The sequence below is a fragment of the Vreelandella mediterranea genome (assembly GCF_970647075.1).
On record NZ_OZ310198.1, the window covers coordinates 3,005,841 to 3,063,271 of the forward strand.

The 57,431-nt window shown below is 57.5% G+C and carries 50 protein-coding genes and 3 rRNA genes (1 of these 53 only partly in view); 16 read left to right on the forward strand and 37 right to left on the reverse strand.

The genetic code is table 11. From position 1 onward, the window contains the following. Positions 1-149 carry the start of an acetyl-CoA sensor PanZ family protein gene (locus tag ACWFVE_RS13850; RefSeq protein ID WP_447530545.1) on the reverse strand. It extends 346 nt beyond the left edge of the window, so 149 of the gene's 495 nt are visible here — the first part of the coding sequence; it begins with the start codon at positions 147-149; its stop codon lies beyond the left edge, outside the window. A 194-nt stretch (positions 150-343) separates the two neighbouring features. Here ACWFVE_RS13850 and hisB point away from each other — a divergent pair, with 194 nt between their 5' ends. Genes hisB through hisF form a run of 4 tightly spaced genes read left to right on the forward strand, consistent with a single transcriptional unit; the run spans position 344 to position 3,159 of the window. Continuing rightward, positions 344-937 carry an imidazoleglycerol-phosphate dehydratase HisB gene (gene hisB / locus ACWFVE_RS13855; RefSeq protein ID WP_447529850.1) on the forward strand — a complete coding sequence of 198 codons (594 nt, stop codon included), beginning with the start codon at positions 344-346 and terminating at the stop codon, positions 935-937. Between the two features lie 52 nt (positions 938-989). Continuing rightward, positions 990-1,631 (forward strand): imidazole glycerol phosphate synthase subunit HisH, encoded by a 642-nt coding sequence (gene hisH, locus ACWFVE_RS13860; RefSeq protein ID WP_447529851.1) that lies wholly within the window; start codon positions 990-992, stop codon positions 1,629-1,631. Positions 1,632-1,642: 11 nt separating this feature from the next. After that, the gene (gene hisA, locus ACWFVE_RS13865) at positions 1,643-2,389 is read left to right on the forward strand and encodes a 1-(5-phosphoribosyl)-5-[(5-phosphoribosylamino)methylideneamino]imidazole-4-carboxamide isomerase (protein ID WP_447529852.1); all 747 of its coding nucleotides are present in this window, start codon (positions 1,643-1,645) and stop codon (positions 2,387-2,389) included. Next, positions 2,386-3,159 carry an imidazole glycerol phosphate synthase subunit HisF gene (gene hisF, locus ACWFVE_RS13870; protein ID WP_447529853.1) on the forward strand — a complete coding sequence of 258 codons (774 nt, stop codon included), beginning with the start codon at positions 2,386-2,388 and terminating at the stop codon, positions 3,157-3,159. Before hisA ends, hisF begins: the two co-directional genes overlap by 4 nt. A gap of 56 nt (positions 3,160-3,215) precedes the next feature. Here hisF and ACWFVE_RS13875 read toward each other — a convergent pair whose 3' ends face one another. Then, complete coding sequence (locus tag ACWFVE_RS13875; protein WP_447529854.1) at positions 3,216-3,821, reverse strand: YjaG family protein; 606 nt, start codon at positions 3,819-3,821, stop codon at positions 3,216-3,218. Positions 3,822-3,940: 119 nt separating this feature from the next. Here ACWFVE_RS13875 and ACWFVE_RS13880 point away from each other — a divergent pair, with 119 nt between their 5' ends. Further along, positions 3,941-4,630, forward strand: coding sequence for a type 1 glutamine amidotransferase (locus tag ACWFVE_RS13880; RefSeq protein WP_447529855.1), 690 nt, complete (start codon positions 3,941-3,943; stop codon positions 4,628-4,630). On the opposite strand, the gene mnmH is transcribed toward ACWFVE_RS13880, so the two are convergent. The 4 genes from mnmH to ACWFVE_RS13900 all read right to left on the reverse strand — a co-directional run bounded on the left by mnmH (position 4,627) and on the right by ACWFVE_RS13900 (position 8,818). Beyond that, positions 4,627-5,709 (reverse strand): tRNA 2-selenouridine(34) synthase MnmH, encoded by a 1,083-nt coding sequence (gene mnmH / locus ACWFVE_RS13885; protein ID WP_447529856.1) that lies wholly within the window; start codon positions 5,707-5,709, stop codon positions 4,627-4,629. The two genes, ACWFVE_RS13880 and mnmH, sit on opposite strands and share 4 nt — an antisense overlap. Continuing rightward, a complete protein-coding gene (selD, locus tag ACWFVE_RS13890) occupies positions 5,710-6,747 on the reverse strand; it encodes a selenide, water dikinase SelD (RefSeq protein WP_447529857.1) in 1,038 nt (345 codons plus the stop codon). Between the two features lie 131 nt (positions 6,748-6,878). Further along, the gene (radA, locus tag ACWFVE_RS13895) at positions 6,879-8,252 is read right to left on the reverse strand and encodes a DNA repair protein RadA (RefSeq protein WP_447529858.1); all 1,374 of its coding nucleotides are present in this window, start codon (positions 8,250-8,252) and stop codon (positions 6,879-6,881) included. A 113-nt stretch (positions 8,253-8,365) separates the two neighbouring features. Further along, on the reverse strand, positions 8,366-8,818 hold the full coding sequence (locus ACWFVE_RS13900) for a copper resistance protein NlpE N-terminal domain-containing protein (protein ID WP_447529859.1): 453 nt from the start codon (positions 8,816-8,818) through the stop codon (positions 8,366-8,368). 215 nt (positions 8,819-9,033) lie between these two features. On the opposite strand from ACWFVE_RS13900, the gene hisC reads away from it, so the two are divergent. Then, the gene (gene hisC / locus ACWFVE_RS13905; protein WP_447529860.1) at positions 9,034-10,095 is read left to right on the forward strand and encodes a histidinol-phosphate transaminase; all 1,062 of its coding nucleotides are present in this window, start codon (positions 9,034-9,036) and stop codon (positions 10,093-10,095) included. Between the two features lie 245 nt (positions 10,096-10,340). On the opposite strand, the gene rrf is transcribed toward hisC, so the two are convergent. The 5 genes from rrf to ilvC form a co-directional block, all read right to left on the reverse strand. Then, positions 10,341-10,456, reverse strand: a 5S ribosomal RNA gene (gene rrf, locus ACWFVE_RS13910). Positions 10,457-10,567: 111 nt separating this feature from the next. Beyond that, a 23S ribosomal RNA gene (locus tag ACWFVE_RS13915) occupies positions 10,568-13,460 on the reverse strand. A 290-nt stretch (positions 13,461-13,750) separates the two neighbouring features. Next, a 16S ribosomal RNA gene (locus ACWFVE_RS13920) occupies positions 13,751-15,283 on the reverse strand. The 16S, 23S and 5S rRNA genes sit together here, the layout of an rRNA operon. Before the next feature lie 475 nt (positions 15,284-15,758). After that, complete coding sequence (gene pssA, locus ACWFVE_RS13925; RefSeq protein ID WP_447529861.1) at positions 15,759-16,637, reverse strand: CDP-diacylglycerol--serine O-phosphatidyltransferase; 879 nt, start codon at positions 16,635-16,637, stop codon at positions 15,759-15,761. A 160-nt stretch (positions 16,638-16,797) separates the two neighbouring features. After that, positions 16,798-17,814, reverse strand: coding sequence for a ketol-acid reductoisomerase (gene ilvC / locus ACWFVE_RS13930; protein WP_447529862.1), 1,017 nt, complete (start codon positions 17,812-17,814; stop codon positions 16,798-16,800). Between the two features lie 196 nt (positions 17,815-18,010). Here ilvC and ilvY point away from each other — a divergent pair, with 196 nt between their 5' ends. Continuing rightward, entirely contained in the window at positions 18,011-18,898 is an 888-nt protein-coding gene (ilvY, locus tag ACWFVE_RS13935; RefSeq protein WP_447529863.1) for an HTH-type transcriptional activator IlvY, read from the forward strand. Between the two features lie 39 nt (positions 18,899-18,937). On the opposite strand, the gene ACWFVE_RS13940 is transcribed toward ilvY, so the two are convergent. Continuing rightward, a complete protein-coding gene (locus ACWFVE_RS13940) occupies positions 18,938-19,144 on the reverse strand; it encodes a hypothetical protein (protein ID WP_447529864.1) in 207 nt (68 codons plus the stop codon). Positions 19,145-19,158: 14 nt separating this feature from the next. Then, positions 19,159-19,902, reverse strand: coding sequence for an ankyrin repeat domain-containing protein (locus tag ACWFVE_RS13945; RefSeq protein WP_447529865.1), 744 nt, complete (start codon positions 19,900-19,902; stop codon positions 19,159-19,161). Positions 19,903-20,102: 200 nt separating this feature from the next. On the opposite strand from ACWFVE_RS13945, the gene ACWFVE_RS13950 reads away from it, so the two are divergent. After that, positions 20,103-20,486: a hypothetical protein gene (locus tag ACWFVE_RS13950; RefSeq protein WP_447529866.1), complete on the forward strand. Its 384-nt coding sequence runs from the start codon at positions 20,103-20,105 to the stop codon at positions 20,484-20,486. 150 nt (positions 20,487-20,636) lie between these two features. Here the strand turns inward: ACWFVE_RS13950 and ACWFVE_RS13955 are convergent, their stop codons facing one another. From ACWFVE_RS13955 to ACWFVE_RS13965, 3 genes are all read right to left on the reverse strand, one after another. Next, entirely contained in the window at positions 20,637-20,846 is a 210-nt protein-coding gene (locus ACWFVE_RS13955; RefSeq protein ID WP_447529867.1) for a hypothetical protein, read from the reverse strand. 277 nt (positions 20,847-21,123) lie between these two features. Continuing rightward, positions 21,124-21,882, reverse strand: coding sequence for an ankyrin repeat domain-containing protein (locus ACWFVE_RS13960; RefSeq protein ID WP_447529868.1), 759 nt, complete (start codon positions 21,880-21,882; stop codon positions 21,124-21,126). A 550-nt stretch (positions 21,883-22,432) separates the two neighbouring features. Then, a complete protein-coding gene (locus ACWFVE_RS13965; RefSeq protein WP_447529869.1) occupies positions 22,433-22,975 on the reverse strand; it encodes a hypothetical protein in 543 nt (180 codons plus the stop codon). An 823-nt stretch (positions 22,976-23,798) separates the two neighbouring features. Between ACWFVE_RS13965 and ACWFVE_RS13970 the strand changes: the two genes are divergently transcribed. Beyond that, the gene (locus ACWFVE_RS13970) at positions 23,799-24,113 is read left to right on the forward strand and encodes a hypothetical protein (RefSeq protein ID WP_447529870.1); all 315 of its coding nucleotides are present in this window, start codon (positions 23,799-23,801) and stop codon (positions 24,111-24,113) included. Between the two features lie 281 nt (positions 24,114-24,394). On the opposite strand, the gene ACWFVE_RS13975 is transcribed toward ACWFVE_RS13970, so the two are convergent. Beyond that, on the reverse strand, positions 24,395-25,138 hold the full coding sequence (locus ACWFVE_RS13975) for an ankyrin repeat domain-containing protein (RefSeq protein ID WP_447529871.1): 744 nt from the start codon (positions 25,136-25,138) through the stop codon (positions 24,395-24,397). Between the two features lie 205 nt (positions 25,139-25,343). On the opposite strand from ACWFVE_RS13975, the gene ACWFVE_RS13980 reads away from it, so the two are divergent. Beyond that, positions 25,344-25,712, forward strand: a complete 369-nt coding sequence (locus tag ACWFVE_RS13980; RefSeq protein ID WP_447529872.1) for a hypothetical protein — start codon at positions 25,344-25,346, stop codon at positions 25,710-25,712. A gap of 209 nt (positions 25,713-25,921) precedes the next feature. Further along, positions 25,922-26,317: a hypothetical protein gene (locus ACWFVE_RS13985; protein WP_447529873.1), complete on the forward strand. Its 396-nt coding sequence runs from the start codon at positions 25,922-25,924 to the stop codon at positions 26,315-26,317. Positions 26,318-26,480: 163 nt separating this feature from the next. Here ACWFVE_RS13985 and ilvN read toward each other — a convergent pair whose 3' ends face one another. The 5 genes from ilvN to rluD all read right to left on the reverse strand — a co-directional run bounded on the left by ilvN (position 26,481) and on the right by rluD (position 33,695). Next, positions 26,481-26,972: an acetolactate synthase small subunit gene (gene ilvN / locus ACWFVE_RS13990; protein ID WP_447529874.1), complete on the reverse strand. Its 492-nt coding sequence runs from the start codon at positions 26,970-26,972 to the stop codon at positions 26,481-26,483. Then, positions 26,972-28,696 (reverse strand): acetolactate synthase 3 large subunit, encoded by a 1,725-nt coding sequence (locus ACWFVE_RS13995; RefSeq protein ID WP_447529875.1) that lies wholly within the window; start codon positions 28,694-28,696, stop codon positions 26,972-26,974. The genes ilvN and ACWFVE_RS13995 overlap by 1 nt, the downstream gene beginning before the upstream one ends. Positions 28,697-29,171: 475 nt before the next feature. Further along, positions 29,172-31,760, reverse strand: a complete 2,589-nt coding sequence (gene clpB / locus ACWFVE_RS14000; protein ID WP_447529876.1) for an ATP-dependent chaperone ClpB — start codon at positions 31,758-31,760, stop codon at positions 29,172-29,174. Between the two features lie 211 nt (positions 31,761-31,971). Further along, complete coding sequence (pgeF, locus tag ACWFVE_RS14005) at positions 31,972-32,739, reverse strand: peptidoglycan editing factor PgeF (RefSeq protein WP_447529877.1); 768 nt, start codon at positions 32,737-32,739, stop codon at positions 31,972-31,974. Further along, a complete protein-coding gene (gene rluD, locus ACWFVE_RS14010) occupies positions 32,736-33,695 on the reverse strand; it encodes a 23S rRNA pseudouridine(1911/1915/1917) synthase RluD (protein ID WP_447529878.1) in 960 nt (319 codons plus the stop codon). Before rluD ends, pgeF begins: the two co-directional genes overlap by 4 nt. 162 nt (positions 33,696-33,857) lie before the next feature. Here rluD and ACWFVE_RS14015 point away from each other — a divergent pair, with 162 nt between their 5' ends. Together ACWFVE_RS14015 and ACWFVE_RS14020 are read left to right on the forward strand one after the other, a co-directional pair. Next, positions 33,858-34,679, forward strand: coding sequence for an outer membrane protein assembly factor BamD (locus tag ACWFVE_RS14015; RefSeq protein ID WP_447529879.1), 822 nt, complete (start codon positions 33,858-33,860; stop codon positions 34,677-34,679). Between the two features lie 524 nt (positions 34,680-35,203). Continuing rightward, entirely contained in the window at positions 35,204-36,835 is a 1,632-nt protein-coding gene (locus ACWFVE_RS14020; protein WP_447530546.1) for a methyl-accepting chemotaxis protein, read from the forward strand. A 111-nt stretch (positions 36,836-36,946) separates the two neighbouring features. Here the strand turns inward: ACWFVE_RS14020 and ACWFVE_RS14025 are convergent, their stop codons facing one another. Next, positions 36,947-38,581, reverse strand: coding sequence for an NAD+ synthase (locus ACWFVE_RS14025; RefSeq protein ID WP_447529880.1), 1,635 nt, complete (start codon positions 38,579-38,581; stop codon positions 36,947-36,949). 204 nt (positions 38,582-38,785) lie between these two features. Between ACWFVE_RS14025 and ACWFVE_RS14030 the strand changes: the two genes are divergently transcribed. Next, positions 38,786-39,049: a PP0621 family protein gene (locus tag ACWFVE_RS14030; RefSeq protein WP_447529881.1), complete on the forward strand. Its 264-nt coding sequence runs from the start codon at positions 38,786-38,788 to the stop codon at positions 39,047-39,049. Here the strand turns inward: ACWFVE_RS14030 and thiO are convergent. Next, positions 39,046-40,143 carry a glycine oxidase ThiO gene (gene thiO, locus ACWFVE_RS14035; protein ID WP_447529882.1) on the reverse strand — a complete coding sequence of 366 codons (1,098 nt, stop codon included), beginning with the start codon at positions 40,141-40,143 and terminating at the stop codon, positions 39,046-39,048. The two genes, ACWFVE_RS14030 and thiO, sit on opposite strands and share 4 nt — an antisense overlap. 121 nt (positions 40,144-40,264) lie before the next feature. Between thiO and ACWFVE_RS14040 the strand changes: the two genes are divergently transcribed. Then, positions 40,265-40,834: a GspH/FimT family pseudopilin gene (locus ACWFVE_RS14040; RefSeq protein WP_447529883.1), complete on the forward strand. Its 570-nt coding sequence runs from the start codon at positions 40,265-40,267 to the stop codon at positions 40,832-40,834. 13 nt (positions 40,835-40,847) lie between these two features. On the opposite strand, the gene trxB is transcribed toward ACWFVE_RS14040, so the two are convergent. Next, a complete protein-coding gene (gene trxB / locus ACWFVE_RS14045; RefSeq protein ID WP_447529884.1) occupies positions 40,848-41,798 on the reverse strand; it encodes a thioredoxin-disulfide reductase in 951 nt (316 codons plus the stop codon). A gap of 275 nt (positions 41,799-42,073) precedes the next feature. Between trxB and acnA the strand changes: the two genes are divergently transcribed. Next, a complete protein-coding gene (gene acnA / locus ACWFVE_RS14050; RefSeq protein ID WP_447529885.1) occupies positions 42,074-44,809 on the forward strand; it encodes an aconitate hydratase AcnA in 2,736 nt (911 codons plus the stop codon). Between the two features lie 121 nt (positions 44,810-44,930). Here the strand turns inward: acnA and ACWFVE_RS14055 are convergent, their stop codons facing one another. The 12 genes from ACWFVE_RS14055 to ACWFVE_RS14110 all read right to left on the reverse strand — a co-directional run bounded on the left by ACWFVE_RS14055 (position 44,931) and on the right by ACWFVE_RS14110 (position 57,277). Then, a complete protein-coding gene (locus ACWFVE_RS14055; RefSeq protein WP_447529886.1) occupies positions 44,931-46,607 on the reverse strand; it encodes an NAD-dependent malic enzyme in 1,677 nt (558 codons plus the stop codon). A gap of 167 nt (positions 46,608-46,774) precedes the next feature. Further along, entirely contained in the window at positions 46,775-48,001 is a 1,227-nt protein-coding gene (locus ACWFVE_RS14060; protein WP_447529887.1) for a YeeE/YedE family protein, read from the reverse strand. 123 nt (positions 48,002-48,124) lie between these two features. After that, positions 48,125-49,177, reverse strand: a complete 1,053-nt coding sequence (locus ACWFVE_RS14065; protein ID WP_447529888.1) for an AI-2E family transporter — start codon at positions 49,175-49,177, stop codon at positions 48,125-48,127. Positions 49,178-49,303: 126 nt separating this feature from the next. Further along, on the reverse strand, positions 49,304-50,713 hold the full coding sequence (locus ACWFVE_RS14070; RefSeq protein WP_447529889.1) for a Na+/H+ antiporter NhaC family protein: 1,410 nt from the start codon (positions 50,711-50,713) through the stop codon (positions 49,304-49,306). Between the two features lie 182 nt (positions 50,714-50,895). Next, complete coding sequence (locus ACWFVE_RS14075; RefSeq protein ID WP_447529890.1) at positions 50,896-51,915, reverse strand: tryptophan--tRNA ligase; 1,020 nt, start codon at positions 51,913-51,915, stop codon at positions 50,896-50,898. Positions 51,916-52,203: 288 nt separating this feature from the next. After that, positions 52,204-52,602 carry a hypothetical protein gene (locus ACWFVE_RS14080; RefSeq protein WP_447529891.1) on the reverse strand — a complete coding sequence of 133 codons (399 nt, stop codon included), beginning with the start codon at positions 52,600-52,602 and terminating at the stop codon, positions 52,204-52,206. 257 nt (positions 52,603-52,859) lie between these two features. Further along, on the reverse strand, positions 52,860-53,117 hold the full coding sequence (locus ACWFVE_RS14085) for a hypothetical protein (RefSeq protein ID WP_447529892.1): 258 nt from the start codon (positions 53,115-53,117) through the stop codon (positions 52,860-52,862). Between the two features lie 79 nt (positions 53,118-53,196). After that, positions 53,197-53,886, reverse strand: coding sequence for a hypothetical protein (locus ACWFVE_RS14090; protein WP_447529893.1), 690 nt, complete (start codon positions 53,884-53,886; stop codon positions 53,197-53,199). Positions 53,887-53,937: 51 nt separating this feature from the next. Further along, on the reverse strand, positions 53,938-54,606 hold the full coding sequence (locus tag ACWFVE_RS14095; RefSeq protein WP_447529894.1) for a hypothetical protein: 669 nt from the start codon (positions 54,604-54,606) through the stop codon (positions 53,938-53,940). A gap of 758 nt (positions 54,607-55,364) precedes the next feature. Further along, positions 55,365-55,895, reverse strand: a complete 531-nt coding sequence (locus ACWFVE_RS14100; RefSeq protein WP_447529895.1) for a hypothetical protein — start codon at positions 55,893-55,895, stop codon at positions 55,365-55,367. 75 nt (positions 55,896-55,970) lie between these two features. Continuing rightward, positions 55,971-56,186, reverse strand: a complete 216-nt coding sequence (locus ACWFVE_RS14105) for a hypothetical protein (protein WP_447529896.1) — start codon at positions 56,184-56,186, stop codon at positions 55,971-55,973. Then, positions 56,186-57,277, reverse strand: coding sequence for an RHS repeat-associated core domain-containing protein (locus tag ACWFVE_RS14110; protein ID WP_447530547.1), 1,092 nt, complete (start codon positions 57,275-57,277; stop codon positions 56,186-56,188). Before ACWFVE_RS14110 ends, ACWFVE_RS14105 begins: the two co-directional genes overlap by 1 nt. Positions 57,278-57,431 lie beyond the last annotated feature (154 nt).

Sequence of the window (57,431 nt, forward strand, 5' to 3'; positions counted from 1 at the left end):
TTCTCGAGGTGCTCCTCGATGAAGGGCGCCACCTCGAGGGTCTTGATGCGCGCCTGAGGGGCGTCCTCATAAATACGCTTCAAATCGAGGCGTATGCGCTCGTCGGCCTCCCACCGGGCCTGGTCAACGTAGAAAAGCGTCACCGGCATGCTGAAATCCTCCTGGCTACGGCTAAGCCGCTCGATGGGCGCCGGTAAAGCGGCAACCTTATCGCGCATTGTAGCGGATGGGGTCATCGATTCTCTATAATGGTTGTTTTGGCTCGCTATTATGTCCAAGCCCCGGGGGTTACCGAAGCCCATGCCCGCCGCCCCACTATGCGCGTAAGCGCAGGAGATGCAACATGTCAGCGCGAATTGCCACGGTCAGCCGTGACACCAACGAAACGCAGATCACCGTCACGATCAATCTGGACGGCCAGGGCCATCTAAAAGGTGAATCCGGCGTCGCGTTTCTTGATCACATGCTGGACCAGGTCGCGCGGCACGGGATGATCGATATCGAGCTCGACGTGACCGGCGACCTGCACATCGACGACCACCATACGGTCGAGGATTTAGGCATCACCCTGGGCCAGGCGTTCAATGAAGCCGTGGGCGACAAGCGCGGCATCTACCGCTACGGCCACGCTTACGTGCCGTTGGATGAAGCGCTTTCCCGCGTGGTGGTGGATTTCTCCGGCCGCCCGGGCCTTTTCATGAACGCCGCCTTCACCCGCGCTACCATCGGGCGAATGGACACCCAGCTTTTCAGCGAGTTTTTCCAGGGGTTCGTCAGCCACGCCCGCGTGACGCTGCATATCGACAACCTCAAGGGAGACAACGCCCACCACCAGGCAGAAACCATTTTCAAGGCCTTTGGCCGGGCGCTACGCATGGCGCTGGCCGAAGACGCGCGAATGGCCGGACAGATGCCCTCGACCAAGGGAACGCTTTAATGTCGAAGGCTGCCTGCCGGTCGACTTCGCTAACCACTAAAAGGAGCGCGTAATGACCATTGCCGTTATCGATTATGGAATGGGCAACCTGCATTCCGTGGCCAAGGCGCTTGAACACGTCACACACGAAAACGTCATCATCACCCGGGATGCCCGCCGTATTCTGGGTGCCACCCGCGTGGTGCTGCCAGGCCAGGGCGCAATTCGCGATTGTATTGGCGAACTCGAACGCACCGAGCTTCGCGGTTTGGTCGACGATATTCTGACCCGCCAGGCCAAGCCGCTGCTGGGCATTTGCGTAGGCCAGCAAATGCTGATGGAGAAAAGCGAAGAGAACGGCGGCGTGGACTGCCTGGGCTTTTTTCAGGGCAGCGTCGACCGTTTCCCCCCGGACATGCGCGACGAGCACGACCAGCGCCTGAAGGTGCCGCACATGGGTTGGAACCGCCTCACCCAGCACCACGACCACCCGCTGTGGGCGGGTATCGAAAACGACGAGCGCTTCTATTTCGTCCACGGCTACTACGTCAACGCCAGCCAGGATGCCCACGTGTTGGGCACGACCCAGTACGGCAAGGTGAAAGCCCACGTGGCCATTGGCCGCGACGCCACGTTCGCCGTGCAGTTTCACCCGGAAAAAAGCGCACGCGCGGGTCTTCGCCTGCTTGAAAACTTCGTTACCTGGACGCCCTGAGAGGATTTACCATGCTAGTTATTCCCGCGATTGATCTCAAAGACGGCCAGTGCGTGCGCTTGAAGCAGGGCCGTATGGAGGATGCCACCTCCTACGGCGATGACCCGGTCGCCATGGCCGCCCGCTGGGTCGAAGCTGGCGCGCGCCGCCTACACCTGGTCGATTTGAACGGCGCCTTCGAAGGCAAGCCGGTCAACGGCGAGGCGGTCACCGCCATCGCCCGCGCCTACCCGAATCTCCCCATTCAGATCGGCGGCGGTATCCGCAGCGCGGAAACCATCGAGCATTACCTGAGCGCCGGCGTTTCCTACGTGATCATCGGTACCAAGGCGGTGAAAGAGCCAGCATTCGTCGGCGAAATGTGCCGTGCTTTCCCCGGCAAGATCATCGTTGGCCTGGACGCAAAAGATGGCTTCGTGGCCACCGACGGCTGGGCGGAGGTCTCCACCATCAAGGCGACCGAACTTGCCAAGCGCTTCGCCAATGACGGCGTTTCAAGCATCGTCTACACCGACATCGCCCGGGACGGAATGATGCAAGGCGTCAATATAGAGGCCACCGCCGAGCTTGCCCGTGAAGGGGGCCTTCCGGTCATCGCCTCCGGCGGGGTGACCAACCTCGACGACATCCAGGCGCTTTGCGGCGTAGCGGATAGCGGTATTCTGGGCGCCATTACCGGCCGCGCCATTTATGAAGGAAGCCTGGACGTGCGTGAGGCCCAGCGCCTGAGCGACGAGCTGACCGGGGGCAAGGTATGAGCCTGGCCAAGCGGATCATCCCTTGCCTGGATGTCGACGCGGGCCGCGTGGTCAAGGGCGTCAATTTCGTGGGCATTCGCGATGCCGGCGACCCGGTGGAGATCGCCAAACGCTATAACCAGCAAGGCGCCGACGAGATCACCTTTTTGGATATCACCGCAAGCTCCGACGAGCGCGCGACCACGGTAGACATGGTGTCGCGTATCGCCGGCGAAGTATTCATTCCGCTCACGGTGGGCGGTGGTATCCGCACCTGCGACGACATCCGCACCATGCTCAACGCCGGCGCCGACAAGGTGTCGATCAACACCGCGGCGGTGACCAATCCGGATTTCGTTTTCGAAGCCGCCGAGCGCTTTGGCAGCCAGTGCATCGTGGTGGCGATCGACGCCAAGAAGGTCTCTAAAGAGGGCGAGACACCGCGCTGGGAAATCTTCACCCACGGTGGGCGCAAACCGACCGGGTTGGACGCCGTCGAGTGGGCGAAGAAGATGGTCGAACTGGGTGCCGGCGAGCTACTGCTGACCAGCATGGACCGTGACGGCACCAAAAGCGGCTTCGACCTGGGCGTGACCCACGCCATTTCCGAGGCGGTGAGCGTACCTGTGATCGCCTCGGGCGGCGTGGGCACCCTGGAGCACCTGGTCGACGGCGTATTGAAAGGCGGTGCCGACGCGGTACTGGCGGCCAGCATCTTTCACTTCAGCGAGTACACGATTCCCGAAGCCAAGCGCTTCATGGCCGAGCGCGGCATCGAGATGCGCCTGTAAGGATTCACCCGGCACGGCCAGGCCTGCCGGGTCATCCAGGCGCTCAAAAGCGTGCTTTAAGCGTCGTCGTCCTCATCAAGGCTTAGCCCCAGGTTGCTGATGCCGCCGTTGCGGCCAAGCACGCGTACTTCTTTTAACGCGGCCTTATCGAGGGGCGCGCTCACTGCTTCCAGCACCGCGTCCTGAAAGTCGTTTTCGTCTTCCATCAGCGGGTGATCGCGAATGATCAGCGCAAGCTTCTGGGCATCCTCTTCCCCTTCGGTGAGTTCGATGAAGGCGCGCACGCCGGCCCGAGAGGTGCGGCTCACGTCCAGCACCGCCTCGCCGGCTTCCCCCTGCAGCGTATCCAGCAGCGAGGTGACGGACACCACTGCATCCAGCGCCCGGCGGGCACCGAAGCTGTCGTCCTCGGCGGGCGGTTCACACTCGGCCAGCTTCTCTGCCTGGCGGGCAAAATCGATGCTGGCGTTGGGTACCGTGAGCCGCTCCCATACCAGGCTCAACACGGTTTTAAGTGTATGGCTGTCGCCGTGACCGGTGGTCTGCTCGTAAAGCGCGTAGTTGGGGATCAGCCGCTCACAAAGGGCCGCCATAAAGGCTTGCTGGGCCGTCAGCGAAAGCGTTTGCAGCTTTTGATAAAATCCAAGAGGTTTGGCCACCATGTTGATTTCCTGAGCCTTTATATTGGTGAAAACGGTATTGGTGAAAACAGTGCGATACGCTATCGTCGCACACCCAAGCGATATTTTCGCAGTGAACGACGGCCGGCGAGGAGATTACCATGCATATTCATCTGCTACAGCACGGCCCTGACCACGGCCCCGCGCGTCTTACCGACTGGCTCGAGAGCATGGGCCACAGCTACACCGTGTTCCGCCTGTTCGAAGGCGAGCTCACCCCGCGTCACGGCGAGTGCGACGCGCTCATCGTACTCGATGGCCCGGAGACACTAGCCAAGGATCCCCCCGCCTGGTTCAAGGCGGAAAAAAAGCTTCTAAACCGCTATCTGGACGGCCAGCGCCCGGTACTGGGTATCGGCCTGGGGGCGCTTTGGATCGCCGAGGCCCTGGACGCGGTGATCGCACCGGGTACCTACCCGGAAACCGGCTGGCACACGGTGACGCTTGCGCCAGATAGCCCGTTCGATTTGCCGGAGCGATTCGAGGCGTTCATGTGGCACCGCTACGTGTTTAGCCTGCCCGAGGACGCTTTGCCGTTAGGCGGAAGCGAAGCCGCCCCACTTCAGGGGTTTGCCTGGGACGTCGGGCGGGTGGTCGGCCTTATGTGCCACCTCGAGGCGACTGCGCAGAGCGTGGCCGGGTTGTTCGAACACCCGCCGGCCACGCCCGGCACTCAGGCGCTGAATCGCTACCTGCAAAGCGAGCAGGCCATCGTGGAGAACCCCGGGCGCTTTCACGCCCTGGCCCCGCTTTTGGACCGGGTGATGCTGCAGTGGTTAGCGCGCGCCTAGGCGCTCCACGCTCGGGCGGCTTCCAGGCAGCTATCCCAGTCGCCTACGTGCAGCGGTGCCGGGGCGTTCTGGCGCCGCTCCAGGTGGTAGCGGTATAGCGGGTCGTAATATTCGGTCAAAAGCGGCCCAAGCCAGGCTTCGTGGGCCTGCACGTTGCCCTGGGCGTGAGCGCTAAACGCCAGGGCCTGCAGCCGTTGAAGGCGCTGCAGCCGGGCGTTGCCCAGCCGCTTGGCTAAGCGTTTGAGGCTGTTGGAGAGCTGCTCCTTCATGCGCTCCCAGCCCTGCTCGGGGCCAAAGCGCGCTGCGTACGCCGCCTCCAGCGCTTCGATATAGTCATAACGAAGCTGCTCCAGGCGCCAGTCCAGCGGCATCTCGACGCGAATACGCGGCGCCTTCTCGAGCGCCTGCCAAAAGGTGAGCGGAATATTGGCACTGCCGATCTGGCGTGACTCGTCTTCCATGACCAGCTTGGCGTTTTGACCCAACAGCTGCCGGGCCAGGGCGTGCTCGAAATCGATCTGAGTGGCCGGTTCATCGGGTTGACGACCGAAGGCCGAGCCCTTGTGATTGGCGCAGGCTTCCAAATCGATGCCGTTTTGCAGCTGGTTGATCAGCACCGTTTTGGCCGAGCCGGTCAGCCCCGATACGACCAACATTGGCTGCTCGGCGGCCTGGTCGATACGCGCGCAGAGCGCGCGGCGCATGGCTTTCCAGCCGCCTTGAATGCGCGGCACATCGATGCCCGCCTCCGCAAGCCACTGCTGGGCGATCTGCGAGCGCAGGCCGCCACGAAAGCAGTAAAGCATCGCCTCGGGGTGGCGCTCGAGATACCCACGCCAGGCCTCGATGCGCGCCTTTTTAACGTCGCCGCTGACCAGGCGCTCGCCCAGTGCGATCGCGGCTTGCTGGCCGTGCTCTTTGTAAGCGATGCCTACCTGGTGGCGCTCTTCGTCCACCATTAGCGGCAGGTTGACCGCGCCGGGCAGGCCGCCCTGGGCGAACTCCACCGGCGCGCGCACATCGATCAGCGGTGCGCCCTTGCCAATCAGCGCGGTCGTAGCGGGTAGGTCGGTGGTCATTTACCCAACCACTTCGATCAACGCGTCGCCTGCGCGCGCCTTCAGCGTACCGAAGGGCTGCAGGTTCAGACCGTGCTCGCGGCCAACGCGCTCGACATCATCCTGCCAGGCGGGGTCGACGCTGAGCAAAAGGCCGCCGGAGGTCTGCGGGTCGCAAAGCCACTGCCAGTGGGCTTCGTCCATGGCGGGCAACTGGGAGCCCAGGGCGTCGCGGTTGCGCAGCGTGCCACCGGGCACCGCGCCCTGGCGCCGGTAGGCTTCAGCCTCGGAAAGCCGCGGCAGGCGGCGAAAATCGACTTGGGCCATCACGTTGCTGGCGCTACAAATCTCGCTCAGGTGGCCGGCCAGACCGAAACCGGTCACATCGGTCATGGCGTTGAGGCCTTTGACCTTGGCAAGCTCGATACCGATGCGGTTGGATTTCAGCATGGTTTCACGGGCAAGGCCGTGGTGGCCGTCTTCCAACAGGCCGCGCTTCTCCGCCGTGGTCAAAATTCCCACGCCCAAAGGCTTGGTCAAATAGAGCAGGTCGCCGGGTTTGGCACTGCTGTTGAGCTTGAGCTGGTCGAGCTGGACCAGGCCGTTGACCGCCAGGCCAAATATCGGCTCCGGCGCATCGATGGAGTGCCCGCCGGCCAGCGCTACGCCAAGCTCGCGGCACACGCCCTGGGCGCCGGCGATGACGTCGCCGGCGATCTCCGGGGCGAGCTTGTCCACCGGCCAGCCCAGAATGCTCAGCGCCATGACCGGCGTGGCGCCCATGGCGTAAATGTCGCTAATGGCGTTGGTCGCGGCAATACGGCCGAAATCGAAGGGGTCATCGACGATCGGCATGAAAAAGTCGGTCGTCGAGACCATACCGCGGCCGTCGCCCAGGTCATACACGGCGGCGTCTTCACGGCCCTGGTTGCCGACGATCAACTGCTTGTGCCCCGCGGCCGGCCCCGCCTTGGCTAAAATGCTGTCCAGCACGTCCGGGGCGATTTTGCAGCCGCAACCGGCGCCGTGGCTATATTGGGTTAGTCGAATCGAACTCATCGTATCGCTCCTTGAAAAAAATCCATTGGCGCGTCGTTGTTGGTATTGGCCCGTCATTTCGTGTTGATGACGACAGGCCGCTGTTAAAAGCGTCGTAGTTGGAAGCATCGTATCTAAAAGCGTAGTACAGCTTAAAGCGCTTCCAGCGCATCGCTTAGTTTATCGACGGGGATGACTTCCATACCCTTGGGTGGCTGCTTCGGGGCGTTGGCCCGCGGCACGATAGCGCGCAAAAAGCCGTGCTTGGCCGCCTCGACAATGCGCTCCTGGCCGCTGGGCACCGGGCGGATCTCGCCGGAAAGCCCCACCTCGCCAAACACCACCAATTCCTTGGCAAGCGCTCGGTTTTGCAGGCTCGACACCACCGCCAACAGCACCGCTAAATCGGCGCTGGTCTCCAGCACTTTGACACCGCCCACTACGTTCAAGAAAACGTCCTGGTCGCCGGTGAAAAGCCCACCATGGCGGTTGAGCACGGCCAACAGCATCGCCAGGCGGTTTTGATCCACGCCTACCGCAACGCGCCGTGGGTTGCCCAGCGCCGATTCATCCACCAACGCCTGCACCTCGACCAAAATCGGCCGCGTGCCCTCCCACACCACCATGACCAGGCTACCTGGCGACTGCTCTTCCGGGCGGGAGAGGAAAATAGCACTGGGGTTTTTGACCTCTTTCATGCCCTGTTCCAGCATGGCGAAGACACCCAGCTCGTTCACCGCGCCAAAGCGGTTTTTTTGGCCGCGCAAGGTTCTAAACCGCGAGTCGGCGCCGCCTTCCAAAAGCAATGAGGCGTCGATCATGTGCTCTAGCACCTTGGGCCCGGCCAGGGTGCCATCCTTGGTGACGTGGCCGACCAGCAATAACACCGTATTGCTCTGCTTGGCGAAACGGGTCAGCGCCGCCGACGATTCGCGCACCTGGGCGACCCCGCCAGGCGCGGAGCTGATGTCTTCCAGGTGCATGGTCTGGATCGAGTCGATCACCAGTATTTCGGGCTTTTCGCGCTCGGCGACCGCTAAAATCGTCTCGACGCTGGTTTCGGCCAGCATCTTGAGCCCGCTGGTCGGCAACTGTAGGCGGTGGGCGCGCATGGCGACCTGGGAGAGCGACTCCTCACCGGTCACGTACATGATACGCCGCTGCTGGGCGAGCTTGCAGGCGGTTTGCAGTAAAAGGGTCGACTTACCCGCGCCGGGGTTGCCGCCCAGCAGCACCGCGGAGCCTGGAACCAGCCCGCCGCCCAGCACGCGGTCGAACTCGCCGAAGGTCGAGCTGAGCCTGGGCACTTCGCTTAAATCGACATTGCTCAAGTCGACCACGTCCCGGGAAAGATCCCCCGCGTAGCCGGCGCGCCCTTGGGCGGGGGCGCCGCTACCGGGCCGGGCGCTTGCCAGGCGGACCTCGCTTAGCGTATTCCATTCGTTGCAGCTCGAGCACTGCCCTTGCCACTTACGGTACTCGGCACCGCATTCGGTACACACATAGGCGCTCTTTGCTTTTGCCACGCCGCTTCGCTCCTGTCTCACTGTCTACCATGGCCTAACCAACGCCTGGCAAAAACACAAAAGGCGGCTCGCGGCCGCCTTTGTCTATCGAACAATGTGCAGTTCCTGCGCGCTTACTGGCGCTGAAGCTGCAGCATCTCGCCGTTTTCAAAGCGGCGGCGCTCCGGGTCGATCAGCTCGAGCGTTTGCTCGCTAATCTTCTGGAAGTAGTAGATCTGGCCATCGCCATTGGGCGTGAGTTCGTACACGGTCGCGTTCGAATCAGAAGGCGTACCGGTCAGCACTTCCCAGTTACCGGTGTAGTTTTCGTCCGGCGGCGTTTGGGGGTGATTACGATAGCTTGCCTGCAGCGCGAACGTACGCTCCTGCGCGGCACTGCTCTCTTCACCTTCCAACGTGACATCCAGATCGATGCCGTCACAGTTGCGGCAAGGCAGTGTGCCCTGATAGTTCGCCTGGGACGCGCTCATCGCCGGTGCCTGTTCACTCTGATCGGTCTGGCCAGATGCGCAGCCTGCCAACAGTGCCAACATAGCCGAACCGGCTAGCAAACTCCTGAATTGCATTGGGTGTCTCCTTATCGTGTTGGACATACATTTCTTTCGTGCGCTTGTGACAGCATAACCGCTACAAGGTGCAACGCCCAGCCCCGACACCCTGGAATCGCACAAGGGTACCGCAACGCAGCAAAGGCGCAGGACGTCGCGGCCGGTAGAACTTGCGCTGGGTCGAGCGCCGGGCCACCATGATGCTCCTTGCAAGGATAATCAGGTTACCTCTAATGAGCCAATTCTGGAGCCCCGCCGTTCGGTCACTCACCCCGTATGTGCCCGGCGAGCAGCCCGTTGAGCGCCTTATCAAGCTCAACACCAATGAAAACCCTTACCCCCCGGCGCCGGGCGTGGGTCAGGCACTGGGGAGCTACGCAACGGATCATCTGCGGTTATACCCGGACCCTACCTCCCGCGCGCTTCGCCAAACACTTGCCGACACCATGGCCGTCGATATTACCAACACCTTTGTCGGCAACGGCTCCGATGAAGTGCTGGCCTTCGCTTTCAAGGCGTTTTTCTGCCACGGGGCGCCGCTCGATGCGCCGGCGATCACCTACAGCTTCTACCCGGTTTACGCCAACTTGTACGGTATCGAACTTCGCCAACACGCGCTCGATGCCAAGTGGGAGGTCGACCTTGACGCCCTAAGCGCAAACACCGAGCGCAGCGGCGTGATTCTGGCCAACCCCAACGCGCCGACCGGCCATGCTCACTCCCTCGACGCCATCGAGGCGCTTTTAAAGCGCGTGCCGGACCGGGTAGTGCTGATCGACGAAGCCTACGTCGATTTCGGCGCCGAGAGCGCGGTTGCGCTGACCAAGCGCTATCCGAACCTGCTGGTGACTGGCACGTTCTCCAAATCGCGCAGCCTGGCCGGGCTACGGTTGGGCTACGCCATCGGCTCAGCCGAGCTGATCGACGGCCTGCAACGCGTCAAGGACTCGTTCAACTCCTTCCCGGTGGACAGCCTGGCAAGCCTGGTCGGTATCGAGGCGTTAAAAGACCAGGCGCATTTCGACGCCTGCCGCAACCATGTGATCGCAACCCGCGAGCGCACTCGCGGCCGTTTAGAGGCGCTCGGCTTTGAAGTGCTGCCCTCCAAGGCGAATTTCGTACTCACCCAGCACCCGGCATTCGAAGGCGCTCAGCTTTTCGCCGCCCTGCGCGAACGCGGCATTCTGGTACGCCACTTCAATACCGACACGCTCGCCAACTTCCTGCGCATCACCATCGGCACCGACGACGAGATGGATAGCCTGATGGAAGCACTGGAAAGCATCTGCCGTTAAGGGCCACGTTGCCCCCTTGTAGGAGCAGGCTTCAGCCAGCGATGCGGCGCACCGCGCCGCCGGGGTGGATGGCAGGCACGGTGGCAAATTCGCCCCCGGGCGGCTGACGCCGCCATCGCCCAATGAAATTGGGCTCCTACAGGAGTCGGAGGCACCGTGGCGGGCACTATTTGGACCGTCCGGCCTTTTCCTGCGCGCATAAAAAAGCCCCGAACACAGTGTGCTCGGGGCTTTTTCGAAGATGTGCCTGACGATAACCTACTCTCGCATGGGGAGACCCCACACTACCATCGGCGCGTTGCGGTTTCACTTCCGAGTTCGGCAAGGGATCGGGTGGTTCACGCAAGCCATGGTCGTCAGGCGTAACTTTCAATGTATATTGGCTGACTGTCTTGTGATCGTTTCTTTTTTGCGTATCCGGTGCTCTGTCGAGCGTCGTTGTCACTACAGGACCAGACCCCTTGGGTGTTATAGGGTCAAGCCTCACGGGCCATTAGTACACGTTAGCTCAACGCCTTGCAGCGCGTCCACACCGTGCCTATCAACCAGCTGGTCTCGCTGGGCCCTTCAGGAGGCTCGAGGCCTCGGGGATGTCTCATCTTGAAGGGGGCTTCCCGCTTAGATGCTTTCAGCGGTTATCCCGTCCGCACATAGCTACCCGGCAATGCCACTGGCGTGACAACCGGAACACCAGAGGTGCGTCCACTCCGGTCCTCTCGTACTAGGAGCAGCCCTTCTCAAACATCCAACGCCCACGGCAGATAGGGACCGAACTGTCTCACGACGTTCTAAACCCAGCTCGCGTACCACTTTAAATGGCGAACAGCCATACCCTTGGGACCGACTTCAGCCCCAGGATGTGATGAGCCGACATCGAGGTGCCAAACACCGCCGTCGATGTGAACTCTTGGGCGGTATCAGCCTGTTATCCCCGGAGTACCTTTTATCCGTTGAGCGATGGCCCTTCCATACAGAACCACCGGATCACTAGAACCTGCTTTCGCACCTGCTCGACGTGTCTGTCTCGCAGTCAAGCACCCTTATGCTCTTGCACTCATTGCACGATGTCCGACCGTGCTGAGGGTACCTTCGTGCTCCTCCGTTACTCTTTGGGAGGAGACCGCCCCAGTCAAACTACCCACCACACACTGTCCTCGATCCGGATAACGGACCCGAGTGAGAACACCAATGATGCCAGGCTGGTATTTCAAGGTTGGCTCCCTCCGAACTGGCGTCCGGAGTTCAAAGCCTCCCAGCTATCCTACACAGGCAACATCAGTATCCAGTGTGAAGCTATAGTAAAGGTTCACGGGGTCTTTCCGTCTAGCCGCGGGTACACCGCATCTTCACGGCGATTTCAATTTCACTGAGTCTCGGGTGGAGACAGCGTGGCCATCATTACGCCATTCGTGCAGGTCGGAACTTACCCGACAAGGAATTTCGCTACCTTAGGACCGTTATAGTTACGGCCGCCGTTTACCGGGGCTTCGATCAAGAGCTTCGCCCAGAGGGCTAACACCATCACTTAACCTTCCGGCACCGGGCAGGCGTCACACCCTATACGTCCGCTTGCGCGTTAGCAGAGTGCTGTGTTTTTACTAAACAGTTGCAGCCACCTGGTATCTTCGACCGGTTCGGGCTGAAGGAGCAAGTCCTCTCACCCTAATCCGGCGTGCCTTCTCCCGAAGTTACGGCACCATTTTGCCTAGTTCCTTCACCCGAGTTCTCTCAAGCGCCTTGGGATTCTCACCCTGACCACCTGTGTCGGTTTGGGGTACGGTCGCATGTCATCTGAAGCTTAGAGGCTTTTCCTGGAAGCGTGGCATCAGTGACTTCCGGATCGTAATCCGTTCGTCTCGCGTCTCGGCTTTAAAGGGTCCCGGATTTACCTGAGACCCAGGCCTACTCGCTTTCACCAGGACAACCAACGCCTGGCTCACCTAGCCTTCTTCGTCCCCCCATCGCAATGACATCCGGTACGGGAATATTGACCCGTTTCCCATCGACTACGCCTTTCGGCCTCGCCTTAGGGGCCGACTCACTCTGCTCTGATTAGCATCGAACAGAAAACCTTGGTCTTCCGGCGGGGGAGTTTTTCACTCCCCTTATCGTTACTCATGTCAGCATTCGCACTCGTGATACCTCCAGCAGACCTCTCGATCCACCTTCATCGGCTTACACGACGCTCCTCTACCGCTCATCCCTAAGGATGAACCCGTAGCTTCGGTACCTGGTTTGAGCCCCGTTACATCTTCCGCGCAGGCCGACTCGACTAGTGAGCTATTACGCTTTCTTTAAAGGATGGCTGCTTCTAAGCCAACCTCCTAGCTGTCTGAGCCTTCCCACATCGTTTCCCACTTAACCAGGATTTGGGGACCTTAGCTGACGGTCCGGGTTGTTGCCCTTTTCACGACGGACGTTAGCACCCGCCGTGTGTCTCCCACGCTGCACTCACCGGTATTCGGAGTTTGCCTCGGGTTGGTAAGCCGGGATGGCCCCCTAGCCGAAACAGTGCTCTACCCCCGGTGGTGATACGTGAGGCGCTACCTAAATAGCTTTCGAGGAGAACCAGCTATCTCCGGGCTTGATTAGCCTTTCACTCCGATCCACAAGTCATCCAAATCTTTTTCAACAGATCCTGGTTCGGGCCTCCAGTTGATGTTACTCAACCTTCACCCTGCTCATGGATAGATCGCCCGGTTTCGGGTCTATATCCAGCGACTGGTCGCCCAGTTAAGACTCGCTTTCGCTACGCCTCCCCTATCGGTTAAGCTCGCCACTGAATATAAGTCGCTGACCCATTATACAAAAGGTACGCAGTCACCCAACAAGTGGGCTCCTACTGCTTGTACGCACACGGTTTCAGGATCTATTTCACTCCCCTCGCCGGGGTTCTTTTCGCCTTTCCCTCACGGTACTGGTTCACTATCGGTCAGTCAGGAGTATTTAGCCTTGGAGGATGGTCCCCCCGTCTTCAATCAGGGTTTCTCGTGCCCCGACCTACTCGATTTCACATGATCAGACTTTCGACTACGGGGCTATCACCCGCTACGGCCGGACTTCCCAATCCGTTCGTCTAGTCATTCACATGCTTAAGGGCTGGTCCCCGTTCGCTCGCCGCTACTGGGGGAATCTCGGTTGATTTCTTTTCCTCGGGGTACTTAGATGTTTCAGTTCCCCCGGTTCGCCTCGTATCCCTATGTATTCAGGATACGATACTGACCTTGTGGTCAGTGGGTTTCCCCATTCAGAGATGTCCGGGTCACAGGTTGTTTGCCACCTCACCGAACCTTATCGCAGGCTACAACGTCTTTCATCGCCTCTGACTGCCTAGGCATCCACCGTGTGCGCTTCATTGCTTGACCCTATAACCCGAAGGAGTCTGGATCCCGCAATGACAACGATTGCCGGATACGCTTGAAACGTATCACAAAACAATTGCGTATCGAGATCACGCTATAAACACAGCCACCCTAAAGGCACTTGTCTTCATATCGTCATTCGATACTGTCAGCATGATATACATTGTTAAAGAGCGACTGCTATAAGCAGTGATAAGACATCGCCGAAGGCGATAAGCTTATCACTGCTCATTTAACAGCTACTTGATCAGGTAATTCATTGTGAGCGCTTGCCGGGAGAGTGACGCATCGTTTAAGGAGGTGATCCAGCCGCAGGTTCCCCTACGGCTACCTTGTTACGACTTCACCCCAGTCATGAACCACACCGTGGTGATCGCCCTCCAAAGTTAGGCTAACCACTTCTGGTGCAGTCCACTCCCATGGTGTGACGGGCGGTGTGTACAAGGCCCGGGAACGTATTCACCGTGGCATTCTGATCCACGATTACTAGCGATTCCGACTTCACGGAGTCGAGTTGCAGACTCCGATCCGGACTGAGACCGGCTTTCTGGGATTCGCTTACTCTCGCGAGTTCGCAGCCCTTTGTACCGGCCATTGTAGCACGTGTGTAGCCCTACCCGTAAGGGCCATGATGACTTGACGTCGTCCCCACCTTCCTCCGGTTTGTCACCGGCAGTCTCCCTAGAGTTCCCACCATTACGTGCTGGCAAATAGGGACAAGGGTTGCGCTCGTTACGGGACTTAACCCAACATTTCACAACACGAGCTGACGACAGCCATGCAGCACCTGTCTCTGCGTTTCCGAAGACACCCCGGGATCTCTCCCGGGTTCGCAGGATGTCAAGGGTAGGTAAGGTTCTTCGCGTTGCATCGAATTAAACCACATGCTCCACCGCTTGTGCGGGCCCCCGTCAATTCATTTGAGTTTTAACCTTGCGGCCGTACTCCCCAGGCGGTCGACTTATCGCGTTAACTTCGCCACAAAGTGCACAAGGCACCCAACGGCTGGTCGACATCGTTTACGGCGTGGACTACCAGGGTATCTAATCCTGTTTGCTACCCACGCTTTCGCACCTCAGTGTCAGTGTCAGTCCAGAAGGCCGCCTTCGCCACTGGTATTCCTCCCGATCTCTACGCATTTCACCGCTACACCGGGAATTCCACCTTCCTCTCCTGCACTCTAGCGTGACAGTTCCGGATGCCGTTCCCAGGTTGAGCCCGGGGCTTTCACAACCGGCTTGTCATGCCACCTACGCGCGCTTTACGCCCAGTAATTCCGATTAACGCTTGCACCCTCCGTATTACCGCGGCTGCTGGCACGGAGTTAGCCGGTGCTTCTTCTGCGAGTGATGTCTTTCCTGGCGGGTATTAACCGCCAGGCGTTCTTCCTCGCTGAAAGTGCTTTACAACCCGAAAGCCTTCTTCACACACGCGGCATGGCTGGATCAGGCTTGCGCCCATTGTCCAATATTCCCCACTGCTGCCTCCCGTAGGAGTTCGGGCCGTGTCTCAGTCCCGATGTGGCTGATCATCCTCTCAGACCAGCTACGGATCGTTGCCTTGGTGAGCCGTTACCTCACCAACCAGCTAATCCGACATAGGCTCATCCGATAGCGGGAGCCAAAGCCCCCTTTCTCCCGTAGGACGTATGCGGTATTAGCCTGGGTTTCCCCAGGTTATCCCCCACTACCGGGTAGATTCCTATGCATTACTCACCCGTCCGCCGCTCGTCAGCGTCCAGCAAGCTGGACCTGTTACCGCTCGACTTGCATGTGTTAAGCCTGCCGCCAGCGTTCAATCTGAGCCATGATCAAACTCTTCAGTTTAAAATCATTGTGATTCTTGCCTGTCGCTCGAAAGCAACAGAGGCGAATCAACCCTGGCTCAAGGTTCAAACGAATTTGAAGAATTCGAAAACTCTTCTTGTGCGCTTGCCTTGATATAAGGTGACTTGTCACCCTCATCGGCAAACGCCCACATGAATTACCTGATCAAATTGTTAAAGAGCGGTTTCGCTTCGGCTAATACTTGACTCGATGACCTGAGCCGGCTGCCGTAGCGAGGAAGGCGTATTTTACGCTCATCCCTGAATTTGTCAACCGCCGATTTTGGCGAGTGAAGCGAGCGAACAAAAACCGCTAACCTCCTGACAAACCGAGAGTTTTCACTCTCATTCACCGCTGGCAACGCCTTGCGCCCCCGGCAGCGGATGCGTACTTTACGGATTCGCTGCCGGGAGTGCAAGGGGTTTTTGAAAAAGCTTTATCAAAAGAACACATAAGCGTCACGCCCGCGTAACCTTTAGCGGGCACCGCCCTGCTTCCCCTTGCTTTTAGCTTTGCGCACGGCCGCGTAAACCGGGCCCGAAAGCACATACGCGCCAAACAATAGTAGTAGCATGACCGATGGCTCGACCGAGATCATGACAAAACCGAGCACGACGGCCAGCAGCACGACAAAAGGTACCGGCTTTTTGAAGTCGAGCTCCTTGAAACTGTAGTAGCGAATGTTGCTCACCATCAACACGCCTGCCGCGCCCACCACGACCAGCATTAAAAGCTTGAAGCCAAAGGCATCGGCATCGAAGCTGTGGAAGGTCCAAACGCTGGCGGCAACCAGTGCAGCGGCGGAAGGACTTGGCAAGCCGATGAACCACTTCTTGTCGGTACTGCCGATCTGCACATTGAACCGTGCCAATCTGAGCGCAGCACAGGCAACGTACAAGAAGGCGACGACCCAACCGGTCTTACCGATATCCTGAAGAATCCAGCTAAATGCCACCAATGCCGGCGCCATGCCAAAGGAGATCATGTCGGCCAGGCTGTCATACTCGGCGCCGAAGGCGCTTTGCGTATTGGTCATGCGCGCCACGCGGCCATCGAGGCCGTCGAGCACCATGGCGATGAAGATAGCCACCGCCGCCGCGCTAAAATCACCGTTGATACCGGCGACCACCGCAAAAAAGCCGGAGAACAACGCCGAGGTCGTAAACAGGTTGGGCAGCAGGTAAATGCCTTTGCGACGGATCTTCTGACCGTCTTCGACGGCTTCTTCGACGACCTCGGTTTCGCGCAAAAATGCCGTGGCGAGATCTTCGTTGCTGACCGACTCGCTGTCCTTCTCTGGATTATAAGGCGGCGGAGTATGTCCTGGCTCTTGGTCGCGAGCATCCTGAGTCATAAGCGTCATCCCTAATGTGAAGTCATGTATAGGCAGGTTTTCATTCTACACGCTACCCGGCCAACGGCTACCGCTATTGGCACCCGGCACCAAACGCAAAAAGGGCGCGATAAACGCGCCCTTCTTTAATAGCAACCAACTCGACGATACAGGTATCGAATCAGTTTTTGCTCTTGTCGACCAGCTGGTTGGCCGCGATCCACGGCATCATGCCGCGCAGTTTGGCACCGACCTGCTCGATTTCGTGCTCGGCGTTCAGACGACGGCGCGCGGTCATCGAGGGGTAGTTGGAAGTACCTTCGCTGATGAACATCTTGGCGTACTCGCCAGTCTGAATGCGCTTGAGCGCGTTGCGCATTGCCTCACGAGACTGTTCGTTGATCACTTCGGTGCCGGTCACGTACTCGCCGTACTCCGCATTATTGGAGATGGAGTAGTTCATGTTGGCGATGCCGCCTTCATACATCAAGTCAACGATCAGCTTGAGCTCGTGCAGGCACTCGAAGTAGGCCATTTCCGGCGCGTAGCCCGCTTCGGTCAACGTTTCGAAGCCCGCTTTTACAAGCTCGACCGCGCCGCCGCAAAGGACTGCCTGCTCGCCAAACAAATCGGTTTCGGTTTCGTCTTTAAAGGTAGTCTCGATGATACCGCTGCGGCCACCGCCCACGCCCGCAGCGTAGGAGAGTGCGAGCTCCTTGGCGTTGCCGGATGCATCCTGGTGAATGGCGATTAGATCCGGGATGCCGCCGCCTTTGACGAACTCGGAACGCACGGTGTGGCCCGGCGCTTTCGGCGCGATCATGATCACGTCCAGGTCCTGGCGCGGCTCGATCTGGTTGTAGTGGATGTTGAAACCGTGGGCGAACGCCAACGTCGCGCCCTCTTTCAGGTTCGGCTCGACTTCCTGCTCGTAGATCGCTTTCTGGTTCTCGTCCGGGGCGAGCAGCATCACCACGTCGGCGGTTTTGCACGCATCGGCAACGCTTGCCACGTTAAGACCCGCCGCTTCGGCCTTGGAAGCAGAGGAAGACCCCTGGCGCAGCGCCACAGTGACATCGACACCGGACTCTTTCAGGTTGTTGGCGTGGGCGTGCCCCTGGGAGCCGTAACCCACGATGGTGACCTTCTTGGCCTGGATCAGGGAAAGGTCGCAATCTTTATCGTAAAAAACGCGCATGGTGGTCTCCTAAAAGTCGTTATCGAATCGTGTCTTTTTAGACCGTTTATGGGAAACGGCTTCAGCGTTGCTGGCCAACCGAGCCGTGGTGCGGCGTCGGTATGTGGCGATGAATTAACTCTACGCCGCGCCAATCGTTGCGTAAAACGCTATATTTGCAAGATACTATTTCAAATAATGAAACACAGAGACTGCGATGGACTTCCGCCTGTTTAAACACGCCCTGGCGCTTTCGGACACGCTGCACTTCGGCCGCGCCAGCGAGCTTTGCCACATAAGCCCCTCGACGCTTAGCCGTTCGATCCAACAATTGGAAAGCGAATTGGGCGCGCGGCTTTTCGAGCGCGACAACCGCCATGTGACGCTCACCCCCCAGGGGGAAGCATTTCAGCGCTACGCCCGGGAAGCACTCGAACAGTGGGGGCTTCAAAAGCGCACCCTGGCCGCCGGGGCAACGGAGCTTTTCGGTGAAATCAGCATTTACTGCTCGGTAACCGCCAGCTACAGCTTTCTGTACGAACTTTTGAGCGACGTACGCCAGCGCCACCCCGGTATCGAACTCAAGCTACACACCGGCGACCCGGCCGAGGCGATGTCCCGCGTGCTGGAAGGCCAGGACGACATGGCGATCACCCCGCGCCCGCGCATCCCGCCAAGCGCCCTCACCTTCAAATCCCTCACCCGCTCGCCGCTGCTGTTTATCGCACCGATGTACGCTTACGCGTGGCTGCCCAAAGCACCGGCAAGCTCCACCGCCGAGCAATGGCGAGAGGTGCCGATGATTCTCTCGGAAGCCGGATTATCGCGGGAGTACGCCAACACCTGGTTCAAGGCGATGGGCGTAGCGCCACGCATCTACGCCCAGGTGGCCGGGCACGAAGCGATCGTCAGCATGGTGGCGCTGGGCTTTGGGGTCGGGGTAGTGCCCAAAATCGTGCTGGATAACAGCCCGCTGGCCGGACGCGTGCAGGTTCTGCCGGTCAAACCCGAACTACCCCACTACGACGTAGGCCTTTGCGTGCTCAACCGGCGCTTGAAAACGCCAATGATCGATGCTTTTTGGGCTACGGTGAACGAGCACTGAAGAATTGTTGGCGAATCGCACGGCTTTCGGTACCTGAAATTAATCAAAATTAGCAAAATAGCCTTGGATGCGCAAAAAAGCAGCACTGTAAACAGCTGGCGAAATCGCAAGCGCCTGGATCGAGTGCTGCGTTTGGAAAATCACTTTTGCCAAAACCGGCACGATCAGAAACAGTGGGACCAGCAGAAAGGTGCTGACCACAATAAATTCCGTTAGTGCCTGGCCGTGTTGTGACGATCTTTTCATCTAAAGACTCAAACTCAAAAGAACTCGTCGAGATAACCTTTTTCTTTTAATGCATCTATGAGAGCTCTATATGTCTCTCCTCCTTTTCTATCATGGAAATTTTTTATAGCGCTTATAGCAGAACTTTTATTGGTATTTTCAATTTCAGGATCAGCTCCTGCGTCGAGCAATGCTAATGCAGTTTGATATTCATCACCTATTACAGCCTGATATAGCGGTGTATAATCAAATTGGCCTGGATAATTAACATCAGCGCCATAAGCTATCAACAACTTTATTTGGTCGATATATTCGTCCGTCATACTTTCAAACAATAAGGTGCTTTGCTCATGAATTTCTGTGTCTGGATCTGCTCCCGCCTCTAAGGCGGCTTCGATAAAAGCGGGATCCGGATTTCTATAGGCTTGGTATATGAGATAAATAGTACTTGTTCCAAGCTTATCTTCATCGACCACTACCAAGTTGGGATCGCCACCATGACTCAGCATGTAGCGAAACGCCTCGATATTGACCTCCATCGTGACTGACCAGAAAAGCGGTGTCATGCCGTCTTCACCGGACGCGTTGGGATCGGCGCCCGCATCCAGTGCCTGCTGTATAGCTTCAAGATCGCCTTGCCCGGCTGCTTCGGCAAGCGCCAGTTGCACCGGATCGGAAAAGTAGCTACCCGGTTGCTGTGAATAGGTAGAGAAATTGGCGCAGGCAGGCAGCGCCATGGCCATCAGTAAGATCAAGGCCCAAACTTTTAGTATTTGCATAAAATCTCCATTCGTTTTCAATGTGCCGACTTGGCATTAGCTGGCGTTATAAGCTGCGCGCTCATGGAAAGCAGCATAGCGATGCTTTTAGAAGCGCTGCGCCCCTTCCACACCCAAGCAATCGACAAGACTATTGACGAATCACCATGATCAAGACACTCTACGTTAACTTAACCTGAAACAATCAAGAGAGAAAGTCGATGCTTAAAAATAACTTGCTTGCCATAATGGCAGCTTTAATGATGGGCAGCACCGCCGCTTATGCCGACTATTTTAATAGCTACGGCGCTGCACGCGACCAAGTGCTTAAACAAAATACAAGCGGATTATTTACCCAAGAAGATTCATGTGACATGGTCTCGCAAATGGCGGGATCGATCATGGATAATCATTTGGCAGGCGCGCCCAAGCATCCCGTTATCGAGGATGATGAACTCGAGGAGGAAGTACAGCAAGCCGAGGAAGATTACAGCATTATGTCAACCGGGTTGGCTATAGTTAAAGTATACACCTATGACCTGGACGAGTTTTCTTCTGCCGAGAGTTTTCGTGAGCAGTTTTACCAGGACTGCTTGGAGGATTGAGCAGGCTTCACTCTCGTGTCATCAGCTACATCTATCGCTTGGGTTACACCGTACACGACTGGCTAGCCATCGGTTGTTATTGATACGCCTTAACCAAAAAGCCGGTCAGCTTCTGCTGATTGGCTTTTTGCCGAGCGATAGCCATATTTGCTAACGCGTTAAAGCGACACACATTACCCACGGGCAAACCCGCCCACCTATGAGCCCCACTTTGAGGATGCCGTCCGGGGCCACTGCCTGAAGGAAGGCGCTCGGCTTGGCGGCGTCGCCGGTGATTTGTACGGTGTAGAGACCCGTCGTGAAGCCGATGATATACGCGCGAAAGATAACAACCACCCGCTTTACTTCGTCACGGGCCACGCTACCGACCTTCCCCTTTCACTACTCAGAAAGAGATCACGGTCAGATAGTCCAGTTGAACAACGAAGAACCAGTCGACCAAGGCCGTCTGGCTTTAGCTCGTTTATGGGGTTGTTAAAAAAGCCAGCATTCGACTTCTCACCCTGCTGTTGGGAAATCACTTTTGCCAAAACCGGCACGATCAGAAACAGTGGGACCAGCAGGAAGGTGCTGACCACAATAAATTCCGTTAGTGACTAGCCTTGTTGTGACAATCTTTTCATCTAAAGACTCAAACTCAAAAGGATTCGTTGAGATAACCTTTTTCCGTCAAGGCATTAATAAGCTGGTTGTAGTCATGTCCACCTTCTCTATCATGGAACTCCTCGATTATTCCCAGAGCAGTTGTACCATTTACTTCGTTTTCTAGTGTAGGGTCAGCGCCCGCTTTAATTAAGGCCAAGGCAGTCTTATATTCGCTACCGTACAGTGCTCGATGTAAAGGGGGTGCCTGAAACTGCCCCCTATGATTTACATCAGCGCCGTGCTCTATTAACAAATTCACATTGTCAATATAAAAATCCAATTTCCTCTCAAATAGTAGAGTATTTCCCTTTCTTGTATTGACTATCGTATTGGGATCAGCGCCAGCTTCTAATGCTGCCTCTAGAAACGCTGGGTTAGTTTGCGTAAAAGCCAGATAAATTAAGTGAATAGTGCTTATGCCAGGCTTGTCCTCGTCAACGACTACGAGATTGGGGTCACCACCGTGCTCCAACAAATAACGAAATCCTTCGATATTGACACCCAGCGTGTCCGTTACCGACCAGAAAAGCGGGGTCATGCCATCCTTACCGGGCATGTTAGGGTTGGCGCCTTGGTCGAGTGCCTGCTGCATGGCCTCTGAGTCGCCGCGACCGGCGGCAATGGCCAATGCCCGCTGAACGGGGACGGAAAAATAATAGTCCGGATCCGTGGAATAGGAAGAAGAGTTGGCACAGGCGGGCAACGTCATGACCATCAATAAGACTGCAATCCACATTCTAAATATTGGCATAAAATCTCCATTTTAACTTTAAATGTCGTTCTATAATTGAGCAGTGAGCTCTTCGCGTTGATCTTACTCTACCACTGGTAGGCACGAAGGGGATTAAAAGAGCACGCAATATCTTCTCTTTATAGCAAGGCGCTGAATATAAGGCATGATCCGCCACACTGATTCTGGACGTCGCGTTATGGCACCAACGAATCTGCAATACCTTATATATTAAGTATTGAAGGAAACTGAGCGGAATAGTTATAGGCATCCTGCTGGCCAGAGATGGCATTCATTAGCCGCTAAAGTGCGTTGGCGCGCTCAGTGTCTTGCCCCATCGAAAAAGTAGTTAACAGCGCTGCCACCATAAACCCTGTAATCAACCTATACTCGACCGAGCCTGCTCCATACTGACGGGCTAGCGCTACATTGCCCTGGGCAGCAGAATTCTGAGCATTTGAAGACCGATCGGCGCTGTTGATCAGAAAATATGTTGGCGCTTTTTCATTTTTAACCTCAGCACTTTGATAAATAACTACAAAATAAAATGATTTTTCCAGCTTAAAGAGAGTTATTCATAGAAGTCAAAATCTTCCAATGGATGAGTTAAACAGTCACATAGATATTTCTCAGTCAAAAGCTCACGCGTAGCATCAATATTTTCATCGGCCATATCCGATATCTTTTGTGAGTATGCTTCTTCATACAACTGCTTAAGCACGGAATATATAGGGCTATTAGGGTCATATGTTTCTTCTACCCGTTCCAAAGCAGCTTCAAGAGTAAAGCGTTCTTCAGCAGATTTTACATCGCCTAGCTCCATCGCACTTTGGTATGAATTAAAAGTTCCAATAGGATGCAAGCCACCTGTTGTAATGGCAGTAACGCAACTGGAATATCTACTATGCCTAGCAACAGCTTCATCATACTTATCCCTATTTCCTGCTCGCGCATATCGCTCAATTAGGCTTATATAGGGTGATTCAGCTGCTGGTAGAGCCCCAGGACAATTAGCAGCTTCCCAGTCATCTTCATAAGGATTACTAGGCTCGGTTTGAGCCATTAATGGAAAACTGACTAAAAACAATACTCCAAGCTTTATTTTATATAGCATCAATAATCCTTCTATTTAATAAACCAATCTAAAAGTGCTCTAAGAGCACCTCTTTCACATTACCTAAATTATAAATTCGCGGCTGTCAGAACGAATTATATAAACCATCATACTTACATCAACCATTTTTCGTGCAACACTCTCTAGCCCTTAGAGCTTAAATAACGAAATAAAATTTTACATTCACAGTTATAAAGCCATAGCTTGCAGCTGTATTCAGAAGACACTCTCGCTTTGCACCTAAATTTTCAGAAAAGGAAATTGCGCCACTACTTTTACATAAAAAATAGAGTATAGAAAAGTTAATTTTATTTTGAGATACATTATCTTTAAAAAAGGTGAATAAAGCCTCGATAGACGAACCATACTGGTCAAATTTCAACCGACGGAGGATATATAAAATTCAAACCAACATGCATGGTAATTTACAAAAAATAACTAGTCAGCCGTTTCTACAGATCAATATTAGCTTATAAATAAAAGCTTCATCAAATTTTATTCTGTGAGCTTATGATTAAAATGCTATAAGAAATATCTTACAAATCAATAAAAAAATTACAAATACATCAAATTAATTTAAAATCACTATATTATATATGTTTTTAATAAATCTTCCTTGGACCGATACTGACAATATAGTGGCATGTAAAATTCGCTATTTTCCAGCTGCAAGCCTTGAGAAACTATTTTGAGTATCACGATATGTTCGGTATCAGAACCAATATAGCTATTCACTTCTCCCAATCAGCAATTGACATAAAAAGGTATTTTAGGCATTTTTACCTACCACTAAATCAAAAGACACTGGAGAATGAAAATCTATATGCGTAACTATACAATTTTTATCACCTTGGCATCATCTTTGACCATAAGCACAGGGGCCCACGCTAGCAACAACCCTGCTCAGCACGGAGCGGATTGCACGGTCAAAAGAACTCTTGCATACCAGATAATGAATAATCGGCTGGATGGAGAACCACAGATTGAAGCAGAAAGAGGCCTAATTCCAGACTCAGAAGATAAAACTGAGCGCATGCTCAATGAGGTGGTTAAAGCTACATATGAGTACGACATAGAAAATGGTTCCGTAGAAGACTTTGAAGAAACCATATACCAAGAATGCATGACAGGAGAATAAATCGTCTTAACTTTACTCTGACAACTACAAAACCAATACGCTCAAATACTCACTAAAATATAATAATGGGTTAGCTCATTTCTATGCAAAGCCAGTCAATTTAAACTACTGGCTTTTATTTATAAAACCTTCCAAAACAGGAAGTATTTCTCAATCCCCTATATCACTTTATCCAGACCAACATAATCATAAAAAGAGGCACCATAAAAAGGAGCTTTTCAAAATATATCCTGTTAGTGTCTAGCCTTATTGAGACGATACTTTCATCTAAAGACTCAAACTCAAAAGGATTCGTCGAGATAGCCTTTTTCTTTCAAAGCATCTATGAAGGCTCTATAACTCTTTCCCCCTCTTCTATCACGAAACATTTCTATCGCTCCAATAGCAGAGCTATCATTGACGTTTTTTAATTCAGGATCAGCCCCAGCTTCCAGAAGCGCCAAAGCGGTTTGATACTCATCGCCTAGTACAGCATCATATAGAGGCGTATTACCAAACTTATCTCGATAACTAACATCAGCGCCACGAGCTATAAGTAAATTTATTTGGTCAATGTACTCATCTGCCATAGGCTGAAACAATAACGTATTCTCCTCGCGGACTTGTGTATTCGGATCAGCCCCTGCTTCCAGAGCCACTTCGATAAATGCAGGATCGGAGTTTTTAAAGGCCTGATATATAAGATATATAGTACTTACTCCAGGCTTATATTCGTCGACCACTACCAAATTGGGATCGCCACCATGACCCAGCATATAGCGAAAAGCCTCGATATTGGCCTCCATTGTGACTGACCAGAAAAGCGGTGTCATACCGTCTTCACCGGGCGCGTTGGGATCGGCGCCCGCATCCAGTGCCTGCTGCATGGCCTCGATATCGCCTCGTCCGGCTGCCTCAGCCAGCGCCAGTTGCACCGGATCGGAAAAGTAGCTATCCGGCTGCTTTGAATAGGTAGAGAAATTGGCGCAGGCAGGCAGCGCCATGGCCATCAACAGGATGGCGACCCACATTTTAAATAACGGCATAAAATCTCCATTCATTATTCAGGCCATCGTTCGGATATCATTCGAGGCCGCAGGCACTATGGTTACTAACAGCAGCAGCATTCCCCCACTGCTTTTCGAGCCCTGTACCACCTGAGCACTCATTAATCGGCAAAACTATTGACTAACCATTTCGATCAGGAGACCCTACTTTAACTTAAGCTCATAAAATCAGGATAGCAAACCGATGCATAAAAAACCGCTCTTCATGACAGCAGCCGCCCTATTGATTGCCAGCAGCACCGCCCACGCGGATTACTACAACAGTTACGGAGCACGGGTAGAATCTCTAGGTTCTCTCGATAAAACAGACTCCTGCGCAATGGCATCAGAAATCACAGAAAAAATACTAGCTATCCATAAGGGAGGCCATCCTGCGATGGAAACCCTAGAAGGTGATGAACTGGACGCGTCTCTAGAAGAAGCAGAGGCTAACCATCATTTGAACGCTATAGAGCTATCTATTGTGAAAGCTTATTCGTATGACCTGGATCAATTCTCTTCCCCCGAAGAATTCAAGGAACAATTCTATCAAGACTGTCTAGAGGAAAAGTAGCTCCAGACCTCTAATACTAAATTCAAGCTATGAATGCAGCATCTGCGATATTCAGGGCTTCTGAACCATCGGCACAGGCGCGCCTGTGCCGATGGTTGCCAGCCGAGGAGCTTCCTGGTCGGTCATTACTCATTGACCACTCGTCGCCCCTCGGTATGTTTTATGCGTTGCCAAGCCCCACACCTTTGACTAACCAAGAGCCCACCAGGATGCACCATAAGCAACTACTTACCACAGCAGCCGTTTCCCTGCTCAGCTGTAGCGTCGTACAAGCTGATACCTTCGATAGTTTTGGAGCACGTGCCAGTGATACTATTGAGTCTTTTGATGGCCCTATAGAGGCCTATTCTCGCCCCCAATCGTGCGAAATGGCAGCTGCAGTGGCTGGGATGTTGATGCGAGAGCACTTGTCCGGCAGCACTGTATCCAGAGATTTTGAAGAAGAAGAATTAGAGAAAGCCAAACAAAAGGAGACGAGTGATTCTTATTCTCATTATCTCGCCCTAGCCAAGGCGTCTACTTATGACCTGAATATGTTTTCTTCCGTGGATGATTTTACCGACCAGTATCATCAGGACTGTGTGGCTTTTGAAGGAGCCGAGTAGCTTTTATATGGCTACCGCAGCCACAGTATGCTCTACCGTCGGCGGCGCGCTGAGGCCTTCCATGGGGTAGTCGGTGAGATTGACTAACCCCACTCATTAAAAAAGCCGGTCAACTGGCGTTGACCGGCTTTTTCGCTAATGACAGCGGGTACTTTCGCTCAGACTAAAGCGACAGCACCTTGTCCCCCCGGGCAATACCGGAGACCCCGGTGCGCCCTACTTCGAGAATGCCGACCGGCGCCATGGCCTGGAGGAAGGCGTCCAGCTTGGCGGCGTCGCCGGTGATTTGCACGGTGTAGAGACTCGGGGTGACGTCGACGATCTGCGCGCGGAAGATATCCACCGTGCGCTTCACTTCGTCCCGGGCCGCGCCCAGCGCTTTCACCTTCACCAGCATCAGCTCGCGCTCGATGTGGTTGCCCTCGGTCAAATCGACCAGCTTGACTACGTCGATCAGCTTGTTGAGGTGCTTGGTGATCTGCTCGATCACCCGGTCGTCGCCCACCGTCGTGACCGTCAAACGCGAGAGCGACGGGTCCTCGGTGGGCGCCACGTTGAGGGTTTCGATGTTGTAATTACGCTGAGAAAACAAGCCCACCACACGTGATAGCGCACCCGGTTCGTTTTCCAGAAGAATCGAGATGATATGACGCATCAGGTACGCTCCGTTTTAGACAGCAGCATGTCGCGCATCGCGCCCAGGGGCACCTGCATCGGATAGACGTGCTCGAAGGGGTCGACCTTGATATCCAAAAATACCAGCTCGTGCTTGTCGGCAAAGGCCCGCTCCAGCGCCGGCTCGAGCTCCTCCATGGTGGTCACGGTGATCGCGGTGAAGCCGTAGGCCTCGATCAACAGATGAAAATCCGGTAGCGACTCCATGTAGGAGTGGGCGTGGCGTGACTTGTAGTTCAAGTCCTGCCATTGGCGCACCATCCCCAGCGACTGGTTGTTCAGATTGACGATTTTGACCCCCACCCCGTACTGCTTACAGGTCGAGAGCTCCTGCATCATCATCTGGAAGCTGCCTTCGCCGGTGATGCACACCACGTCGTCATCCGGGTAGCTCTTCTTGATGCCCATGGCCGCCGGAAAACCAAAGCCCATGGTGCCAAGCCCGCCAGAGGTAATCAGCCGGTTGGGCTTGTCGAACTTGTAGTACTGGGCGGCAAACATCTGGTGCTGGCCCACGTCGGTGGTGACGAACGCCTCACCCCGCGTGACGCGGCACACCGCCTCGACCACTTCCTGGGGCTTGAGCGCCTCACCGGCTTTGGAAGGCTCATAAAGCTTGCCTTCACGCTCAAAGCGCCAGCCGTCGATTTTCTCCCACCACTCGCCAAGTGCCTGGGCGTGCTCCACCGTACGGCCCTGGGTCAGGCTGATCATCTCGTTGATGACGCCCGCCGCGGGGCCGACGATCGGCACGTCCGCGCGCACGGTCTTGGAGATCGAGCTCGGGTCCACGTCCACATGAATGATCTTGGCTGTGGGGCAGAACTTGGAAGTGTTGTTAGTCACCCGGTCATCAAAGCGCGCACCAATGGCGATGATCAGATCCGCGTGGTGCATGGCCATGTTCGACTCATAAGAGCCGTGCATCCCCAGCCACCCCAAGCACTGCTTGTCGCTTTGCGGGTAGGCGCCAATGCCCATCAGGGTGGTGGTGATCGGAAAGCCGAGCTTTTTGACCAGATCGGTCAAGCCTTCACTGGCATTGCCCGTCACCACGCCGCCGCCGGTATAAAAAACCGGGCGCTTGGCCTTGAGCATCAGCTCCACGGCCTTTTTGATCTGGCCGGTATGGCCACGGTTGACCGGGTTATACGAGCGCAGCTTGACCTTTTTCGGGTAGGTGTACTCGTAGCGCTCGGTCGGGGCGGTCATATCCTTGGGGATATCGACCACCACCGGGCCCGGACGGCCGGTCGAGGCAAGATAAAACGCCTTTTTCAGCACGTCCGGAATCTCGGAGGGGTGACGGATCGAGAAGCTGTGCTTCACGATCGGGCGCGTCACGCCCACGATATCGGTTTCCTGGAAGGCGTCTTCGCCAATCAAGTGGCTCGCCACCTGGCCGCACAAAACGACCATAGGAATGGAGTCCATGTAGGCGGTGGCGATGCCGGTCACGGCGTTGGTCGCCCCGGGCCCGGAGGTCACCAGCACCACGCCGGGCTTGCCGGAGGCGCGTGCGTAGCCATCGGCGGCGTGGGTCGCTGCCTGTTCGTGGCGAACGAGGATATGTTTGACATCGTCCTGACGGAAAAGCGCATCGTAGATATGCAGCGCCGCCCCGCCGGGGTACCCATAAATATATTCGACGCCCTCGTCTTTCAAGAAGCGGGCGATCATGTCTGCGCCGGAAAGCAGTTCCACAGTAATTCTCCCCTAAAGGTCTCGAGTGCGATCCGCAGATAGCTGCGGTGTCGAGTGCGGCGGTATGCCGCTGCCGGCGGTGCCGACACCTGATGCCAAACCCTGGCATACGGCCCGGTTAGGGCCTGCACTCTCATCGGAAGCGGGCCTTCGAGGCTACTTCCTCTCGCGGCGGTTCGCCGCGTCGGGGCGTTGGCCAAACCACGCGGTTAGCGGGGCCTGGAAGTCCTTCGGCGGGTAAAGGCGTAAGCCTACCCTTCACGCGGGGATAGGGGATTACCCGAGGGGTCCGCGTCCGCAAATCAGGAACCCACAAGATTCCAATAGCGCGCCTGGCGTGTCAACCTTTCATCGCCCCAAACAAGGGCAGGCGCACCAAAACCGGCGAAAAAACCAGTTACTTACGAAAAAGCCCCGCCGCGGCAAGCCGGGCGGGGCCAAGGGGTCTCATAAAGGCCAATTCATCAAACGCGGATCAGGCAAACACCAGCCGCCCTTCCTCGGCGCTAATGTGAATGGTCGCCCCCGGGGCATACTTGCCGGCCAGCAGGTCTTGGGCCAGCGGGTTTTCGATACGGCTTTGAATCGCCCGCTTGAGCGGCCGTGCGCCATAGACCGGGTCAAAGCCCACGACGGCCAACTGCGCCATGGCGTCATCGCTAATCGCCAGACGCAAGCCATGTTCGGCGAGGCGCGCCTTGAGGCGCTCGAGCTGAATGGACGCAATCGCCTGAATCTGGGTTTGGCCCAAGGCGTGGAACACCACCACTTCGTCGATGCGGTTGATGAGTTCCGGACGGAAGTGGTTACCCACCACCTCCATCACCGCGCTCTTCATCGTCTCATAGCCGGTCGCTTCATCGCCGGCATCGCCGCCCATACGCTGGATAATGTCCGAGCCCATGTTCGAGGTCATGACGATCACGGTGTTACGAAAGTCCACCGTACGGCCCTGGCCATCGGTCAGGCGGCCGTCTTCGAGCACCTGCAGCAAAATGTTGAACACGTCCGGATGGGCTTTCTCCACCTCGTCGAGCAGCAGCACCGAGTAGGGCTTGCGGCGCACCGCCTCGGTAAGATAACCGCCCTCTTCGTACCCCACGTAGCCGGGGGGCGCGCCGATCAACCGCGCCACGGAGTGCTTCTCCATGAACTCGGACATGTCGATACGTACCATCGCATCAATGGTGTCGAAGAGGAAGTTGGCCAGCGACTTGCAAAGCTCGGTCTTGCCCACCCCGGTCGGGCCTAAAAACAGAAACGAGCCGTTGGGCCGGTTGGGATCCGAAAGCCCGGCCCGGGAGCGGCGCACCGCGTTGGCCACCGCTTCCACTGCCTCGTCCTGGCCGATGACGCGCTCGTGCAGCGCCTCTTCCATGCGTAAAAGCTTGTCGCGCTCGCCTTCGAGCATCTTGGACACCGGAATGCCGGTCCAGCGTGAAACGACCTCGGCGATCTCTTCTTCGGTCACGTTGGAGCGCAGAAGCTGGTGGCTGGCGGTGTCGGCTTCCCCCTCGCCACTCTCGGCAATTTTCTTCTCGAGCTCAGGGATCCTGCCGTACTGAATTTCCGACATCCGGCCCAGATCGCCCTGGCGGCGCGCCTGCTCCAGATCGGTACGGGCCTGCTCCAGCTCGGCCTTGAACTGCGCCGCCCCCTGAATACTGGCCTTTTCCGCCTTCCAGATCTCGTCCAGGTCGGCGTACTCGCGCTCGAGATCCAGGATATGGTCGCTTAGCGCCTCTAAACGCTTTTTGGTCGCTTCGTCGGTCTCTTTTTTGAGCGCCTCGCGCTCCATCTTGAGCTGGATCAAACGGCGGTCGAGGCGATCCATCGCTTCGGGTTTGGAGTCGAGCTCCATGCGGATGCGCGAGGCGGCCTCGTCGATCAGGTCGATCGCTTTGTCCGGAAGCTGCCGGTCGGTGATGTAGCGCGTAGAAAGCTTGGCCGCGGCGATGATCGCCGAGTCGGTGATGGCCACGCCGTGGTGCACTTCGTAGCGCTCTTTAAGGCCCCGCAGAATCGCCACGGTGTCCTCTTCAGAGGGCTCGTCGACCAGCACTTTCTGGAAACGGCGCTCCAGGGCTGCGTCCTTTTCGATGTACTTGCGGTACTCGTCCAGGGTGGTCGCGCCCACGCAGTGAAGCTCGCCCCGGGCAAGCGCGGGTTTGAGCATGTTGCCGGCGTCCATCGCGCCTTCGGCCTTGCCCGCCCCGACCATGGTGTGCAGCTCGTCGATGAAGAGGATCACCCGGCCCTCCTCCTGGGCGAGCTCCTTGAGCACCGCTTTCAGGCGCTCCTCGAACTCGCCGCGAAACTTGGCGCCGGCCAAGAGCGAGCCCATGTCGAGCGAGAGCACGCGCTTGTCTTTCAATCCTTCCGGCACCTCGCCATCCACGATACGGCTGGCAAGCCCCTCGACGATGGCGGTCTTGCCCACGCCGGGCTCGCCGATCAATACCGGGTTGTTCTTGGTGCGCCGCTGGAGAACCTGAATGGTACGGCGAATCTCGTCGTCGCGGCCGATCACCGGGTCGAGCTTGCCGTCCAGCGCCCGCTGGGTAAGATCCATGGTGTACTTGTTGAGCGCCTCGCGCTGATCTTCGGCGTTGGCGTCATCGACGTTGGCGCCGCCGCGAAGGCCCGTGATCGCAGCTTCCAGCGCCTGGCGGTTAAGCCCGGCCTCTTTCAGCGTTTTGGCGAGCGCACCGTTATCCAGCGCCGCCAACAGCACCAGTTCGCTTGCAATGAACTGGTCGCCGCGCTTTTGCGCTTCGCGGTCGGTGAGGTTGAAGAGCTTGACCAGATCCCGGGAGGGCTGCACGTCGCCATCGAACTGGCCAACCTTTGGCAAGTTATCGAGCTGACGCTTGAGGCCCTCGCGCAGGCGTGAACTCGAGCCCTGGGCTTTTTCGACCAGCGCCTTGATGCCGGTGTCTTTGGCATCCAGCAATGCGGTCAATAGGTGAACCGGTTCCAACTGATTATGGCCCTGGCCGACGGCCAGCGACTGCGCATCGGCAATGGCGGCTTGTAGTTTGGCGGTGAATTTATCGAATCGCATGACATTCTCCTGGGGGGAGGCCGCGCGTTTGGACGCGGGCGTGGCCCTAACGAAGGTTTAATCTGCCAGGTGCGCTTTTTATGAGAACCCTCTAAAAAGTTATGGGAACTCTCTAAAAAGGCATTGGCTTGACAAATTAAATGGTGCCGATTCAGCGCCCTTTCAAGAGGTGGCCCTGTCGAAGGGCTTCACCTTTGGGACTTTTTAATCGCTAGGCCGAGACATCCTGCAGCCAAACCACGCTTGCCATGCGCCCGGTAGCGCCGGCATCGCGCCGGTAAGAGTAAAAGCGCGGCTCGCAGGCGGTGCAGAAATGGCCGCCGCTGATGTGGTGGATGCCAAGCGCGGCCAGGCGAAAGCGCGCCAACCGGTAGAGATCCGCCATGTAGTGGTTCAGCCGGTAGGGGCTATGCTCGAAGGCCTCGATGGTTTCCGGGTGGGCGCCCACGAAGGCGCCGTACACCTCCGGGCCCACCTCGAACTGGGCGTTAGAAATCGCCGGGCCCAGCCACACCAGAATATCGTCGGCGGGGCAGTTCATCGCCGCCACGGTGGCTTCCAGCACGCCGCCGGCAAGGCCTTTCCAGCCCGCGTGGGCGACCGCCACTTGGCTTCCCTGGCGGTTACAGAAAAAAACCGGCAGGCAATCGGCGGTCAGCACCACGCAGGCGTAGTGCGTTGACGTGGCAATCGAGGCATCGGCTTTGGGCGGCGTGGCCTGATAGGTTTGCTGAACCCGTGCGCCATGGATCTGGTCGAGCCACAAGAGCGGGCGGTCGTCGCCGATTTCCTTGTGCAACAGCCGCCGGCAAAGGGCTACGTGGTCCGGGTGGTCGCCCACGTGATTGGCCGGGTTGAAGGCGGCGAAATCTCCCTGACTCGGGCCGGTTTCGCGGGTGGTGACGAAGCCGCGCACGTTGGCCGGGGCCGGCCAGTCCGGCTCGACGAGGGTTGGATGAAGGTCGATGGCATCGCTCATCGCTTGGTCTCGCTGTCTTCGCGCAGGTAGTCCAGTAGCATCAAAAGCTCATCGGGAAGCGCCGCCCTGAACGTCATCGGCTCCTCGGTGATCGGATGGATGAAGCTGAGTTTACGGGCGTGAAGGGCCTGACGAGGGAACTCGCGCAGAATCTCCTTGAGCGGCTCGCTCGCCCCAGGCGGAAGCTTGGCACGCCCACTATAGAGCGGGTCACCAATCAGCGGGTAGCGCGCGTGGGCCATGTGCACACGAATCTGGTGGGTGCGCCCGGTTTCCAGCTGGCAGCGCACGTGGGTGTGGGCGCGAAAGCGCTCGACCACCCGGTAGTGGGTCACGGCGGGCTTGCCCGAAGCGGTGACCGCTTGGCGCTTGCGATCCTTCGGATGGCGCCCAATGGGCGCATCGACCGTTGCCCCGGAGACGGGCTTGCCCAGCACCACCGCATCGTACTGGCGCGAAACGCTGCGCGCTTGCAGCTGCTCGACCAGCCGGGTCTGAGCGGTCAGCGTTTTGGCGACCATCATCAACCCGGTGGTGTCTTTATCCAGCCGGTGAACGATGCCCGCCCGGGGGATCTCGGCAAGCGCGCCGTGATGAAACAGCAGCGCGTTCAAAAGCGTGCCGTCCGGGTTGCCCGCCGCTGGGTGAACGACCATATTGGCGGGCTTGTTCAGCACGATCACCGCCTCGTCTTCATACACGATATCCAGGGCGATCTCCTGGGGGGCAAAGCGCGTGTCGTCTTCCAGGGTGGTATGAAGATGCAGCGTTTCCAAGCCGTGAAGCTTGGCTTTGGGCTTGGCCGCCGCGCCGTCCACGGTCAGCTCGCCGGCATTGATCCACGTTTTCAAGCGCTCGCGGGAGTATTCGCTGAACAACTCGGCCGCGGCCTGGTCCAACCGAGCGCCGGCCAGGGCGGCGGGCACCTGGCGCGTGGCTTCGATGATGTGCGACATGCAAAACCTCTTTAAGACACAGAACCCCGAACGAAACGCCAGGATGCCTGCGTTTTGCGCCAAGGTGTTTTATAGTGGGCCAATTGCGACCTATTCTACCATTTCTACTTATGGCCATCTTCGCTTTTCGGTGATTGAGGCTTGTTTGCAACGAGGATGATGATGCGCGTTTTCTCCACTGCCCACCGCTTTGGCGCCGTAGCCTTGAGCCTGGCCCTGCTGGCCGGCTGCGCCAGCAACAATAACGACGACGCCGAGCAGGACGAAGGCGAGTTCGGCGGGGTGCAGGAGCGCGAGCTCTACGAGCTTGCCCGCACCGCGCTTGAAGACAACCGCTACCCCATCGCCATCGAGCGGCTGGAAGCGCTGGACACCCGCTACCCTTTCGGCGCTCACGCCGAGCAGGCGCAGCTCGAGCTGATCTACGCCTACTACGAAAACGGCAACTGGGAAGAGGCGCGCGCCGCGGCCAGCCGCTTCATTCGCTTGCAGCCCGACCACCCCCAGGTGGATTACGCCTACTACCTGCGCGGCCTGTCGGCCTGGCAGGCCGGGCGTTTCAGCCTCGAGCGCCTGCGTCTGATCGATATCTCCAAGCGTGACCTTGGCGCCTCGCGGGATGCCTATAACGATTTCCGCGAGCTGATTCAGCGCTTCCCCCAGAGCGAGTACGCCCCGGACGCCCAGCAGCGCATCGTCTATCTGCGCGAGCTTTTAGCCCAGCACGAGCTGCACGTAGCGGATTACTACCTGCGTCGCGGCGCCTATCTTGCCGCCGTCGAGCGCGGCCGCTGGGTGATCGAGAACTTCCCGGAAGCCAACGCCACCCGCGACGCCCTGGCCACCATGGTCGAAGGCTACCAGGGCTTGGGCATGAACGACCGCGCCGAGGAAGTGCTCACCGTACTACGCGAAAATGCCCCCAACCATGAACAGCTTCGCGGCGGCCGCTTCGTTCCCAAACACGTCTCCGCTAACCGCTAACGCCGGACACCCGACGCCTTAACGGTAGGCGTCGGGCCACTGCCGGAGAAGATGCATCGTTTAGCCGGTCGTTGTTTTTGCCGGTCCGCCGTTTTAGCCAACAACTGTTTTAGTCGAAAATTATTTTAGCCGACAACTATTTTGCCGATAACTGCTTAAACCGTTAGCTGTTTGAGCCAGCAGTTGTTTGAGCCATTAATTGTACAAACGCCCTTTGGCCTCGCGCGTGGTCCAAAGGGCGTTTTTTATGCTCATTCTGGCGTTTGGCGTCGCTGGGCCCGCCATCCACTTGCTATAACAATCGGTAATATTTAACTACAATTCTTATTTGTACAAATATCGTACAAATAACTAACCTCTCTGCTACTGCCGTATAACTAAAAACGCTTCGGGTTGCACCACTCAAGCAGCCCCATGAAAAAAGAACACTCCACAGCGAGGGAACCCGCTTGAACACGTTACGCTCTTGGAAAATCACCACGCGGCTGACCGTCGGCTTCTCCATTGTCCTGGTCCTGCTTGCCATGCTCACCGCGATCGGGATTTATCAGGTCAATCAAATCAGCAACGATCTGACCGAAATCAACGACATCAACGGCGACAAACAGCGCCAAGCGATCGACTGGCGGGGCAGCGTACACGACCGCGCCATCGCTTTGCGCGATATCGTCATCACCACCACCGCTGAGCAGTACCGCGCGCTAAACAGTGAAATGCAGCGTCTGCAAGACAACTACCGTAGCGCCTCCCAGGCAATGGCCAGTATCGTTCAAAGCGCACCAGGGCCCGCTCAGGAAGCAAGCATCATCGAGCGCATCGAAGCCCAACAGGCGCTGACCCTGGGCTTGACCGAGGCCGTCATCGAAGCCCGGCTCGCGGGAGATTTCGCTACCGCCCAAACGCTTTTGATCGAACAGGCAGGCCCCGCTTACGCGCAGTGGCTTTCGCAGATCAACGAATTCATCGATCTTCAGGAGCAGCTCAACGACGTTACCACCGACCACGCCCGGGAAACCGCGGCAGGTTTCGAGATGCTGATGATCGGTTTGACGCTCGCGGCGCTGCTGCTGGGCGGACTCATTGCGTTCTACCTATCGCGGCAACTACTGGGCGAACTCGGCGCCGAACCCGACCAGGTGCAGGCGTTCTCGAGCGCTATCGGCAGCGGTAACCTGGCGGTGGCCGACGAGCGCCGCCAGACACGGCAAAATACCCGGGAACGCGGCATCATGGCCTCGCAAATGGCCATGGCCGAGCAGCTTCAACGTATCGTTTTGGACGTGCGCACCTCCGCGGAGGCGGTCGCGAGCAACAGCGAGCAGATCGCCGAAGGGAATAACAACCTCGCCTCGCGTACCGAGCAGCAGTCAAGCGCCTTGGCCCAAACCGCTGCCGCCATGGAAGAGCTCAGCAGCACCGTGACCCAAAATGCCGCCAACGCCGAGCAGGCAAGCCGGGAGGCAAGCCAAGCCGCCGCGACTGCAACGGAAGGCGGCAAAGCGGTCAAGGAGCTTGCCACCACGATGAACGAGCTCGACCAAAGCTCTCAGGAAATCGCCGGCATTATCTCGACCATCGACGCGATTGCTTTCCAGACCAACATTCTGGCGCTCAACGCCTCGGTCGAGGCGGCGCGGGCCGGCGAGCACGGCCGCGGCTTTGCCGTGGTGGCCAGCGAAGTGCGCAGCCTTGCCCAGCGTAGCGCCAGCGCCGCCCAGGAGATCAACGCGCTGATTTCCAGCAACCTGGAACGTGTGAAACACGGCAACGAGCGTGCCAGCCACGCCAACCAGTCCACCAATGAGATCGTCAGCGCTATCGAGCGGGTCAATGTGATCATCGGCGAAATCAGTAGCGCCAGCGTCGAACAGAGCGCCGGTGTTCAGGAGGTCAATCAGGCCGTCTCCGAGATGGACCAGATGACCCAGGATAACGCCACTTTGGTCAATGAAAGCGCGGCCGCCGCCAACACGCTGCGCCAAAATGCCCAAGCGCTGATGCAGACCATGCAGATATTCAAGCTGCCCCGCTCGGCCAGCCAGACTATGCGCGAAACGCCCCGGGGGCCCCAGGCACCCAGAGCCAACACGCCGCCGCCCGCGCCAGAATCTCAGAAAAAACTGGCCTCCTCCGAGCCGGACTGGGAGAGTTTTTAAGCGAATTCCCATCCACGTGTAAGCCGCGCCCCGGCCGAACCAAAAAGCCAAACGACCCTGTTTGGCTTTTTTTATGGGCACGAGCGGCTTGTGGGGCAACAAAAGGGCTGCCTAATCGCCGGGCTGCCAGCCGTTGACGATGGGGTAGCGGCGGTCGCGGCCAAACCCGCGCGCGGTCACGCGAACGCCGACCGGTGCCTGGCGGCGCTTGTATTCGCAGCGGTCCACCAGTTTCACGACCTGGTAGACATCGTCCTGGGAAAAGCCCTCGGCGATGATCGCCTCGGCGCTCATGTCACCCTCGATATAGCGCGAGAGGATCGCATCGAGCACGGCGTAATCGGGCAGTGAGTCGCTGTCGTTCTGGTCCGGGGCGAGCTCGGCACTCGGCGGGCGCTCGATGACGCGCTCGGGCACCGCCGGTGACTGAGTGTTGCGCCAGCGCGCCAGCCGGTACACCCAGGTTTTATATACATCCTTCAAGGCATTGTAGCCGCCCACCATATCGCCGTAGAGCGTGGCGTAGCCCACCGCCATTTCGCTCTTGTTGCCGGTGGTCAGCACCATCAAGCCTTTCTTGTTGGAGATCGCCATCAACAGCACCCCGCGACAGCGCGACTGCAGGTTCTCCTCGGTCGTGTCTTGCTCGGCGCCGGCAAAGCTCTCGGATAGCGTCTGGGTGAAGGCCTCGACCATCGGCTCGATCGGCATGACATCGAAATCGACGCCCAGCATTTCGGCCTGGGCGGCGGCGTCCTGCTTCGAGATATCCGCGGTGTAGCGGTAAGGCATCATCACCGCGTGCACGCGCTGCTCACCCAAGGCGTCCACCGCGATCGCCAAGGAAAGCGCCGAATCGATCCCGCCGGAAAGTCCCAGCACTACGCCACTGAAGCCGCTTTTATTGACGTAGTCGCGAACGCCGGTCACCAACGCGCAGTAAAGGCTCTCCTCCGCGGAGACGTCGGGTTCGATTTCGCCGGCCTCGGGGACCCAGCCGTTTTCCGGGGTCTGAGTGAGGCGCACCGGCATCAACCCTGCCTGCCAGTACGGTGCGAGTATCTTGAGCTCGCCCTGGGCATCGACCACGCTCGAGCCGCCGTCGAACACCAGTTCGTCCTGGCCGCCAATGGTGTTGACGTAGACGATGGGGCGATTCACGGCCTGAGCGCGCTGGGTGAGCAGGCGCCGACGCTCGCCGGGCTTTTCCTGATGATAGGGCGAGGCATTGAGCACCACGAGTGCATCGGCGCCCTGCCCGCAGGCGGCCTCGATGGGTGCGCTCTCCCAAAGGTCTTCGCAGATCAGAAGGCCGAGTTTGGCGCCCTTGTGCTCGAACACCAGCGGCGCATTGCCGGGCGTGAAGTAGCGCTGCTCGTCGAACACCTGGTAATTGGGCAGCGCTTGCTTGGCGTACTCCGCCTGCCACTCGCCGTTATACAGCACCCCGGCCAGGTTGAAACGCTTCCCATCGCGAACGCCGGGGTAGCCAATGATCACCAGCACGTCCTTGACGACCTTTTGCGCCATGGTGTCGCGGGCCTCCTGCAGGCGCGACTCCATCGAAGCCCTCAATAAAAGATCCTCCGGCGGGTAGCCGGTCAAGAAAAGCTCGGGGAATACCACCACGTCCGCCCGGTGCTCGATACGCGCCTCGCGCACGGCTTCGATCGCGCGGGCGGCATTACCGGGAATATCCCCGACCAAAGGGTCGAGTTGGGCCATGACCAGCGTTAAGTCTTGCATGGGGGGTAAAATCTCTTGAGAATCCTTGAAACATACCGTTTGGACGCCACGCGATGGCACTCAAAGCCCAGCCTCCAAACCGTACCGGCAAGCGGGTATTGTCCCGCAAGCGCCGGTTACTGGCAAAGGCTCTGGCGTTAAACGCACGCATTCGAATACGCAGTATTCCATACACCCACTTTCCCGCCCGGGAGCGATAAAAGGATGAACCTGTTGATCATTCGGCTACTTATTTTTGCGGTGGTGTTCTACGTTGGCCTGAAACTTTACGGCATGTACCGCCAACACAAGCTCTCGCAAAAAACGGCGGCGCCCGAGCGCGTCGAAGGCGGCGCCATGGTGCGCTGTCGCTGGTGCGAGGTGCACGTACCGGAAAGCGAGGCGCTGCGCTTTGAAGAAAAGTGGTTTTGCTCCGCCGCCCACCGGGAGCGCTACATTCAGGAGCAAAAGAAGGACGGCCCCGTCTAGAGAACGAGCCGCTCTTGAGTGGGTACATACGGCGTCGGGTCGATCAGTGGCGGGCGCTTTAACAGCGTATCGACCAGCAAATGGGTAGATGCCGGCGCGAGCACCAGACCATTACGATAGTGGCCCGCGTTGATATAGAGCGACGCGTAGCCGGGCAGCGCGCCGATGAACGGAAGCCCGCCGGGCGAGCCCGGGCGCAGCCCGGACCAGTGGTGCGCTACCGGGTAACCGGCAAGCGCGGGAACGATCGCCTCGGCGCTTCGCTTGAGTGAAACCCGCGCCGCCTCGTCGGTGGTTTTATCGAAGCCGGCTTCTTCCAGGGTCGAGCCCACCAGCAAAAGCCCATCGCTGCGGGGAATGATATAGCGCCCATCCTTGAGCACCACCCGCTGTACAAGCCCGGGCGGGGCGCGGTAGGCAATCATTTGCCCTTTGACCGGGCGTACCGGCAAGCGGATACCGAGCGGTGCCAACAGCGCAGCACTCCAGGCGCCGGCGCAGAGCACGGTGCGGCCGGCCAAAAGCGGGCCCTGAGGCGTATTCACCCCCGCAATGTCGCCGTGTCGTTCGATGAGCCCTTCGACCGGCTGCCCCTCGCAAAGCGTCACGCCCGGCATGGCGGAGAGCCTGGCGCGCAGCGCCTGGCCCAGCCGCGGGTTGCGCACGCTGCCAAGCGTTGGCATCCAGAGCGCGCCGCTCCCCGCCTCGGCCTGGGGCTCCTTTTCGTGAACGAAGGCGGCGCCCACGCGCTCGAGCGGTTTACCCATTTGATGCGCCCAGTCCAGCGCCGCCTCGTCATCCTCGACGCTCAAATACAAAAGCCCTTTCTGGCGATACTCCGGGTCGATGCCGGTCTCTTCCAACAGGCGCAAGGCAAGCGCCGGGTAGGCACCCTCCGACCAGCGCGAAAGCCAGGAAATGGCCGCCGAGTGGCGCCAGGGATAGAGCGGCGACACGATACCGCCCCCCGCCCAGGAGGCCTCTTGCCCGCAGGTGCCGCGCTCGACGATACACACCGTCTGGCCGGCATCGGCAAGCTGTAGGGCGGTCATCATGCCGATGATACCGCCACCCACTATCAAGAAATCACTCACAAGGCCTGTCCCTTTTTACCTACAGCTAACTACGCCTGAACCTACACCAGGCTCCGCTTACGCCTACGCCCCGCCCAAGCAAAGCGCTCTAACCTGAATACAGGACCGCCAGGGTGAGCCCATGCATAAAGCACTCCTATCCCACCATCGACGCTCGCGTTACGCCAGCGCCCAGGCAGCGCACGGCGCGCATCGCGCCAGCGGGATGACGTTTTTGGAGCTGGTCGTCGCACTCTTCATTATGGGCTTATTGACCACCGGCGCCCTTCCCCACCTTCAGGCGCTAAACCAGCGGACGGCGCTCAAAGGCGAGATCAATCGCTTTCAGCGGGCGTTCTCGCTGGCTCGCAATACGGCCATTACCCGGCGCGAGACCGTCACCCTTTGCCCGGTTACCGCCACCTTTCGCTGCAGCGACGACTGGAGCCTGCCGCTGGCGGTGATCGACGGCGCGCCTCGTCAAAGCGCCGAGCGCCAGCGCATCCTGCGGATTTTCCCCGCGCACCCGAAAAGCCGCATTACCTACAACCGCCACTGGCGACAGGTACGCTACACGCCCCTGGGCCACGCCAGCGGCTATAACGGCAGCTTCAAACTCTGCAGCGGCGCCAACACGGGTAAAGAGCTGGTGCTAAGCCAGCTGGGCCGGCTACGGGTAGACAGCGCGTCAGTGCCCTGCGCCGACCCTTGAAGCGCTGTTAGAATCAGCCAATGCCGTCGAGGTAGCGCTCGGCGTCGAGGGCTGCCATGCAGCCGCTGCCTGCGGAGGTAATCGCCTGGCGGTAGATATGGTCCATCACGTCGCCGCAGGCAAACACGCCGGGCACGCTGGTGGCGGTGGCGTTGCCTTCGAGACCGGAATTCACGGTAATGTAGCCGCCCTTCATGGCGAGCTGGCCTTCGAAAATACCGGTATTGGGGCTATGGCCAATGGCAACGAAAAGCCCAGGCGCGTGGAGCTCCTTGACGGTGCCATCGAGGGTCGACTTCAGCCGCACCCCGGTCACGCCGCTGTTATCGCCCAGCACTTCGTCGACCTGCTGGAACCACTCCAGCGCGATCGTACCGGCCTCGACCTTCTCCTGGAGTTTGTCCTGCAGGATTTTCTCCGCGCGCAGGGTGTCGCGGCGATGTACCAGGGTCACCTTGGAGGCAATATTGGAAAGATAGAGCGCCTCTTCCACGGCGGTGTTACCGCCGCCCACCACCACGACTTCCTGATTACGATAGAAAAAGCCGTCACAGGTCGCGCAGGCGGACACACCCTGACCCATGAACTGCTGCTCGGTGGGCAGGCCCAGGTAACGGGCGCTGGCACCGGTGGCAATGATCAGCGCATCGCAGGTGTAGGTGCCGCTATCGCCTTTCAATGTATAGGGTTTTTCGCCTAAGCTGACTTCATGGATATGGTCGAACAGCACCTCGGTATTGAAGCGCTCGGCGTGGGCTTGCATCTTTTCCATCAGCGCCGGACCCTGGATGCCCTCGGCCTCGCCCGGCCAGTTATCCACATCGGTGGTCGTGGTCAACTGACCGCCCGCCTGCAGCCCGGTAATCAGCAACGGCTGCAGGTTGGCGCGCGCGGCGTACACCGCCGCGGTGTACCCGGCAGGCCCGGAGCCAAGAATAATCAAACGTTCATGACGCGTTTCCATGACACCACCTATATCGAATAAAACGGATGGCCCGGCCAGCGCGATGCGAGTAGTACTGGCCGAAAAACCAAACAAGAGAGTCTGCCTGAAATGGCGTCGAGTACAAGTAATTACAAGGGGGAGGCTTGGCCATTAGGCCAGGATCCCTTGAAAGCCGGGATTAAAGTACCCATGTGCTATTAATAAGCTAGGCTCTAGAAAACGAACCACCGTGGCACTGCAATCATCCAATACATAGCAAGCAAGAGCCCGCATTCAAGAGAGAGGAGCATGGAATGAGCAAGATACCCGATACGCTCAGCACCCTGGAGGTGGGGAATCACTCCTACACCTATTACAGCCTGCCCAAGGCGGCCGATAAGCTTGGCAACATAGACCGGCTACCCAAGACCCTGAAAATTCTGTTGGAAAACCAGCTACGCTTTGGCGACGACGAAAGCGTCGAAAACGACGACCTGCAAGCGCTGGTAGACTGGCAAAAAGAGGGTAAATCCAGCCGCGAGATCGGCTATCGCCCGGCGCGGGTTCTCATGCAGGACTTCACCGGCGTGCCCGGCGTGGTGGATCTGGCCTCCATGCGCGACGCGGTCGAAAAGCTCGGCGAAGATCCGGCCCGCATCAACCCGCTCTCGCCGGTCGATCTGGTCATCGACCACTCGGTCATGGTCGACGAGTTCGGCCACGCCACGGCGTTTGACGAGAACGTCGAGATCGAAATGCAGCGTAACCGCGAGCGTTACGAGTTTCTACGCTGGGGCCAGCAGGCCTTCGATAACTTTAAAGTGGTACCGCCGGGCACGGGTATCTGCCACCAGGTCAACCTCGAGTACCTGGGCAAATCGGTCTGGACCAAAGAAGAAGACGGCAAAACCTACGCCTTCCCCGACACCCTGGTCGGCACCGATTCGCACACCACCATGATCAACGGCCTGGGCGTGCTTGGCTGGGGCGTGGGCGGCATCGAAGCCGAGGCTGCGATGCTCGGTCAGCCGGTTTCCATGCTGATTCCCGAAGTCATCGGCTTCAAGCTCGACGGCAAGCTTCAAGAAGGCATTACCGCGACCGACCTGGTGCTCACCGTTACCGAAATGCTGCGCAAGAAAGGCGTGGTGGGTAAGTTCGTCGAGTTCTACGGCGACGGTCTCAAAGACCTGCCGCTGGCCGACCGCGCCACCATCGCCAACATGGCGCCGGAGTACGGTGCGACCTGTGGTTTCTTCCCGGTGGATGAAGAAACCCTGAACTACATGCGCCTGACCGGCCGCGAAGACGATCAGATCGCGCTCGTGAAAGCCTACAGCCAGGAACAGGGCCTGTGGCGCGAGCCCGGCGACGAGCCGATCTTCAGCGACTCGCTGGGCCTTGATATGAGCACCGTCGAAGCAAGCCTGGCCGGCCCCAAGCGCCCGCAGGACCGGGTATCGCTCAAGGACCTGCCCAGCGCCTTCGCCAAGGTAATGGAAGACGACGGCAAGACCCAACCGGACACCGAAACCGGCAAGTTCTCCTCGGAGGGCGGCCAAACCGCCGTGGGTGTCGAGCGCAGCTTCGAGCACAACGACAGCCAGGATGTGTCCTACAACGGCCAGAGCTTCCGTTTGAACCCGGGGGCCGTGGTCATTGCTGCGATCACGTCGTGTACCAACACCTCCAACCCCAGCGTGATGATGGCCGCCGGCCTTCTGGCCCGCAAGGCACGCGAAAAAGGTCTGGAAACCAAGCCCTGGGTCAAGACCTCGCTGGCCCCCGGCTCCAAGGTGGTCACCGACTACCTGGCCGCCGCGGATCTGAACAACGACCTGGACGCGCTGGGCTTCAACCTGGTGGGCTACGGCTGCACGACCTGTATCGGTAACTCCGGCCCGCTACCCGAGGAGATCGAAAAAGCGATCAACACCGGTGACCTGGCGGTCGCCTCGGTGCTTTCGGGCAACCGTAACTTCGAAGGCCGGGTTCACCCGTTGGTCAAAACCAACTGGCTCTCCTCGCCGCCCTTGGTCGTGGCCTACGCGCTGGCCGGTAACGTACAGAGCAATCTGACCACCGACCCACTGGGCGATGACTCTGATGGCAACCCGGTCTACCTGAAAGACATCTGGCCCTCCCAGGCCGAGATCGCCGAGGCGGTCGAGAAAGTGAACACTGACATGTTCCGCAAGGAGTATGGCGAGGTGTTCGAAGGCGACGAAACCTGGAAAGCGATCAAAGTGCCGGAAAGCCAGGTGTACGAGTGGCCCGACTCCACCTACATTCAGCACCCGCCCTTTTTCGAAGGCATGGGCCGGGAGCCGGAACCCACCGAGGACGTTAAAAACGCGCGGGTCTTGGCGATGCTGGGCGACTCGGTCACCACCGACCACATCTCGCCGGCCGGCTCCATCAAGCCGGACAGCCCCGCCGGTCGCTACCTGCAAGAAAACGGCGTAAAGCCGGTGGATTTCAACTCCTACGGTTCGCGCCGGGGTAACCACCAGGTCATGATGCGCGGTACCTTTGCCAACGTGCGCATTCAAAACGAAATGCTCGACGGCGTGGTCGGCGGCGAAACCCGCCACGTGCCCAGCGGCGAGCAGATGTCCATCTACGACGCGGCGATGAAGTACCAGGAAGAAGGCACGCCCCTGGTGGTCATTGCCGGTAAAGAGTACGGCACCGGGTCGAGCCGCGACTGGGCGGCCAAGGGCACGCGCCTGCTGGGCGTGCGCGCGGTACTGGCGGAGTCTTATGAGCGTATCCACCGCTCCAACCTGATCGGTATGGGCGTGGTGCCGCTGCAGTTCCCGGAAGGCGAAAGCCGTGAAAGCCTGGGACTGACCGGCGATGAAGAAGTATCCATCGAAGGATTGGGCGATCTAAGCCCGGGCTCCAACGTCAAGGTCACCATCAAAAAGGGCAGTGACGAGCGTACGATCGAGGCGAAATGCCGGATCGATACGATCAACGAGCTGGCGTACTACCGCCACGGTGGTATCCTGCACTACGTGCTGCGCAAGATGATTGGCGCAGCATAAGCCCTACCGGCAACGCACTACCCAATGCTTGCATGCCCCCACTCCGGTGGGGGCTTTTTTTGGCCCTAAAAAAGCGCCGCTACCCAAGTAGCGGCGCCGAGAGCCTTGAACATTAAAACGCTTAAACGGCGCGGCGACGGTAGTCGCGGTAGTCCGGGTCCCAGCTCGCGTTTTCGATATCCTTGCGCAACTGAGTGCCACTGGTGGTCAGCGCGACGCCGTTATGCTGCGCCATGGCCGCCACCTCGAAAGCGATCGACTGGCTGATTTCGCGAATCTTGGAAAGCGGCGGCAAAAGCGCGCCCTTGCCCTCTTTGACCAGCGGCGCTTCCCGGGCCAGCGCTCTTGATGCACTCATCAGCATCTCGTCGGTCACCCGGTGCGCCTTGGCGGCTACCACGCCCAGCCCAATGCCGGGGAAGATATAGGCGTTGTTGCACTGGGCAATCGCGTAGGTGCGCCCGTTGTAGACCACCGGCGCGAAGGGGCTGCCAGTTGCGACCAGCGCCTGACCGTCGGTCCAGCGGATCACGTCTTCCGGCACCGCCTCGGCCTGGGAGGTCGGGTTGGAGAGCGGCATGATGACCGGGTTCTCGCAGCCGGCGTGCATGGTGCGGATCACCTGCTCGGTGAAGATACCGCGCTGGCCGCACACGCCGATCAGCACCGTGGGCTTGATCTGCGCGATGGTCTCTTCCAGGCCCTGGCCGTTCCATTCGGCGACCAGCGCCGGGTCGTGGGCCAGGCGGCGCTGAAAATCGCGCTGCCAAGGTTGATCCGTCGTCATCAGCCCGTCGCGGTCGATCACGTAGACACGTTCGCGGGCCTCGCGCTCGGAAAGCCCCTCGGACTGCATCGCAACCACGACCTGCTCGGCAATACCGCAGCCGGCAGAGCCGCCGCCGACGAACACCACGCGCTGCTTGGCGATGCTCTCTTCCCGGGCGTGACAGGCGGCCATCAGCGTACCCACGACCACCGAGGCGGTGCCCTGAACGTCATCGTTGAAGCAGCAAAGCTCGTTGCGGTAGCGCTCCAGTAGCGGCACGGCGTTGGCCTGGGCGAAATCCTCGAACTGCAGCAGGGCGTTGGGCCAGCGGCGCTTGAGCGCGGCGATGAACTGCGCCATGAAGGCGTCGTACTCTTCCTGGCCGACCCGCTCGTGGCGCCAGCCCATGTACATGGGGTCGTCCAGAAGCGCCTGATTATTAGTGCCCACGTCGATCATGATGGGTAGGGTATGGGCCGGGCTGATCCCGCCGCAGGCGGTGTAGAGCGCCAGCTTACCAATGGGAATCCCCATACCGCCGATGCCCTGGTCGCCCAGGCCCAGAATACGCTCGCCGTCGGTGACCACGATCACTTTGACGTTGTCCTTGGTGGCACTGCGTAGGATATCGTCCATGTGCTCGCGGTCCGGGTAGCCGATGAAAAGCCCCCGGTGATTGCGATAGATATTGGAGAATTCCTGACACGCCTTGCCCACGGTCGGCGTATAGATGATCGGCAGCATCTCTTCCAGGTGCTCGGACACCAGGCGGAAATAGAGCGTTTCGTTATCGTCCTGGATGGCGCGCAGATAGATATGGCGGTCCAGGTCGCTGTGACACTGCTGGTACTGGCGATAGCTGCGCTCGAGCTGGTCTTCGATGGTCTCGACCTTTTGCGGCAACAGACCGATCAAATTGAACGCGAGCCGCTCCTCTTGAGTAAACGCGCTGCCTTTGTTCAATAGCGGCATTTCAAGCAAGGAAGGACCGGCGTAAGGAATGTATAAGGGGCGTTTGCTCTGAGTCATGGGGCTCTCTTTTCGTCCATTACTGCTGCAGCGCAGCAATATCAAGCGTTTACGGTTATAACGGCATAATGTATCACGCCACTACGACAAAGGTGGCACGCAGCCGGGCTTTGAGCAAAAAAATGCCCCGCTTTTTTAGCGGGGCGTTGAACATCAACCGGTTAGCATCAGGCCGTTTTGGCCTTGGGTTTGCGCCCTTCTACACCGGCGAAAAACAGCGGCCGCAATTTGACCCCCAGCATATTGCCGGCAAAGGCGGCGGCCATCCAGAGCCAGCCGTGCAGGCTGCCCGAGGCAATACCGCTGAAGTAAGCGCCAATATTGCAGCCAAAGGCCAGCCGCGCGCCGTAACCCAGCATCAGCCCACCGAGAATCGCCGCGATCACCGAGCGGATCGGAATGTTGAAATTCGGTGCAAAGCGCCCGGCCAGGTGGGCGGCGGCCATCGCGCCCAGCATGATGCCGATATTCATCACGGTGGTAATGTCCGAGAAAATACTGGCATCCAGCGCCGCCATGTTGGATTCCGACTGCCAATACCCCCACTGGGTGACATCGCCGCCCACGAAGTTAAAGACCTTCGCGCCCCAGAGCGCAAAGGCCGAGGTAATACCCCAGGGGCGCCCGGCCAGCGCCAGGGTAGCGAAGTTCAAAAGCGCCAGCGCCACGGCGCCGGCCAATAGCGGCCAGGGGCCTTCCAGCCAACGCTGGCTACCCGGTTTGGTCACCGGGGCCGGTTTTTCTAGCTGGCCGTGGCGACGGCGCTCCATTACCACCGTCAACGCGGCGATGGCGGCGAACAGCACCAGGCTGATCGCGATGCCGCCACTCGGGCCCGCTACTTCGACCAGCGAGACCGGCGCAAACGCGGGCAGGCTCTGCCACCAGGTAAAGTGCGCGGTGCCGATCACCGAGCCCACGATGAAGAACAGCAGCGTAATCAGCATGCGCGCATTGCCGCCCCCGGCGGTAAACAGCGTACCCGAGGCGCACCCACCGCCAAGCTGCATGCCCAAACCGAAGATGAACGCGCCGACCACCACGGAGATCCCGATGGGGCGGACAAAGCCAGAGACCGGCATATCGAATAACATGCCCGCGCCCAGGGCGGGGAAAAACAGCACCACGGCGACGGCGAGCATCACCATCTGCGCGCGCAGCCCGCGGCCCCGGCGTTCGGTGATGAACGCCCGCCAGGCCGCGGTAAAGCCAAACGCCGCGTGATAGAGCGCCACACCAAACAGGCCGCCAATGATCATCAGCATGCCGGTGTTGGCACTAAAGAACACGCCGATCAATAGCGCCCCGAAAACGATCGCCGCCATGGCGATCAGCGGCACACGGTACTTGCTGGAGAAATTTTCAGCCTCCGCGGAGGCGGGAGTGGTCGACATAGCGCACCTTCGATCCTTTCAAAAACTCAACATCTGCACGGCGAAAACGGACGTATTCACCACCCTTTGAACCTCATTTTAAAACGCTTTTGCGATACCTCACCAAAGCTCACTACGCGCTGGCTACTCGCTTTTCTCGCTCTTGTCTTGTTCACCGTTTACCGGTTCGTCGTCTTCGTCACGCTGTACGTAGAGCGCATTGATCAGCACAAAGCCAATAACGGTGAGCGGTGCCGCCAACAGCACCCCGGCCACGCCAAACAGCGTACTGGCTGCAAAGAGCGAAAACAGCAGCATGGCGGGAGGCAAATTCACCGCGCGCTGCTGAACCAGCGGCTGCATCACGTTGCCTTCGATCTGCTGGATAATGGTATAGGCGATCAGCACAAAAAGCGCCGTTTGCGGGCTGACCGTGTAGGCTAGTAGCAGTGCGGGGATGGCCGCGATCAGCGGGCCGACCAGCGGCACGAAATCCAGCACGCCGGCAATCAGGCCAAGGCCCAGCGGCGCGGGTACGCCCAAAAGCCACATGCTCACGCCGACCAGTAGACCCGTCACGACCATCGCGACGAGTTGGCCACCAAGCCAAAAACGCAGCGCCTTGCCGCTTTTATCCAGCGCCTCGGCCAGCTTGTCCCGGCTTTTGACCGGCGCCAGCAACAACAACCCGCGGCGGTAGACATCCGGCTGAGCGGCAAAATACACCATCCCCACGATCAGCGCGAAGAAATTGACCAGGCTGCCCCCCATGGAGACGACCACCATACCGACCTGCGCCAGGCCGTTTTCGAAGACCGAGCCCGCCCGCTCGCCGGCGTTCTCCATTAGCGGCTCAAGCGGCGTGCCCTGAAGGCGCTCCTGCAACTGCTCCCAGGCTTCGGGCAGCAAGGTCGAAAGCGACTCGAGTTCCGACGCCACCTGGGAGCCAAAGGCTACGCTGATCCCCGCCAGCACCAGCGTCAATGTCACCACCACGATCAGAAGCGACAGCCAGCGCGGCACCCCCCATTTGAGCAGCGGCACCATACAGGTTTGCAAAATACACGCACCCACCACCGCGCCGAAAATCAGCAGCAACAGCCCCACCAGCTTCCAAAGCACCAGCGCCAGTACCGCCAGCGCCAGTACGATCATCGCTTTTTCCGTAAACGTTTGATGACGGTACGTCGATTGCATTCAATAGTCCCTTTGTAAATACCGTTCGATAAAAGCCGGAATACTCGTTGCAGCGCTCCCTTACATGCTGCACCCCACCGCGCTTTTCAAGCGCCGCCCAGTGTATTTCGCTTATCCGCCCAGCACCTAACGAATACGCGTTTTCTCATGGCCAAGCCCGAGCCCGGTCACGACGTAGAAAAGCGAAAACACGATCGCGCCATAACAGAGAATGGCGTAGATGAAAAAATCCGCCGTGGAAACGCCCAGTGTAGCCGCCGTGAAAGCACCCGTGACGCCCCAGGGAATGAGCGGGGAGAGCGTGGTGCCGGTGTCTTCCAGAATCCTGGACAGATTCTTGGGCGGCGTGCCGCTATTGGCGACCAGCGGGCGCAGTAGCGGCCCCAAAAGCGCGAAGGTGACGTAGTAGCTGCCGGTCAGCAAGAACGCCAGGCTGTGCAGCCCCATGGCGCTACCCAGCACCTGCCGCCGCCCGGCCTGACGTTCGTTCAATAGCGCAATCGCCGCATCGAGGGTGCCCGCGCTTTTGAACGGGGCGCCCAGTACGGCCGCGGCGATCAGCACCGCCACCGTGGACATCATGCTCTGCAGCCCGCCGCGAGAGAGCATGCTATCGACCATTTCCTGACCCGTACTGGCGCTATAGCCGCCGTTCATGGCATTGCCGATCTCGCTCGCCCCCGCCCCTTGAAGCAGCGCGGCGATCAGCGCGCCGCTGACGATACCCACGGCGAACGACGGCAGCACCGGCTTTTTCAGAAGAATGCAGACGAACACCATCACCGGCGGAAGCAGCGTCACCACATTGATACTGAACACCGCATTGAGCGTCTCGATCAGCGCGGCGGTTTCCGGCGCGCTGGCCTGCCCCGTGCTGATGCTACTACCCAGCCACGCGTAGACCGCCAGCGCAATGAGATACGCCGGCAGCGTCGAGTAGAGCATGTGACGAATGTGAGTCACGATGTTCACCTCGCACACGGCGGACGCCATGACGGTCGTATCGGAAAGCGGCGACAGCTTGTCGCCGAAAAACGTCCCCGTGACGATCGCCCCCGCCGCCCAGGCGAGCGGCACGTCAAGCCCCACGGCCACCGCCATGAGCGCCACGCCGATCGTGCTGAGCGTGCCCCAGGACGTGCCCGCCATGACCGACATCAACGAGCACGACAAACATGCCACCACCAAAAAAAGCCCCGGTGACAGCAGCTCGAGCCCCAGCGTAACCATGGCCGGTATCGTGCCCGAGAGCATCCATACCCCCACCATCATCCCCACGCTGATGAGGATCAAAATGGGAATCAACATGGCCTGAATCCCTTTTAAAAGGTCCTCCTCCAGCCGCGCCCAGGAAATCCCCCATAAAAGACACAGCGAGATCGCAAGACTCCCCGCCACGATGAGCGCCACCGCGGTCGGGATGGCCAGCCACATGATGGCACCCAGCAAACTGCCCACGGCGACCACCAATAAAGCAAGATGATGAAGGCCGCCCAGTGCGACACCAGGCTCTGACGCTGAAGTATGACGAGACATGCAGGCTCCTCGCTAACGCGTGGTCGTAGTGGTTGTCGTTGGATACTTTTTGCAAGACCCGGACTGCACTGTACACAAAAGCCCTTCCCCAGCTAAGTGGAAGGGCCTTGTTTGACGCAATAAAACGCAGCGCCACCGTTAGAAAGCCGCCTTGTTATCGAAAAGGCATGACGTTTGGTCGCTTAAACGAAGCGGCCCAGGCCCATGGCCGAACGTAGCTTCTCGATGCTGCGCGTGGCCTCTTCCCGAGCGCGCTCGGCGCCTTTTTGCAGCACCGTTTCGATATGGCCCGGGTCTTCCAGCAGCGCCGTGTAGCGCTCGCGGGGCGCGCTCAGGTGTGCGTTCAGGTAATCGAACACCTGATTTTTCGCATCCCCCCAGCCGATGCCCGCGGCGTACTGCTCGCGAAGCGCCGCGGTTTCGGCACTGGAGGCAAACGCTGCGTAGATCTGAAACAGCGTGCAGGTGTCCGGGTCTTTCGGCTCGCCAGGCTCCAAGGAGTTGGTCTTGATCTTGCGAACCAGCTTCTGGAGCTTTTTCTCCGGGGCGAACAAGGGGATGGTGTTGTCGTAGCTTTTCGACATCTTGCGCCCGTCCAGGCCTTTCAACACCTCGGACTTTTCATCCACCACCGCCTCGGGCTGGGCGAAATAGTTGCCCTTGTACAGGTGGTTGAAGCGCCCGGCGATATCGCGGGCCATCTCGATGTGCTGGATCTGGTCGCGCCCCACCGGCACCTTGTTGGCGTTGAACATCAGAATATCCGCCGCCATCAGCACCGGATAGCCAAAGAGCCCCATGGTCACGCCTTTATCCGCGTCCTGGTTGCCCGCCTCTTCGTTGTCCGCCACCGCCGCCTTGTAGGCGTGGGCCCGGTTCATCAAGCCCTTGGCGCACACGCAGGAGAGCATCCACGTAAGCTCCGGGATTTCCGGAATATCCGACTGACGGTAAAAAATCGCGTTGTCGGTATCGAGCCCTAGCGCCAGCCACGTGGCCGCGATCTCCAGGCGCGACTGCTGCACCCGCTTCGGGTCCTGGCACTTGATCAGCGCGTGGTAGTCGGCCATGAAGTAGAACGACTGCACGTTCGGGTCCTGGCTTGCCTCGATGGCCGGCTTGATGGCCCCCACATAGTTACCCAAATGGGGGGTGCCGGAGGTGGTAATCCCGGTCAGCACACGGGTTTTGGCATTGCTCATGGTGTGATGGATCCAGCGTCAGATAAATCGAAAAAAGATAGGGGATTGTACACTCAATGGAGGGAAATCGTCGCCCAGACAACGCGGCCCTTTGCGGTTCTACCCCCGCCTCATCCACGCGTCGTGATCAAGGGCCCGCTACTGGTTAACGGGAGCCGTTACGGCAAACGGCGACTGCGCCTGTTTTGCAATCGTTTGACGCATAACGCGGCGGCTCCCCCGTACCGCCCAGTATAAGAAATCTCCCACTTACTCGGCTGTTGTATTACCGGCTCTTAAAATCAGCGGCTACTTAGTGATGTCTTTTGAAAAAAAGGCGTAGCCAAGAGTCAGCGAAACCAGAATGCGCTGAATTGAATCCAGCATGTTGATCAACGGTGTGGCGACGTAGTAACCGCCCACTATGCCTTCGACAATCCACAATATCATGCTAAAAAGAAGCACGTTCCTGAAGACCAGTGGCTTAAAAAGAAGCCCTGCAAGCCCAGCGAGCTCGGTCACTATAATAATGACTTCTAAATTCCTTAATCCTTCCTCATTGAAAATCGAAGAGTATCCTTGCCACCTTAACAACTCAACATGTTGCTCTGGCATATAAAACGCCATCTGCCATCCAAAATAGTACAGCGCTATATTGCTCAAAAACGATGCCAGAACAAGTGATCTAAAAAGCGTGCTCTCAACCATATAAAATCCCGCCTTAATAAGTGGCACACATATCAGAATACTGCTTCCGGGCGCTCTCATTCGAGTGATCAAGAGCGCTCAAAAAACTTTCTAAATCAGCACCCACCTCCCCCTCCAGTTGATCTTGATATAAAGCGAGCGTTGAAAGGTTTTTGGCGTACATAAAGTCACTCACATATCTTCCCAAAATAGCCAAAGTCGCTATAAGCACTATTAAAAAAACCATAAGCGCTATCGTAAATCTTAGAAATTTCATATTAATGAGCCCTAATCATTTTTCTTTCTTCAATTTCTTTCAACTCTTCAAGTACCAGGCTTCTGGACGCAGCAAAATTCTCAGGAAAGACATCGGCTATTTTTTCGCATATAGCTTCCCTTCTTTTTGTAGCTTCCTCTTCAATAGATCGACCGTACTTTCCCAGCACAGCACTTCTTTCGAAGTACTCGCTCGCAAAGGACAGCGCACTGCCTAACAACAGCGCGATCAATGCAGGCATTAAAACAAGCTTATACACTATCTACTCCTTTATACTTTCAAAACGCCTTGAACGTGATTTCCGCTCTAAATAGGCCAGGGTTTCGTCAGCCTCTCGGTCAAGGTAAGGGTTCAGCGTCTTGCGCGGCGGAGGTCACGATTTCTCGATACAGAATGGCCATGGCCGTTACGGAAATGAGCGAGGTCGCAAAGAAAAGTAGTGCCCGAAGGAGCGACAAAGCACCTGCACTCGGCAGGCTTTCGAGCGCTACCCCTATCACGGTTGGAAAGAGCGCCAATACAACGAAAGCGCTCCACTGGTAGGGGCGAGAGAGTTGCCAGGCCAATCGAAAGGTAAGCGGCTGACCGACCGCAATACCGGGTAACACTAGCGCCAAACGGCTGTAGAGATAACCACTCAGCAGTAGCGAGATCCAAACACCGGCGACGGGAACGAAAGCGAATAGCGACACTGGAATGAACAACGCATAAAGACCTAGCTGGTATAAGAAAAGTCGCGTTTCACGTTGTCCCCAGAAAAGCCCCCTACCAAAGCCGCTGGTTTGCTGACGCAAGATGGCATTGCATACCACGACCACCAAAAGCGTGTAGGCCGCTATATCGATGGCCTCGGCCAGTAACTCAAGTGACAGGTAAAGCGCCACTGGCCTGGGTTGAAGTATGACGAGTCCCTGGGTAAGTAGCGCTGCTATTAGCGTCAGCCCCAATGGACCGATAAGCGCTATTAGTGTTATACGTTTGTAGCTCAAAAGTGTGGAGTAAGTTTCGATCAGGATTTTAAAAAGCATGCACTCAATCACTATATGGATAAAATTAAAGATGGGACGCGTCTAACAGTGCTAATTTTTAGCGAAATAACCCAGTGCATGACCGCAATTTTCTGCGAGAGAAACGGCCGTAGGCCTATAAGGCCTTAGTTCACGATAACACCACCATCGCTCTGGCCCACTCAATGAACTTCTTGAGAGCAGGTAAATAAAAAACATCCTCAACTGCCTAAAAATATGTTTAAACCGTGGCCCTTCTCGGCAAAAAACAAGAAAACTCAGGCTAGTTGCATGGCCGTTCCTGGCTGCTTTTTCAAAAAAACTTCTTGCCATAACTTTATCTATTTCTCTCTTACCCTGAAAATAGTATCGATTAAAGCGCATCAATCCTTTTTGATAGTTAGCCTTACGAAAACATATTTTTTCTGCTTTATCGAAAAAATACAGCGCCTTCTCTTCATCCTCTTCACCATAATAACCACGCAAAAAACCGACTCCTACTGCACACAACGCGCCTGCATTCCTATTTAAAGCATCATTATTTAGAATATCGAGCGCGGACAAAACATCTTTATCACACCCCTTCCCTAAAGCAAGGTACCAACTTTTAAGCGCAAGAAAATCTGACTCGTTAGCTTCTACTCTGGCTATTATCTTTTTATAAGCATCTTCATCATTAACACCCTCCTCCCATGCATTTGTTTTAAAATAAAAAATTGGACCGTGATAAAGGTCCTGCATAAAATCACCGCTAACTGGATTTATATTGCGCTATAGAACAACAATGGGGTCACGCTATATTTCTAGCTTGCTACGCTCGACTCTACCAGAAATGGGTATGTCATGGGCTCTTTAGCAGCCCGACTCTACCGGAGGGACGTTGCCGGTGAGGGTGTGTGCAGCTAGCAGCACTCGCGTGGCACTGATGCTCGCCGATGAGTTGCTAAGCGTTATTTCAGCTGAACGCTACCTCACCGTTTGCGCTGACTCGCTCATGAGTTGGCCGATAGCTTCCCAGCTGTAATATTTGGTGCTGAATGGAAAGAGAAGAAGTACCTTATTGTTCCCTTAACTATTTCTTCGCGGAACCAAAAACCTAGCGAAAGCTCAACTTCTACGGCCAAGCCCATTTGGCTTTACTAATCAAATAAGAAAACCAATTATTAAAAATCCCATTATCCCAGCTGATGTATACAATATATTTACATAGGTTAATATCATATAAACCCTAACCCACAGCAGTGTTTCTTTATTAAATCCATCATTCCACCTATCTCTAGATAATATGTATTTATTGAAATCAACTGTCTTTTTCATAGATCCAGCATTAACGCCACCGAAGTAGCACTCATATATCTCTGGACACCCCCTTAACGAGTAACGCAGCTTTAAATATGCCACACCATTAACTAACAATATCATATAATAAATATGAACCAAGCTCATTTAAAAAACCTCTACTTATTGCAATCTAAAATATAATTCTCTAACCCCAGCTGCTACCGCTGAAGCGCCAATACCTGGCCCTCCATTGCAGGGCGACCGGCTCCAGATCGATTCCCAGGTTCAGCCCCGGGGCGCTCAGCCCGTGCAGGTGGCCGCTGCCGTAGGTGTGCCAGTTGAGCGCGGGTAGCTCGCCGAACTGGCTCGCTTGCGGGGCGCCGTCGGCGGTGAGGGTGTGTGCTGCTGCCAGCCGCTGCCGTTCTCGACGGAGGCTTGGCGCTGCTGCTCGCCGACCAGCCGCTGGGCGTGGTCGTAAGTGAAGTGACTTCGCCGTGATCATTGGTCACGCTTCTGAGCTGGCCGTAAACGCCCCATTGGTACTGCTCGGCGCTTGCCGGGGCATGCTCGTTGACGGGCAGGTGGCGTGCGGCAGGGCGCCCGCCGGCGTCGTAATCGTAGCGGGTCGCCAGTGGCTGGCCATCGGAACCTTGCCGGTTGACTTCGGTGCGCTCAATCAGCTGGCCGGCCGCGTCGTAGCGGTAGCGTTGCTCGCGGCGGTCGGGCCGGTCTCTGGCTAGGCGGTCCATCTCGTCATAGGCAAAGCGGTACACCGCGCCGTTGCCCAGGATCGGCTCGATCAGGCGGCCCAGCTCGTCCAAAGCCTATGCTTCTAAGAAGAAATCTAGCAACATAAGTTTTTCAACTTTAATTCGCACTCGACGATTTAAACCGTCTAAAGCGTATGCTCTTTGCTCAGGATCACGACTATCAAACCATTCTAAATTAGAAGCAAGCTGGTTTTCGTTATCTAGAACCCATTTATCCCCATCCTCCTCAAAAGCTATAGTTACTGGAAAAACAGGTTTAGAAGTATCCATCACCATCCTCCTTGATAAGGTCTGTGTTTCCTCATCTGACTTTTAGTCGCTCCTCTATGATAATGGAGGCGCGCCTTTTCAATTCCATTATACTTAAACTTATGATACTCCACTGCGAACATCCGCCTATCACTTTTAAATAAATTAAGCCCGCCACCGCCTGCATTAGTATACCTATAGAATTTCATAGACCAACCTGCTCTAGCCAAACCTGCCCCAGAGGCAAGCAATAATTCTGGCGCAACAGGGTTAATCCCAAAAATATCCATTTCACAAGCTAAATCATCTGTTAAGTCAGACATTTCAGCACGTAAAGAATTTATATCATGCGAGACACCTCTGTAATAGGCTCCGCTTTCAAGTTGGTCAACTCTACCCTGTAGAGACTCCATTCTTTGAAAGTAGTCTTCAAAAACTTCATCTGGAACAAACGGGTGAAAGCTATCGTTTTCGTGTGTACACATTCCCTCTAACCCCAACGGATCCACCATCTCCATCGGATTCGCCACATACCCATACAAGTTGGTCCCACCCCGCAACCCAATCGGATCTTGACTAATATACCGTCCCTGCGGCGGGTCATAGTAACGATGCCGGTTGTAGTAGAGCCCACTCTCCTCGTCCTGCCATTGCCCCTGGAAGCGAATCGGCTGACGGGCACTGCCGCGCGCGTTTTTCACCGCCGCCCAATCATCGGGCTGGCCCTGCCACTGCGTTTCGCCGTGGGCGGCCACGAGCTGCATCGGGGTGCCAATCGCATCCGTGACGAAGGCGCTGAGCTGTGGGCCTTCCTGGGTGCCGTCGATGCGCAGCATGGGCACGAAGCTGCCCGGCTCGTAGACGATGGTCGAGTGCTGGCTCTCGCTTTCTTCCCGCACGATGCGGTCGCCGTCCCAGCCGTAGTGGGTGGTGGCGGTGGTGCCGTTTTCGTGGCGCATGGTCTTGCTGATGCGGCGGCCCAGGCCGTCGTAGCGGTAGGTGGCATCGACCGTACGGCCCCGCTCGCTTGCACGGGTGAGCCGAACCAGCCGATTGGCTCCATCGTAACCGAGCGTCAGGCGGTCGCCGTTGGCGGCCTGCTTTTCGATCATGTTGCCCGCGCCGTCGAAGCGGTGGCGGGCGCCGTCCAGGTGGTCGAGGCGGTTGTCGGTGATGGCCCGTTGGCCCTCGAGGCGGTTACCAGCGGCATCAACGGCGTAGCGGTGGGCCTGGTCGCCGTGCTGGCTGCCAGCGGCGTCGTAGCTG

Excerpts from the sequence above, each read along its gene's own strand:
- hisB (WP_447529850.1), top strand. The coding sequence starts at position 344 with ATGTCAGCGCGAATTGCCACGGTCAGCCGTGACACCAACGAAACGCAG.
- hisH (WP_447529851.1), top strand. The coding sequence starts at position 990 with ATGACCATTGCCGTTATCGATTATGGAATGGGCAACCTGCATTCCGTG.
- hisA (WP_447529852.1), top strand. The coding sequence starts at position 1,643 with ATGCTAGTTATTCCCGCGATTGATCTCAAAGACGGCCAGTGCGTGCGC.
- hisF (WP_447529853.1), top strand. The coding sequence starts at position 2,386 with ATGAGCCTGGCCAAGCGGATCATCCCTTGCCTGGATGTCGACGCGGGC.
- ACWFVE_RS13875 (WP_447529854.1), bottom strand. The coding sequence starts at position 3,821 with ATGGTGGCCAAACCTCTTGGATTTTATCAAAAGCTGCAAACGCTTTCG.
- ACWFVE_RS13880 (WP_447529855.1), top strand. The coding sequence starts at position 3,941 with ATGCATATTCATCTGCTACAGCACGGCCCTGACCACGGCCCCGCGCGT.
- mnmH (WP_447529856.1), bottom strand. The coding sequence starts at position 5,709 with ATGACCACCGACCTACCCGCTACGACCGCGCTGATTGGCAAGGGCGCA.
- selD (WP_447529857.1), bottom strand. The coding sequence starts at position 6,747 with ATGAGTTCGATTCGACTAACCCAATATAGCCACGGCGCCGGTTGCGGC.
- ACWFVE_RS13900 (WP_447529859.1), bottom strand. The coding sequence starts at position 8,818 with ATGCAATTCAGGAGTTTGCTAGCCGGTTCGGCTATGTTGGCACTGTTG.
- hisC (WP_447529860.1), top strand. The coding sequence starts at position 9,034 with ATGAGCCAATTCTGGAGCCCCGCCGTTCGGTCACTCACCCCGTATGTG.
- pssA (WP_447529861.1), bottom strand. The coding sequence starts at position 16,637 with ATGACTCAGGATGCTCGCGACCAAGAGCCAGGACATACTCCGCCGCCT.
- ilvC (WP_447529862.1), bottom strand. The coding sequence starts at position 17,814 with ATGCGCGTTTTTTACGATAAAGATTGCGACCTTTCCCTGATCCAGGCC.
- ilvY (WP_447529863.1), top strand. The coding sequence starts at position 18,011 with ATGGACTTCCGCCTGTTTAAACACGCCCTGGCGCTTTCGGACACGCTG.
- ACWFVE_RS13940 (WP_447529864.1), bottom strand. The coding sequence starts at position 19,144 with ATGAAAAGATCGTCACAACACGGCCAGGCACTAACGGAATTTATTGTG.
- ACWFVE_RS13945 (WP_447529865.1), bottom strand. The coding sequence starts at position 19,902 with ATGCAAATACTAAAAGTTTGGGCCTTGATCTTACTGATGGCCATGGCG.
- ACWFVE_RS13950 (WP_447529866.1), top strand. The coding sequence starts at position 20,103 with ATGCTTAAAAATAACTTGCTTGCCATAATGGCAGCTTTAATGATGGGC.
- ACWFVE_RS13960 (WP_447529868.1), bottom strand. The coding sequence starts at position 21,882 with ATGCCAATATTTAGAATGTGGATTGCAGTCTTATTGATGGTCATGACG.
- ACWFVE_RS13965 (WP_447529869.1), bottom strand. The coding sequence starts at position 22,975 with ATGCTATATAAAATAAAGCTTGGAGTATTGTTTTTAGTCAGTTTTCCA.
- ACWFVE_RS13970 (WP_447529870.1), top strand. The coding sequence starts at position 23,799 with ATGCGTAACTATACAATTTTTATCACCTTGGCATCATCTTTGACCATA.
- ACWFVE_RS13975 (WP_447529871.1), bottom strand. The coding sequence starts at position 25,138 with ATGCCGTTATTTAAAATGTGGGTCGCCATCCTGTTGATGGCCATGGCG.
- ACWFVE_RS13980 (WP_447529872.1), top strand. The coding sequence starts at position 25,344 with ATGCATAAAAAACCGCTCTTCATGACAGCAGCCGCCCTATTGATTGCC.
- ACWFVE_RS13985 (WP_447529873.1), top strand. The coding sequence starts at position 25,922 with ATGCACCATAAGCAACTACTTACCACAGCAGCCGTTTCCCTGCTCAGC.
- ilvN (WP_447529874.1), bottom strand. The coding sequence starts at position 26,972 with ATGCGTCATATCATCTCGATTCTTCTGGAAAACGAACCGGGTGCGCTA.
- clpB (WP_447529876.1), bottom strand. The coding sequence starts at position 31,760 with ATGCGATTCGATAAATTCACCGCCAAACTACAAGCCGCCATTGCCGAT.
- pgeF (WP_447529877.1), bottom strand. The coding sequence starts at position 32,739 with ATGAGCGATGCCATCGACCTTCATCCAACCCTCGTCGAGCCGGACTGG.
- rluD (WP_447529878.1), bottom strand. The coding sequence starts at position 33,695 with ATGTCGCACATCATCGAAGCCACGCGCCAGGTGCCCGCCGCCCTGGCC.
- ACWFVE_RS14015 (WP_447529879.1), top strand. The coding sequence starts at position 33,858 with ATGCGCGTTTTCTCCACTGCCCACCGCTTTGGCGCCGTAGCCTTGAGC.
- ACWFVE_RS14020 (WP_447530546.1), top strand. The coding sequence starts at position 35,204 with ATGCTCACCGCGATCGGGATTTATCAGGTCAATCAAATCAGCAACGAT.
- ACWFVE_RS14025 (WP_447529880.1), bottom strand. The coding sequence starts at position 38,581 with ATGCAAGACTTAACGCTGGTCATGGCCCAACTCGACCCTTTGGTCGGG.
- ACWFVE_RS14030 (WP_447529881.1), top strand. The coding sequence starts at position 38,786 with ATGAACCTGTTGATCATTCGGCTACTTATTTTTGCGGTGGTGTTCTAC.
- ACWFVE_RS14040 (WP_447529883.1), top strand. The coding sequence starts at position 40,265 with ATGCATAAAGCACTCCTATCCCACCATCGACGCTCGCGTTACGCCAGC.
- trxB (WP_447529884.1), bottom strand. The coding sequence starts at position 41,798 with ATGGAAACGCGTCATGAACGTTTGATTATTCTTGGCTCCGGGCCTGCC.
- acnA (WP_447529885.1), top strand. The coding sequence starts at position 42,074 with ATGAGCAAGATACCCGATACGCTCAGCACCCTGGAGGTGGGGAATCAC.
- ACWFVE_RS14055 (WP_447529886.1), bottom strand. The coding sequence starts at position 46,607 with ATGACTCAGAGCAAACGCCCCTTATACATTCCTTACGCCGGTCCTTCC.
- ACWFVE_RS14060 (WP_447529887.1), bottom strand. The coding sequence starts at position 48,001 with ATGTCGACCACTCCCGCCTCCGCGGAGGCTGAAAATTTCTCCAGCAAG.
- ACWFVE_RS14065 (WP_447529888.1), bottom strand. The coding sequence starts at position 49,177 with ATGCAATCGACGTACCGTCATCAAACGTTTACGGAAAAAGCGATGATC.
- ACWFVE_RS14070 (WP_447529889.1), bottom strand. The coding sequence starts at position 50,713 with ATGTCTCGTCATACTTCAGCGTCAGAGCCTGGTGTCGCACTGGGCGGC.
- ACWFVE_RS14075 (WP_447529890.1), bottom strand. The coding sequence starts at position 51,915 with ATGAGCAATGCCAAAACCCGTGTGCTGACCGGGATTACCACCTCCGGC.
- ACWFVE_RS14080 (WP_447529891.1), bottom strand. The coding sequence starts at position 52,602 with ATGGTTGAGAGCACGCTTTTTAGATCACTTGTTCTGGCATCGTTTTTG.
- ACWFVE_RS14090 (WP_447529893.1), bottom strand. The coding sequence starts at position 53,886 with ATGCTTTTTAAAATCCTGATCGAAACTTACTCCACACTTTTGAGCTAC.
- ACWFVE_RS14095 (WP_447529894.1), bottom strand. The coding sequence starts at position 54,606 with ATGCAGGACCTTTATCACGGTCCAATTTTTTATTTTAAAACAAATGCA.
- ACWFVE_RS14100 (WP_447529895.1), bottom strand. The coding sequence starts at position 55,895 with ATGGACCGCCTAGCCAGAGACCGGCCCGACCGCCGCGAGCAACGCTAC.
- ACWFVE_RS14105 (WP_447529896.1), bottom strand. The coding sequence starts at position 56,186 with ATGGATACTTCTAAACCTGTTTTTCCAGTAACTATAGCTTTTGAGGAG.
- ACWFVE_RS14110 (WP_447530547.1), bottom strand. The coding sequence starts at position 57,277 with ATGATCGAAAAGCAGGCCGCCAACGGCGACCGCCTGACGCTCGGTTAC.